Consider the following 57,671-nt stretch of genomic DNA (forward strand, 5'->3'; position numbering starts at 1 on the left):
CTCACTAACTGCGCAAAGTCGGTATAATCGACCGACTTTCCTTCGTGTCGTGACCGTGCAAGACTCTCTAAGTGCCAAGCACTTGATAGTCTACGGCAGCCGCTATGGCGGATTGCCTATCAACCTCACTAACTGCGCAAAGTCGGTGAAATATAAAAATATTGAAATAAGAGGTTTACAATGGGAGATAAACCGATATCCTTCAGGGATAAAGATGGGAACTTTGTTTCTGCGGCCGATGTTTGGAATCCAAAGAAACTTGAGGAACTCTTTACACGCTTAAATCCTAACCGAAAACTCCGTCTTGAGCGTGAACGTTTGGCTAGAGAAGAAGCAGCAAAACACCCTGAATTAAATGAAGAAACAGAGCAAGTCTAGCACTTGCTCTGTTTTTTTTTCTTATCCAAATTGGTAATCAAAAACAGCTACTCTAGCAAGAGTAACTGTTGTGATGATTAAGCGTTTAGAACCTTGTCCAAGAATTCTTTCAAACGTGGGTGTTGTGGGTTATCGAAGATTTGATCTGGCGTACCATCTTCGAGGAACTCACCGTCCGCAGTAAAGATTACTCGGTTGGCTACCTGACGGGCAAATCCCATTTCGTGAGTAACGATAATCATGGTCATACCTTGCTCTGCCAATTCTTTCATAACGTTAAGAACGTCTCCGACCATTTCGGGGTCAAGGGCAGAAGTAGGTTCGTCAAAGAGCATGATATCAGGATTCATCGCCAACCCACGTGCAATTGCCACACGTTGTTTTTGTCCACCTGACAAGCTATCAGGTGTAGCATCGGCTTTGTCAGCAAGTCCAACACGATCAAGAAGATCCATAGCTAATTTATCAGCTTCTTCCTTGTTCATACGTCCAAGTTCAACAGGTGCAAATGTTACGTTTTCAAGGACTGTCATGTGTGGGAAGAGGTTGAAATGTTGGAAGACCATCCCGATATTTTCACGGGCTTTGTCAAGATTTGTCTTAGGGTCTGATAATTCATAGCCATCAACGACTACTTTACCAGATGTCACTGTCTCAAGTAGGTTAAGGGTACGAAGGAAGGTTGATTTACCAGAACCTGAAGGACCGATGATACATACAACGTCACCTTCGTAGAATTTGGCGTCAATGCCTTTAAGGACTTCATTGTCGCCGTATGATTTGTGCAAGTCCTGCACATCGATTTTCAATTCAGCCATTATTTAAGTCTCTTTTCTAGTCGTTTAGCCAATTTCGTCAAGCATGTGATGATGACCAAGTAAAGGATGGCCAAGATTGCATACATACGGAATGATTGGTAGTTACGAGCAATGATGATTTTACCAGTTTGGAAAAGTTCAACCAAACCGATAGCTGATACGATAGTCGTATCTTTCAATGAGATAACAAATTGGTTGATGAAGTTTGGCAACATCAAGCGGACCGCCTGTGGCAAGATGACCTTACGCATTGTTGTATTGTAAGGAACACCCAAGCTTCGGCTGGCTTCCATCTGACCAATAGGGACAGCTTCAATACCACCACGCACAATTTCGGCAATGTAAGCACCACCGTTAAGTGAGAGGGCGATTGTTGCTGCCACGAAGTCATTGATTGGTGACTGGTGACCAGTGATGTTTTCAATCAAGTTAGGAATACCCCAGTAGATGAAGGCTGCAACGATCATCAATGGGATACCACGAACCACGTCAACAAAGACTTGTGAAATCACACGAAGTGTCTTGTTTGGTGCAACTGCCATCATACCGAAGATAACACCGATAATCATGGCAATAGCAAATGAAAGAAGGGTCAAACCAAGGGTAATTCCAAGACCTTGGAGAAGTTGTTTGTAGTTGTTTTTAATCAAGCCTACGATGGTTGTTTCATCGGTAGCTTTTTTTGTGCTTCCTTCTTTTGATTTGTTGCTATCGAGGTATTTATTGATAATCTTATCGTAAGTACCATCTTTCACGATAGCAGCCAAACCATTGTTGAACATCTCAATCAACTCAGGATTAGCACCTTTTTTAACAGCAAAGCCGACTTCACCAGTGGCAATACCTTCAATTGGTGTTGTAAAGTTACGCCCTTGTTGGATAGCGTATAGAAGAACGGCTTCATCATCCATAAGAGCATCGATTGAACCAGAGTTCAAGCTGTCGTACATAGTAGAAGCTTCATCGTAAGCACGAACAGTAAAGCCATATTCACCAGCATGGTCTTCCAACCATGAGTAAGATGACGTACCATTTTTAGCTCCTACAGTCTTACCTTTAAGATCCTTGTAAGATTTAACCTTACTTCCTTTAGCTACAGCCAAACGAATGTTTGATGTGTAGTAAGGATCAGAGAAGTCAAAGATTTGTTTACGAGCATCAGTGATGGTCATACCAGCCAATACGGCATCAGCTTGGCTAGATTGTACAGCATTAAGTGATGCATCGAAACCAGGGTTTGTCAATTTGACATTGAAACCTTGGTTTTTAGCAATGGCATTGATGATATCGACATCGATACCTACATATTTACCTGAACCATTTTGGTATTCGAATGGAGCAAAAGATGAGTCCATTGAGATAGTGTAGGTTTCCTTAGCAGGAGTGGCTTTTGCGTTGGCATCACCAGTCAATTTAAGATCTGCTGAAGGTTTTGATGAAGAAGATTTTGATGAGTCACCCAACCATTTGTTCATGATTTTGTCGTAGGTGCCGTCATTCTTCATTTCCTTAAGAGCTTCGTTGAAATCTTTGATAAGATCTTCGTGTTTTCCACCTTTTTTAACAGCGAAAGCGAAGCTACCGATAGATTCAGGCTTAATGTTGATAGCGTAGTCTTTTCCTTGACCAATAGCGTATTTAACAACTGGTGTGTCGTCCATAGCTGCATCAACAGAACCAGAATCCAAGCTATTGTTCATCAAGTCGCTAGTGTCAAAAGTTTTAACAGTGAAACCATATTTGCTAGCATTTTTATCAAGCCAAGTTTGAGCAGCGGTACCGTTTTTAACACCGACTGTTTTACCCTTCAATTGTTTGTAGTCGCTGACTTTATCGCTACTACGTGTGTAGATAACAATTGAGGTGTCGTAATAAGTGTCTGAGAAAGTAAAGACCTTCTTACGTGCGTCGGTAACAGTAGTACCGGCCATAAGGGCGTCAGCTTGACCTGATTGAACAGCATTGACAGCTGCATCGAAACCAGGGAAGGTTTGGTTAACGTCCCAATTTTTACGTTTGGCAACTTCGTTGATAATATCAACGTCGATACCCTTGTAGGTCTGATCAGAATCTTTGAATTCAAATGGGGCATAGGCTGTATCTGAAACGACTGAGATAGTCTCGGCAGATACCTTAGCTCCGAAAACAAAGAAAACTGACATGGCACTCAAGAAGAGTGTCAGAAGTTTTTTCTTCATTATAAAAAGTCTCCTTTATAAAATACCTTCCTATTCTATCAAAAAAAGGTCTTCTTATCAAACTTCTTGGAGTTTGATGTTAGGAAATGTAACAAGGTTCGTTAGATGTGAGAAGAGTTTTAGAAGAATTTGACAAGCTTGTGTCAATTAGTTACACTGTAATCGAATACATGTAAGATTTGTTACAGGAGCTAAAAAAATGAAGAAACGTATGCTTGAGAAATATACTAGCCTATATGATAAAGTCCCAAGTTGGCTTATGATTATGCTGTCCTGTTTTATTGCCTTTGGTTATTTCCTTATAAGTGGATTTCTATCAGGGATTGTTGTGGGAATTCCAATGGCTATTGTTCTTTCGTTCTTAGTATTAAATGGCAACATTCAGTTTCAGGATATACATTCGATTTACTATAAAATATTTTCAACCTTGTATTTTCAGTTGGGAAGTTTTGCCTTCACTGCCTTAGCTATCTTTTTCTGGGTTAAAGTTGTTGAAAAACGTCCCATTCGTACACTTGGATTTTTCAAGGGGCATATTTGGTTGAACTTGCTTAAGGGGTGGGGATTTGGGACTCTACTCTTGTTAGTGAGTTTCCTTGGAACTTATTTACTTGGAGGGTTAGAATTTGTAAAAGTGGACTTTTCTCAGAGAACAATCCTATATATACTATCCCTAATACCTTTCTGGTTTATCCAAGGTGGAACCGAGGAACTGGTGACACGTGGTTGGTTGCTTCAGACGGTGACTAATAGATTGAACCTTTCTTGGGGAATTGCTATTTCAAGTTCTCTCTTTTCGATGCTACACTTGGGAAATCAAGGAGTTACCGCCTTGTCTCTCATCAGTATTGTTCTAGTGGGTGTTCTCATGGCTCTTTACATGCTCAAGACAGATAATATCTGGGGTGTAGCGGCTCTTCACGGTGCTTGGAACTTTGCGCAAGGAAATCTAGTTGGCGTGTCAGTTAGTGGACAAAATGCAGGTGGCAGCTTATTGCACTTTCAGGCCAGGTCAGGCGTGCCTGATTGGTTGTCAGGTGGGGCCTTTGGCCTAGAAGGGAATATCGTTACCTGTGTGGTTCTGTTGGTAGGTATCATCATCCTTCGATTACAATTGAAGAAAGAAAACTTTTAAGGCTGAGTTCAAAGACTCGGTCTTTTTACTTCTGTGTTAAAATAGAAGAAACACTTGGAGGGGACAATATGATAGTTAAGCTTGATAGGGTCATGTTGAAATTGAAAATAGTGGTTGGCTTTATATTTTCCGTCTTGTCTTTATGGATTCTTTGTCCTGAGCTCATTAGAGGTTCTCTCCGTGAAAATCCAGTCAAGCAGTTTCTTGCTATCATTGTTTTATTTTGGCTCTTATTCTCCATTGTTCTTCTCATAGACGGTGTCGTAAATCTCAAAGGTCATGGAAAACTCTTGGAACTTAATGACCATTTTTTGACCTACTACGGCCAAGCATTTGGACGTAAAACCTTTGACATTCCCCTATCCGAGATTGAGTTTGTCAAGAAAGCTTGGTCAACACGGATGGAGGATATTGGACGCTCTTCGACAGTGAGATATTCTTTGAAACGCATCGAGCATGTCTTCGACTATGATGCCGAGGTTGATGATAAAAAGAGATATCAGGTGTTGCTTATCTTCTTCAAAAATGGTGAGACAGCTGTTACCTATGACAAAAAACTTGGTCATCAATCACGGAAGAAACGTGCCTATGTCGCTAAGATGCGAATGATTCAAATTCCGCTTACAAGTGGGGAAATCTTCTCCGACCAAGAGATGAATGATTACATAAATGAAAGGAAAAAGAATGATAGATAGAAAAGAAGATAACCAATTCCATTTGGTTTCTAAATATGAACCTTCTGGGGATCAACCTCAGGCCATCGAAGCCTTGGTAGACAATATTGAAGGTGGTGAGAAGGCTCAAATCCTAAAGGGGGCGACAGGGACAGGTAAGACCTATACCATGAGTCAGGTCATCCAGCGCGTCAATAAACCAACCTTGGTTATCGCCCACAATAAAACCTTGGCAGGTCAGCTTTATGGTGAGTTCAAGGAATTTTTCCCAGACAATGCTGTGGAATACTTCGTTTCCTACTATGATTTCTATCAGCCAGAGGCCTATGTACCGTCATCAGATACCTATATCGAAAAGGACAGCTCTGTAAACGATGAAATTGATAAGCTCCGTCACTCAGCGACATCGGCTCTCCTTGAGCGTAATGATGTTATCGTTGTGGCTTCCGTTTCTTGTATTTACGGTTTGGGTTCGCCCAAAGAATATGCCGATTCAGCAGTCAGCCTTCGACCAGGCCAAGAGATTTCTCGAGACAAGCTGCTAAATGACCTAGTTGATATCCAGTTTGAGCGAAATGACATTGATTTCCAACGTGGGAAATTCCGTGTACGTGGTGATGTGGTCGAAATCTTTCCTGCCAGCCGTGATGAGCACGCCTTTCGTGTGGAATTTTTCGGTGATGAGATTGACCGCATCTGTGAGATTGAAAGTTTGACAGGACGCAATCTCGGTGAAGTTGAGCACCTTGTTCTTTTCCCGGCGACTCACTTTATGACCAATGAAGAGCATATGGAAGAAGCCATCAAGAATATTATGGAAGAGATGGAAGCTCAGGTTAAGCAATTTGAAGCTGAGGGTAAGTTCATCGAGGCTCAACGTATCCGCCAAAGGACAGAATACGATGTTGAAATGCTTCGTGAGATGGGCTACACCAATGGTGTCGAAAACTACTCACGCCACATGGATGGACGTAAAGAAGGCGAGCCACCGTTCACCTTGCTTGATTTCTTCCCAGAAGATTTCCTTATCATGATTGATGAAAGTCATATGACCATGGGTCAGATTAAGGGAATGTATAACGGAGACCAGGCCCGTAAGAAGATGTTGGTTGATTACGGTTTCCGTTTGCCATCAGCGCTTGATAACCGTCCACTTCGACGTGAAGAATTTGAGAGTCATGTGCATCAGATTGTATATGTTTCTGCTACCCCAGGCGATTATGAGATGGAGCAGACTGAGACTGTCGTTGAGCAAATCATCCGTCCGACAGGGCTTCTTGATCCAGAAGTCGAAGTTCGTCCAACTATGGGTCAAATGGATGACCTCCTTGGTGAAATTAATGCTCGTACTGAAAAAGGCGAGCGTGTCTTTGTAACAACTTTGACTAAGAAGATGGCTGAAGACTTGACTGACTATCTCAAGGAAATGGGGGTCAAGGTCAAATACATGCACTCTGACATTAAGACTCTAGAGCGTACTGAGATTATCCGTGACCTACGTTTGGGTGTCTTTGATGTTCTTATCGGTATTAACCTTCTTCGTGAGGGAATTGACGTTCCTGAAGTTAGTCTGGTTGCTATTTTGGATGCTGATAAGGAAGGCTTCCTTCGTAATGAACGTGGACTTATCCAAACAATCGGACGTGCTGCTCGAAATAGCGAAGGTCACGTTATCATGTATGCGGATAAGATTACAGAGTCTATGCAGAAGGCCATGGATGAAACGGCTCGTCGCCGTGAAATCCAGATGGCCTATAATAAGGAGCATGGCATTGTTCCACAAACGATTAAGAAAGAAATTCGTGACCTTATTTCGATTACCAAGGCTAATGAAGCAGAAGTAGCAGAGGATACTGTGGACTACAGTGCCATGAACAAGAAAGAACGCCAAGAAGCCATCAAGAAACTTCAAAAACAAATGCACGAAGCAGCAGAACTGCTTGACTTTGAATTGGCGGCTCAAATCCGTGATATGGTTCTTGAGCTGAAGAGTATGGATTAAGGCTAGTTACATCACTTAGGCATTATAAGTAAGAAAGGAAATATATGTCACGTTCACAAGCAACTATTTTAACCAATATGTGTCTCATCGAAGATGGCCGTGGAAATATCGTCATGCAAATCCGCGATCCAAAGCGTTATTACTGGTCGGGAGCAGCCCTACCCGGTGGCCATATCGAAGCACATGAAGGTCTGGTAGAATCAGTTATCCGTGAGGTTGAAGAAGAAACTGGCTTGACCATCAAAAACCCTAAATTAGTTGGTATGAAGCATTTTTACACGACAGATGATGAGCGTTATCTAGTATTCCTTTATAGAACTTCGGATTTTGAAGGAAAAATCCATTCAACAGAGGAAGGCGAAGTTCGTTGGGTTGCTCGAGAGGAGGTAGCTAATATGGATTTAGCTTATGACATGCTCAATCTGCTACGTGTCTTTGAAGAAGACAATCTCTCAGAACTTTTCTATCGGGAGCGACTCGAAAATGACTTTATCCGAGAATTTTGGTAAGAATATGAACTATTTATTCAAATGAATGAATAGTTTTTTTGTCGTTAAAATCAGATAGGAGAGCTTTAAATAAGTAATTTTTAGATTTTGTAATGACGATAAAATTAATAAAAATGAAAACTTTAATCAATAAAAGTTCATTTTTTCATTGACAAATGCATAATAATACATTATTATACTTACATAAGTTAATAAATATAGAAAAGAGATTGATTATGAAAACATGGAAAAAACTTTTGTTGGGATTTGCAGGGATCTTTGCTTTGACGACTTTAGCAGCTTGTTCTTCGTCGAAGGACACTTTGGAAAAGGTACAAGATAAAGGAACTTTGACAGTTGCTCTTAATCCACACTTTGCTCCTTTTGAATTCAAGACAATCCAAAATGGTAAGGATACGATTGTTGGGGCAGATGTTGAAATTGCTAAGGCCATTGCAGATGAGCTTGGTGTAAAAGTTAAATTCTCTGAAATGTCTTTTGATAATGTCTTAGCCAATGTTCAATCTGGTAAGGCAGACATCGCCATTTCCGGAATCTCAGCCACTGAAGAACGTCAAAAAATCTTTGATTTCTCAGATACCTACTATGAGTCTGAAACGGTTCTTGTTGTCAAAAAAGATGCGACAGGAACTTACAAACAAACCGGTGATTTTGCTAAAAAATCTGTAGCCGTTCAAAAAGGTTCTATTCAAGAAAGTATCGCCAAAGCCAACTTGTCAGATGCTAATGTGGTATCCTTGGCACAACCTGGTGAAGCTATCAATGAATTGAAATCTGGTCAAGTTGAAGGAGTGGTTCTTGAAAAAGCCATTGCACAAGGTTATGTAGACCAAAACAGTGACTTAGCTGTGTCAGACATTACGCTCAAGTCTGATTCAAAAGATGCCTATGCCGTCGCAATGCCTAAAGGAAGCGATAAGCTAAAAGCAAAGGTTAATAAGGTTATCGCTAAACTCAAAAAAGAAGGTAAGATTGACAGCTATGTTAAAGATGCCTATGCTCTTTCACTTAAGAGCTCTACTAAATAAGGGGTTATTATATGAAGAAATTTTGGTTTATCCTTACAGCTCTAGTCGCCACGTGCTTTCTAGTTGCTTGTAGCGGAAGTCAGGGAGTAAGTCCCAAAACGATTAAGGAAAAGAAGAAAATTGTCGTGGCAACAGAATCTGAATTTGCGCCTTTTGAGTTCAAATCATTGGTTAACGGCAAAGATACGCTGGTTGGAGCAGATATCGAGTTGGCCAAAGCTATCGGTGAAAAACTTGGTGTAAAGGTTGAATTTTCCGTGATGTCTTTTGATAATGTTCTTGCTAATGTGCAAAGTGGTAAAGCTGATATCGCCATTGCTGGGATTTCGGTGACAGACGAACGTAAGAAAGTTTATGATTTTTCAGATAGCTACTATACGTCAGAAAATGTAGTGATTGTCAAAAAAGACAAGGTAAATGACTACACAAGCACTGATAGTCTCGCAAAACAAACTGTCGGTACGCAAAAAGGGTCTGTCCAAGAAACCGTTGCTAAGAAACAAATCCCTAAGGCAAGTGTCGTATCACTAGCTTCGAATGGTGAAATGATTAACGAACTCAAGTCAGGACAGCTTCAAGCAGTTGTACTTGAGAAGGCCATTGCAGAAGGTTATATCGCTCAAAATGATGATTTAACCCTTGCCAACTTTAATCTCAAGTCAGATGGCACAGATGCTTATGCCGTCGCAACACGTAAAGGTTCGGATGACTTGCTTAAAGAAATCAATGCCGTCATCAAAGAGACTAAGGACTCTGGAAAATTTGACCAATGGTTAAAAGAAGCATCAACCTACAAACAAAGTAAGTAAATTTAAAACTTCTGAGCACCCGAAACGAGTCAATTTCAGGTGCTTTCATCAACGACGGAAAGTCTCGTTTGGTGTTGGCTTTGCTCACTCAAGGGGAGTCGCCAAAAATTCTTAAATCTAAATGGGGCAATACCCCATTTTTTATTGAATTCTCTGCTAAAAACAGTTATTATCAAAGTAGGTAAGTCTGTCAAAATAGACAAATGACATCGTATAGAGTGCTTAAGAAAAGCAAGGAGAAACTATGAAGCTACCACGTTTTGGTGTTGAAGAATGGCTTAATGTCCATGAAAAATCTGCCATATATGATATCGCAGGAGTTTCAATTAAGGCCCTCACAATGGAAGAATTATTTGACCTGTCAGGCCTTGATAAGGACGCCTTTTTTGCCCAACTACTAAAGAAAAAGATGGATTACGGCTGGATTGAGGGGTCACCAGAGTTCAAGACTCAAGTGGCTAGCTTATACAAGAACATGCCGGTTGATAATATCCTCCAAACCAATGGGGCTACAGGAGCGACGATGCTAGCTCTTTACGCTCTTATTGAGCCTGACGACCATGTCATTTCCATGTATCCGACCTATCAACAGCTCTATGACATTCCTAAGTCGCTAGGGGCAGACGTGGATCTCTGGGAGGTTGAAGAGGACAAGGGCTGGTTGCCTGATTTGGACCAACTCCGTCGTCTGATTCGCCCTAATACCAAGATGATCTGTATTAACAACGCCAACAATCCTACCGGTGCCCTTATGGACGCTGCTTACCTCGAGGAGCTGGTGGCTATCGCTAAAGAAGTAGACGCCTATATCTTCTCAGATGAGGTCTATCTCAGTTTTGACCAGCCTACGCCTTCTATTGTGGATTTGTATGAAAGGGGCATTGCCGTCAATAGTCTGTCAAAGACCTATTCCATTCCTGGTATTCGTGTGGGTTGGGTTGCTTCTAACACAGAGGTGGCGGACATTCTGCGTGACTACCGTGACTACACGATGATTTGTGCGGGTGTCTTTGATGATATGGTGGCTACCCTTGTCTTGGAAAATAAAGAAGCCATCCTAGAGCGTAATCGTCAGATTGTAGAGGAAAATCTAGCTCTTATGGATGAATGGATTGCTAAGGAACCTAAGGCGTCATGGATTAGACCTGCCAGTGTTTCCACATCTTTCGTCAAACTAGATGTGAATCGTCCTATCGAAGATTTTGCTTTGGAGCTTCTTCAGGACTATGGTGTTCTTGTGGTTCCAGGTAACCGTTTTGACAAGGAGTCTCATGTCCGCATCGGTTATTGCTGTGACAAGGAAGTTCTTCAAAAGGGCTTAGAAAAATTGTCGCAATTTCTTAATAAATGTTGACAATGCTACTAATTTTAAGTAAAATAACAAGCGAAAAATTATATTTATACAGGAGTTTCTTATGAAAATGAAAAAACTTTTCCTTGGGGCTATGGCTCTCCTTGCTACTGTGACTTTAGTAGCTTGTGGGTCAAAAAAGGATGCTTACTTATCCATTAAAGAAAATAAAAAACTTGTCGTGGCTGTCAGCCCAGACTATGCTCCATTTGAGTTCAAAACTTTGGTAGATGGTAAAGACCAAGTAGTTGGTTCAGATATCAAGTTGGCACAAGCTATCGCTGATGAACTCGGTGTTAAGCTTGAAGTTACAACAATGAGCTTTGACAATGTCCTTTCTAGCCTTCAATCAGGTAAGGCTGATCTTGCTATTTCAGGTATCTCAGTAACAGACGAACGTAAGAAAACCTTTGATTTCTCATATCCTTACTACGAAACACAAAATGCTATCATCGTTCGCAAAGATCAAGAGTCTACTTACTCAAGTCTTGATGCTTTCAAAGGTAAGAAAGTAGCAGTTCAAAAAGGTACCATTGAAGAAGGCCTTGCTAAGAAACAATTGAAAGATTCAACAGTCGTATCACTTACAGCAATGGGTGAGGCGATTAACGAGGTGAAATCTGGCCAAGTTGATGCTGTTGACCTTGAAAAACCAGTAGCAGAAGGTTACGTGGCACAAAATTCAGATTTGGCTTTGGCAAGCGTTGCCCTCAAAGTTGATGATGGCGATGCAAAAGCAGTCGCTATGGCTAAAGGCAACGAAAGATTGAAAGAAGTAGTCAACAAAGTCGTCAAGAAATTGAAAGCAGATGGTACTTACGACGAGTACATCAAGGATGCTTCTAAATACACAGCAGTTGAATAAATCAGTAGCTAGGGGAGATGCCTCCTCTAGTTTTTGTATAGGAAAAAACTTGGATAGTTTTAGTAGACTTAGAAGTCAACTGTAATAGCAAAAATTCCTAAACTTAAATATATTTCTTGACAGAAAAAGGCGAGTCTTGTATACTTGAATAGAACGTGTAAAATGTTACATTATCTTGAGGAGGTGAATTCAATGTCAAAAACAGTAGTACGTAAAAACGAATCACTTGACGACGCTCTTCGTCGTTTCAAACGTTCTGTGACTAAAGCTGGTACTCTTCAAGAGGCTCGTAAACGTGAACATTACGAAAAACCTTCTGTAAAACGTAAACGTAAATCAGAGGCAGCTCGCAAACGTAAAAAATTCTAATTAAGAATGAAATTAACAGAAAAAAACTTGAGAAGACTCAAGTTTTTTTCTTTTCATCGAATAAATAAGTCAGTTAGTAGTCCTGAGGTACAAAAAAATAAGACGTCTGAGATTTCAGACGTCTTGAGTTTCATATGTCTTTAGTTGAACAAATAAAGATTATTTGTTTGCAAGAAGATCGCGGATTTCAGCAAGCAATTCTTCTTGTGATGGACCTGCTGCTTCAGCAGCATCCTCAGCTTCTTTTTTGCTAAGAGCTGTTGCTTTGCTAGCAGCTTTAACAACGAAGAAGAGAGTAGTACCAACGATGATGAAGTTGATAACTGCGCTCAAGAAGCTACCGTATGCGATACCGTTCCATGACAATTTAGAGAGGTTTTCAACGTTAGCAGCCTTAACAACTGGGTTAAGGATAAGTGGAGTGATGATATCACTTACAAGTGAAGTGATGATAGCGTTGAAAGCAGCCCCCATAACAACAGCTACAGCAAGATCAAGGACGTTACCCTTGAACAAAAAGTCTTTAAGTTCTTTAATCATTTTGACAATGAATCCTTTCTTTTATTTACTTTTAATAGTTTATCTGATTTTGTAAATCTTGACAAGGTATTTGCTCATGAAAAATCAATTTTATTTTACTTTCATTTTTCATCGTGTTATAATTAGGGGTAATGCAATTATGGTAAGATAGGGGGCGATTAGATGGTGATTGATAAAGCTTTAATAGAAGATATTAAGAGCAGTACCAACATCGTCGACGTGATTGGCGAAGTTGTCAGTCTTAATCGTGCAGGTCGCAATTACCTGGGTCTCTGCCCCTTCCATAAGGAGAAAACCCCCTCATTTAATGTTATTGAGGACAGACAGTTTTACCATTGTTTTGGTTGTGGAAAGTCTGGGGATGTCTTCAAATTTTTAGAGGAATACCGTCAGATTTCTTTCCAAGAAAGTGTCAAGGTTCTGGCAGACCGCTTAGGTATTGCAGTTACGATAGACGCACCAAGACAGGCTCAGCAGCAGAATTCTCCTAATCAAGCCTTCTATGATCTTCATGAGGATGCGCTTAAGTTTTATCACGCTGTTCTGATGACGACCAAGATAGGAGAAGCAGCACGTGCCTACCTCTATGAGCGTGGTATGACTGACGATTTACTTAAGACCTTCCAGATTGGTCTAGCCCCTGACGAACCAGATTATCTCTATCAGTCTGTATCAAAAAAATATGATGAAGAGGTGCTGACAGAATCAGGTCTTTTTAATCTTTCTGAAAGTAATCGTCTTTTCGATACTTTTAAAAATCGAATCATGTTTCCGCTTAAAAATGAGTTTGGAAAGACTATCGGTTTTTCAGGGCGTGTTTGGACTAAGGACGATATTGAAAAAGGACAAGCCAAGTACAAAAATACAAGGGCTACCCGTATTTTCAATAAGTCTTATGAACTTTATCACCTCGATCAGGCTAAACCGGTGATTCAGAAGACCCATGAGGTCTATCTGATGGAGGGATTTATGGATGTCATTGCTGCCTATAGGGCTGGGCATGTTAATGCTGTGGCTTCTATGGGGACGGCGTTGACCCCTGAGCATGTTAATCGTCTTCGTAAGTTAACCAAGAAAATTGTTCTGACCTATGATGGTGATAAGGCTGGGCAAAATGCAATCGCCAAGTCTCTTGAGCTTTTATCGGATTTTCAAGTCGATATTGTTAAAATTCCAGACAATATGGACCCTGATGAATATCTACAGAAAACATCCGAAGAGGCTTTGGGGAAACTTTTGGTCGAGTCCCGCATTTCAGATGTGGAATTTTGGATTGGGCAGCTAAAACCTGCTAATGTAGACAATCTTCAAGCAGAGATTGCCTATGTTGAGCAGATTGCTAAGATTATTGCCAAGTCACCTTCTGTGACGGCACAAAATTCCTACATTTCTAAGGTGGCTGACCTTTTGCCAGACTTTGATTTTTTTCAAGTCGAGCAAGCGGTCAATAATGAACGGTTGACCATGAGGAATCAGCAGACGGCTCAATTATCGGCTGCTAGTAATAGTGCTTATGAGTCTTCAGCGTCAGGATTCAGAGGAACGGTCAAACTACCTTCTACACCTAAGATTACAGGTCTTCGTCGGGCGGAAAATCAACTCTTCCATCGTATGCTTAATCATCCTATGATTTTGAATGACTATCGCATGAGAGAGGAGTTTTTCTTCCAAACACCTGAGTTAGAGGAGCTTTATCATATTCTGAAACAAGATGGTCAGATTGATACCGTAGCTTTGTCTCTACTTTCTCAAGAGGTGCAAACAGCCTATTATCAGGTTTTAGAGGAGATTTTACCACCTGAAACTAGTCTTGAAGAAGTTCAGGCTATCGAAGAGCGTAGAAATCATTTTTTGAGGGAACAGGACTTTCGTAAGCAAAGTAAACAAATAAGAGAATCAAGTAACCACGGTGATGTGGATGCAGCGGTGGAAGCCCTGCAGATGCTCATCGCCCAAAAACGAGATATGGAGTAACACATGGCAAAGAAAAAACAAAATACAGCATTTAACGTTCAAGTCGCTGATTTCATTCGTAACCACAAAAAAGCTGGTACAGCAATTGATGATGAAGTCACAGAAAAACTAGTTATCCCATTTGTTCTTGATGCTGATGGGATTGATGACCTTTTGGAACGTTTGACAGACGGTGGTATCTCTATCACTGATAAGGACGGAAATCCTTCATCTAAATATGTTGTTGAAGCCCCAAAACCAGAAGAGTTGACAGACGAGGAGCTTCTTGGTTCAAACTCAGCTAAGGTCAATGACCCTGTTCGTATGTACCTCAAAGAGATTGGGGTAGTGCCTCTCTTGAGTAACGAAGAGGAAAAAGAATTGGCTATCGCTGTTGAAAATGGTGACTTGGAAGCTAAACAACGTTTGGCAGAAGCCAACCTTCGTTTGGTAGTCTCAATCGCTAAACGTTATGTGGGACGTGGTATGCAGTTCTTGGACTTGATTCAAGAAGGTAACATGGGGCTTATGAAAGCCGTTGATAAATTTGACTACTCTAAAGGTTTCAAATTCTCAACTTATGCGACATGGTGGATCCGTCAAGCAATCACTCGTGCTATCGCAGACCAAGCACGTACCATCCGTATCCCAGTTCACATGGTTGAAACTATTAATAAATTGGTGCGTGAGCAACGTAACCTCTTGCAAGAGTTGGGACAAGATCCAACTCCTGAGCAAATCGCTGAACGTATGGATATGACTCCAGATAAGGTTCGTGAAATCCTTAAGATTGCTCAAGAGCCAGTTTCTCTAGAAACACCTATCGGTGAAGAAGATGATAGCCATTTGGGTGACTTTATCGAGGATGAAGTTATCGAAAATCCAGTAGATTACACAACTCGTGTGGTTCTTCGTGAACAATTGGACGAAGTGCTTGATACCCTTACAGACCGTGAAGAAAATGTTCTTCGTCTCCGTTTCGGTCTTGATGATGGCAAGATGCGTACTTTGGAAGATGTTGGTAAAGTCTTCAACGTCACTCGTGAACGTATTCGTCAGATTGAAGCTAAAGCCCTTCGTAAATTGCGCCACCCAAGCCGTAGTAAACAACTTAAAGACTTTATTGAAGACTAAGATAGTAAATGGAAGGGGCCTGATTATTAGGCCCTGATTTTGGAGGAAAAGCTATGTCTGAAGTAAAATACACTGAAGCAGAAATTGAAAAAATCAAGGATCGTATCTTGGAAGCCTTAGAAATGGTTATTGACCCTGAGTTGGGGATTGATATTGTCAACCTTGGCCTTATTTACGATATCCGTTTCCAGCAAGATGGCTATACTGAAATCGATATGACCTTGACGACTATGGGCTGTCCTTTGGCAGATCTTTTGACAGACCAAATTTATGACGCTATGAAAGAAGTGCCTGAAGTCACTAAGACTGAGGTCAAGTTAGTCTGGACACCAGCATGGACTATCGAAAAGATGAGCCGCTATGCCCGTATCGCCCTAGGTATTCGTTAGGAGAAGGCTTATGAAAACACTGGCTATCGTTGTTCCTTGTTATAACGAGGAAGAGACCATCCATCCTTTTTTAGAGGCTTGTCAGGCAGTTGAACGACAAATGGCCAATCAGTTGACTTTCAACTATTATTTTGTCAATGACGGTTCAAAAGATCGCACCTTAGAGGTTTTGAGAGAGGTTTCAAAACAATTTGAGAATGTCCACTATCTCTCTTTCTCTCGTAATTTCGGGAAGGAAGCAGGCTTACTTGCTGGACTTGAGGCAGCCCAAGGCGACTACGTCACAGTGATGGACGCCGATCTTCAGGATCCACCTGAACTTCTTATCGAGATGTATGCCAAAATACAAGAAGGTTACGACGTTGTCGGGACACGACGTGCAGACCGCAAGGGTGAGCCACCTATTCGTTCACTCTTTGCTAAGGTCTTCTATTGGTTGATTAATAAAGTTTCTGACACAGAAATGGTAGACGGGGCACGTGATTTCCGTTTGATGACGCGTCAGGTTGTTGACGCCATCCTTGAGCTTAAGGAAGTGAATCGCTTTTCAAAAGGGCTCTTTTCTTGGGTCGGCTTTGATGTGGCCTACGTCTCTTATGAAAATCGTGAACGTGTGGCAGGAGAAACCTCATGGTCTTTCTGGAGCCTATTGAGCTATTCACTTGATGGCTTTATCAACTTCTCCGAAGTACCGTTGAAGCTTGCCACATGGGCAGGAACCTTCTCATTCTTAATCTCTTTGGTTGGAATTGTCTTTGTCGTTATCCGAAAACTAACTATAGGTGGGAGTGTTGCAGGCTGGGCAAGCCTTGTCTCAATCATCCTCTTTATCGGAGGAATCCAACTCTTAGCCTTGGGAATCATCGGGAACTACATCTCAAAGATTTTCCTAGAAACCAAGAAACGACCGGTTTATATTGTTAAGGAAAAAGGGTGAAGGAATGAGTGGAGAGTTTTTAGGAGTGTTTCATAACTTAAAGGATTATATCAAGAGAAATAAATTTGTTTTATCTCTTATCTTAGGTGTTTATCTTTTAGTTAACATAAACATCAGCTTAGCTGAGTATCCGTACATTGATGATATAGGCCGTCAAATTCTGGGTTATACAGGATTTTCTGAACATTACTCTAGATATTTGAGTGAATTCTCAGCACGTCTTATTCAAGGTGGTGCTCATTTAACGGATCCTGGGCTGACTACAAATATTATCACAGCCTTCATATTAACATTTGCAAGCACGATATTATTGTTTGTACTGTTTCCATCGAAAAAGGTTACTCCAGTTTTAGCCCTAGCTTCAACTGTAATTGGAATAAATCCTTGGTTTTTAGAGCCTTTGAGCTTTAGGTTTGACAACCCATTTATGTCACTAAGTATTTTAGTGTCAATACTTCCTTTTATCTTCTGGGAGTCTAGAAAATTATTTAGCGTATGTTCAGTTGTATGTATTTATCTTATGTGTAATTCATACCAAGCATCATCGGGAATATATATTCTAATGACGCTCACACTGCTCTTTTTAGAGGTAGTTTACAGCGGTAAATTGAATATAAAGAGTTTAATCTGTTCAGTTTTATCCTATGTTGGGGGCATGGCTTTATATAAAATACAAATTACTATCAAGCCACCAATTTTTGCTGATCAAGGAAAAATACCAAGTTTATTACATCTTCCTAGTATTATGCTTGCGAATGCTAAAGGTTATCTGAAAAATATTTATCTTCAAAGCTCGAAAGTTTGGATTCTTTTATTCCTAGTAATACTTATCTTATTAGTGTTTAATATAGTTAGTAGCAGTAGGCAAAAGAAAATTGTAGCGTTAGCTTTTACGTTTGCTTGGTTAGGTTTAGGAAGTATTTTGAGTTATGGAAGTTACTTAATACTTTCAGAACAATTTTATTTGTTGAGACCCAGATATGAATATGGATTGGGAATCTTTGCGTCCATTGTGTTAGTTATTTCTTTAGGAATAACTAATCGAAACCAGATTATTAATATTTTAAAATCTGTATTTTCTAGTTTACTTATCTTTTATTTCCTTGCTTTTTCATTTATTTATGTAAGCAATTTAAAACAACAAAATAATACACTTGAAGTACAAAGTGCTATGCTAGGAAATAGTTTGAACAAGTATCTGAATGATAACAATAATGTGGTCAATATTAATCGTTTTGTTGCTAATTCCCCTATTTATGAAAATGCGACCTTGGTCTATCCAATGATTAGTAGTTTAATTATGCCTAATACTAATGTTTCGTGGGATATGACTATGAGATTTAATGCAATCACAAAATTAAATGTTGATTTTAGACCATTTGATGCAACTACAGTAAATTCAGAGTATAAACAATTAGAAACAACCAAAATGTATAATGTTTATACCAAAGATAATGAACTTTTTGTCGTGATGAAATGATAAATTATATTTTATGAAAGCAGATTTTTTCTGCTTTTTTTGATAAAATTAAAGTGCTATTAATGAAAATTACAAGGAGAAAAATATGATTCTAGTAACAGGTGCAAATGGGCAACTCGGAACTGAGCTTCGTCACCTTCTTGACGAACGTAACGAAGAATATGTAGCAGTAGATGTGGCAGAAATGGACATCACAGATGCTGCCAAAGTAGATGAAGTTTTTGCGGAAGTAAAACCAACCTTGGTTTATCACTGTGCTGCTTACACAGCTGTTGATGCTGCTGAAGATGAAGGTAAAGAGCTTGACTATGCTATCAACGTGACAGGTACTGAAAATGTCGCTAAGGCTGCTGAAAAACATGGTGCAACGCTAGTTTATATTTCAACAGACTACGTTTTCGATGGTGAAAAACCAGTCGGTCAAGAGTGGGAAGTTGATGACAAACCAGATCCACAGACAGAGTACGGTCGTACAAAACGTATGGGTGAAGAGTTAGTTGAAAAACATGTTTCAAGCTACTACATTATCCGTACAGCTTGGGTGTTCGGTAACTATGGTAAGAACTTTGTCTTCACCATGCAAAATCTTGCCAAGACTCATAAGACACTTACAGTTGTTAATGACCAACATGGTCGTCCAACTTGGACACGTACTTTGGCAGAATTTATGACTTATTTGGCTGAAAACCGTAAGGAATATGGTTACTATCACTTGTCAAATGATGCAGCAGAAGATACAACTTGGTATGACTTTGCGGTTGAAATCCTTAAAGATACTGATGTTGAAGTGAAACCTGTTGATTCAAGCCAATTCCCAGCTAAAGCTAAACGTCCACTTAACTCAACAATGAGTTTGGCTAAGGCTAAGGCTACAGGGTTTGTCATCCCAACATGGCAAGATGCTTTGAAAGAGTTTTACAAACAAGAAGTGAAATAAGAATACTTAATGAGCTTTTTAAGTTAAAAGAGAGAACGTGTGTCATGCTGTTCTCTCTTTTTTCATTGAGAATATGATATAATTAATGGAATATAGTTATCGAAAGAGAGTGAAATAATTGAAAAAAGTAACTGCCCAAAAGGTATTTTTCTGGAATATTTTAGGAAGTATGTCTTCAGCTGCTGTTTCAGTTATACTTCTTTTTATTGTTACACGTGCTTTAAATAGTGCTTCAGCGGATACCTATAGTTTTGCCTATGCGATTGCGAATCTCTTTGTTATTGTAGCAAGTTTTCAAGTTAGAGATTTCCAAGCAACAGATATAAGAGAGAAGTATTCTTTTGATACTTATTTCGTAACAAGGATTATTTCAAACGTTGCAATGGTTCTTCTTTTAGTGACGTATTTAATTTTTAATACTAATACTCACTCAAATATAGGGATAATTTTTTGGGTATCTTTTTTCCGTGTTAGTGAAGCTTTATCGGATGTTTTTCAAGGATTATTTCAACAGAAGGAACGTTTGGATATTGCCGGGAAATCACTGTTTTTGAGAAATACTATTTCAACAATTGTATTTGCTTTAACTCTAGTCATCTCAAAAAATCTATTGTGGTCCGTGATTTCACAAACTATTAGTTCATTTGTTTTTATTGCTCTATTCGATTACCCTCATTCAAAGTTCTTCCATCGCTTAAATCTTATGAGTGTTAAGCCGAGTAATATTATCAATGTATTGAAAGATTGCTTACCTTTATTTATTAATGCTTTTTTGTTGGTCTCAATTTATAATCAGCCTAAGTATGCTTTGAATGATATTTTTAATCAAGGTTTGATTGGAAATGGTGTTCAGCGAGATTTTAGTATTTTATTTACACCAATTTTTGCAATGAATCTTATGATTGTATTTCTTAGACCGATGATTACGCAACTTGCAGTCTTTTTAGAAGAAAAGAAGATTTCTCATTTTGTCACTTACAAGAATAATCTCTTCAAGATTTTATTTGGAACTTGTACATTAATATTTCTAATTGGTGCTTTTATAGCCATTCCAGCTTTGGATATTGTATATGGGACTAACCTTAAACAGTATCAGACTAGTTTTGTTGTTTTGTTGCTTGGAGGAATTGCAAGTACTTTTTCAACTGTATGTGATAACATTTTGACAATATTTAGGAAACAACATTTTTTAGTTATTTCCTTTATTGTAGGCTATATTGTGTCAATCTTAACTGCCAAGCCTCTAGTGTCGAAATTTGAAATTTTTGGAGCCTCATTATCATTTCTTTGTGCGATGATAGCATGGCTACTTGCTTCTCTAGTAATTTATTTTGTAACAAATCCATATACAATCTTTAGAAGGAAAAAATAATTGACATGAAATTTTCTATCATTATTCCAGCATATAATGTGGCAGATTATTTAGAAAACTGTGTAGAGAGTATTCTTAAACAAACATATGATAATTATGAAGTCATAATTGTAAATGATGGTTCAACAGATGAGACAGGTAAAATAGCTGATGATTTGTCATTACAATTTAAACAAATTAATGTAATTCACCAATCTAATGGAGGTGCTTCAAAAGCTCGTAATACAGGGATGAAAGAAGTTGTTGGTGATTATATTTTATTTTTAGATGGTGATGATTTTTGGAGTGATATCTACTTTTTAGATCAGGTTGCTAGTGAACTAAATAAGCAACTAGTAGATGTTGTTATTTTTGGTTATAGTTATTACTATGATAATGAAATTAAAGAGATTCCAGTTTCTCGTTTAAACGACTTAATCGAAGCTACTAATTTTGGATTATTCAATGGTCCTAATTGGAATAAATGTATTTCTAAGGAATTAATTAATAAAGAGTTAAGTTTTCCTGAAGATTTAGTCTCTGAAGATAGTTTGTACTGTTCATCAATAATGAAGATGATGGAAAGTTTTTCTGTAATTAATAGCACTCAGTATATGTATCGTCAGAACAGAGTTGGAAGTTTAACAAATGTAGTGAAAGAAAGAAATGTATTAGATACTCTTAAGGGAATTAGTAGAGGTTTATCTGATGAAAAGTCATTATCTGAAGTTAAACGTAAAGCCCTAAACACCTATTTTACAATTTCTTATATTTCAATTCTTCCTTACGCTAGGCCATATTTATTTAACCAAGAAATACGTGATTTGTTAATTCAATATAAGTATTTGTTGAGAAATTCAAGTCATATAAACAACAAATCATTTAAAATGACAGGTATCTTTGCTTCGATTTTGGGAATTAATATCTCAACAAGGTTATTTTCTCACCTTCTGAAATTTTATAAAAAATAATAGATAGAAAGTATAATATGTCTAATCCAACCGTTTCAGTCGTAATTCCTGTATATAACGCACAAGAGGGAATTAAACAATGCCTGGATTCTCTTCTAAATCAATCATTTACAGATTTTGAGATTATTCTGTTAAATGATGGCTCTACAGATAATAGTTTAGAAGTTATTAAAAAGTATGCAGCTGATAATGATTTTATCCGAGTAATTGATAAAGAAAACGAGGGAGTTGCTAAAACCAGAAATAAGGGTATACAACTTGCTAATGGAAAGTACATTGTATTTATCGATAATGACGATTTTGTTGATTCAGATTATTTAGAGCGTTTTTATAATGAAATAGATCAAGAACAACTAGATATTGTTCTTGGTGGTTATAAGCGTGTTAATCAGGAAATAAAGACGCTTTTTAAACAAGATTTAACACAATCTGAATGGTCTAAGTATATAGTCGTTGCACCTTGGGCACGTATTTATCGAACTTCGTTTTTAACAGATAATAATATTCAGTTCTTTGATTATCCAATAGGTGAAGATGTTATCTTCACTTTGACTGCTTACAATCTAACAGAAAGAATTAAAATAATTGATTATAATGGCTATAATTGGTTTTTTAATGAGAAGAGTATATCAAACACATCTCAAAGAGGGTTTAATCCGAATATAGATATTGTGTATTTCTTGAGTCACTTGCTTCAAGTTGCTGGTGATTCAAAATATATTCGCTATTTTATTAAACGATATTACATATGGTACTTACTCTTTTCTGGAAGAGCAGCTTCAAGTTCATCGTTTATGGATCAATATAGAAGAATTAAGCAATGGATTTCTAAAGAAAATCTTGATTCAAATTTAACACCATTATCATCTGAGATAACTGGAGAAAGAATTCAAACAGTTATTTCTGTAATGGCTTTTAGAACTTTGGAACGCTTAAGATTAGTTTCACTGTTTTCGATATTTTACTGTAAAGGAAAGGAGAAGTAGTTGAGAGTTTTAATGATAATTCCTGCCTACAATGAGGAGGAAAGTATTTTTGACACGGTAACGAGTATCTTGAATTACCGCAAGAAAGTTGATTTTGATTTGGACTATGTTGTTATCAATGATGGATCAACAGATAAGACAAAACAAATTCTGGAAGATAATCATTTTAATGCGGTTAATCTCGTGATGAATCTTGGAATTGGCGGTGCAGTTCAAACAGGATATAAATATGCACTAGAGCATGACTATGATGTAGCAGTTCAATTTGATGGCGATGGCCAGCATGATATTGAATCCTTGTCAGATTTGCTAGAACCAATTCGAAAAAATGAAGCAGACCTAGTTATTGGTTCTCGCTTTGTTGGTGATGTTAAGTCTGAATTTCAAACAACTTTTATGAGGCGCTTCGGAATTAGTGTTATTTCCAACCTTATCAAATGGACAACTGGACAAAGAGTTTTAGATACAACTTCGGGGTACCGTTTGGCTGATAAAGATGTTATTAAACAGTTCGCTAAGCGTTATCCAATCAAGTATCCAGAACCAGAAACTATTGTTCATATTTTGAAACGTAAATATCGAGTTGTTGAACGACCAGCAAATATGTTTGAACGTACTGGTGGTGTTTCTTCCATTACGCCAATTAAATCGATTCGATATATGCTTGAAGTGTGTTCGTCGATTGTTATTGCAGCCTTTATGAGGGAGAGTGAATAATGTCAGTTTTATCTATTGTGATGTTGGTAGCTTCCATCTTTTTCCTTTATCTAGTCATTAGAAATATCAATAAGAACAATATCTTATTTGAACAGGCCTTCATGTGGATTGTCATCAGTCTGGTAATGATTGTTATTTCGATTTTTGATGTTATTCCAGTTTATTTTGCAGGATTACTTGGATTTGAACTGACTTCGAATTTTTTGCTGTCGCTTGCTATCTTTTTCTTGTTGGTCATCGCTTTCCTACAAACCATGACTTTATCGAAACAAAAAGAGCAGATTAAACATTTAGTTCAGGAATTATCTATTCTAAAAAGTCATGTAGAAGAGAAAGAGGAAAAGAATGAATGATAATCATACTTGGGTAATTTGCGCTTATGGAGAAAGTGATTATCTTGAAGCCTGTATTCAATCTTTGAAAAATCAAACTCTTTATTCTCAAATTATCTGTTATAGTTCAACGCCACTTGATTCGATTAAGGAACTTTGCCAGCGTTATGATATCCCATTTTATACTAAACAAGGTGGGGGGATTGGTAAGGATTGGAATAATGCCATTTCTTTTGTAGGAACAAAATATGCTACTATCGCCCATCAGGACGACTACTATGAGCCAAGATATGCAGAAAAAGTATTGGCCAAGATGGAAAAAACTAGTGATGTTCTAATCGGATATTCTGATTATTTTGAAGAAAAAAATGGTCTTAAGATCCCTGCAAATACAAACCTCAAGATTAAAACCTTGATGCTAAAAACAATGAATCTTTTTCCTAGTAGTCATTTTTGGCGTAACCGCGTAATGGCCTTTGGTAATCCAATTTGTTGTCCAGCTGTCACCTATAACCTTGAAAAATTGAAGAATTTCTATTTTGATGAGGGAATGAAGGTCAGCCTTGATTGGTATGCTTGGTATAAGATTAGTGAATACGAGGGACGTTTTGTTTATGTGTCAGATAAGCTAATGTGTCACCGAATTCATGAGGAATCTGAGACTTCTAAGACTATTGCTGATAATACTCGTAGTAAAGAAGATTTGTATATGTACCAACTCTTTTGGCCAAAATGGATAGCAAATATTCTTATGAAACAGTATGTAAAAAGTCAGAAGACGAATGGGTAACTATAGTTGTTATTACGAGAGTGAGAGAATGAAAAGTAAAAGCAGATTTTATTATTACATCATAGTTGTTTCTATACTGTATGGTTTTCAGTATTATATTAATAACAAAATCACACCTGTGGGAGATCAGACAGCATTCTTAAATTATGCAAGGGAATTTCACTATAATTACCTTGAATTTGGAATTAATCGTTATCTTACTTGGAGTAGCCGGTTACTGATTGAATCTGCAACATTATTCTTTTCAGTACATGATAAGTTATTTATATTAGCGTCTATTATTGCAAGTTTCTTTTTGCTTTTGCCTAGTAAGAAACTTAGTCCTAATTTACCTTGGATACCTGGACTCTTCATTTTTATTTTTTTACCAGCAAGTGAATTTTTAAGCGCAGGTTCTATTCCTACATATATTAATTATGTATTTCCAGCATCATTTCTTTTGTTCTCTCTGTATTATCGTTACTCAGATAAGTGGTGGGTTCAATGTATAGCGTTCTTATCTTTTGTTTTTGCTATTATGAATGAGCAGTTAGCAGTCTATGCTTTTTTATGGATTGTTTTCGAATTAATAAGAGATTGGAAAGTTATTACATTTAGGTATAGAAATATATTGTATGGGTTGGTTTCATTGACAGGAATTCTCTCTGCAAAATTCTCTCCTGGAAACACATTGAGGTTTGAAAAAAATGTGGAATCTTGGTTTCCAAATTTTGTCCACTTGAACCCACTCCAAAAAATAGGGTTAGGAATTTTGGAAACTGGAGATGGTATATTTTCAGTATCTTTCGAGTTTATTTTTGTATTTTTGATAGTTTTAGTAGTTTTGTCGTTTTATAAAAAGAATTTTATTTCACTGATTCTGGCATCTTTTACCCTATTTGCTATTTTAAGTCAGAAGTTTGAGTGGAGAAATATTTTATTTACACTTTCTAGTGTTAGTAAAGTTGCTAGAGAGAGTGGCACCTTTGAATACAATGTTGTATATTTTGGAGCGGTGATTTATAATATCGTTTTATTTATGATGGTGATGTATTCTCTATGGGCTCTTTCTAAAGTTTCAGATAGGTTATGGATTGTATACTTATTCGGGATAGGTTTAATTGGGCGTTTGCTGATTTCATTTTCACCTACGCTTTATGCTTCAAGCACCAGAACGTATTTACCTATAATGCTTAGTCTATTTATTATTACTTGTTATTTTTTGAATGATGTTTATATTCATTTTAAACGGTCCAAAGTTATCAAGTAAAAGCAGAGTTATTCTGCTTTTTTCTTTGCCTGTAGTAAGGGGATTTTTTCTTCAAACTATAGTATAATTAAAGCGGTATACACTTTCAAAATAAGATACTCTTTCTTTGAAAGATTGGATTTAATAGTTATTATTATTTACTAATTTATATTTTCTTACAAAAAATGGATGGAAAAATGACTAATTTAATATCAGTAGTTGTAACATGTTACAACCATGAAAAATATATTGAACAATGTTTACGAAGTATCTTTAAACAAACTTATCGAAATATTGAGTTGATTATTCTTGATGATGGTTCGACAGATTATTCCCTAGAGATTATTCAGGAAGTTCTGAAAGAGTCACCTTTCGTGACGTCATTTGAGTCTCATGAGAATATTGGTGTTGTGAGAACAAGGAATAAGGGACTTAATCTTTTAAATGGGGACTATTTTTTATTTGTAGATAGTGATGATTTTTTGGATGAAACTTATGTACAAGAATTATATGAATGTGCGATCAATCATCAAGCAGATATAGTGTATTGTGATTTATTCAATTTTGAAAAAAATGAAGTTTATCTAAAAGCTCAGGAATTTGAATTACATAGCTTATTGGTATCGAACTATATTTCAAATTGTTCTTTAATAAACAAAGCCATATTAAAGGGTACCTATTATGATGAAAAACTTTCAGGGAAAAAACTGGAGGACTATGATTTTTTCTTGAACCTTATTATCAATAATGGTGCGAAGGCTGTTTACCAACCTAATACAAAATTGAATTATCGTGTTTTTGAAAAAGATTCGATTTCAAAAAGAAATTCCGTACGCTACCATTATGAAATCTATCTTGAAGTTCTCGAGAAGTATCTCGATAAGTTACCACATGAAATCTATCAAGCTGTTTGCGAAAACTTAATGATTTTGGAGAGTCGTATAGATGATTTGATAAATCATCACGATAATGTGACAGACTATGTTAATCGCTTGAAAAAAGAACGTGATCAACTTGAACGAAGAAAGTATACGCAATCTAAGCAATTGAAAGATGTCCATAAAGAGATGGAGCTTATCCGAAGTTCACTGTCATATCGTTTAGGTAATGCCCTTATCACACCTATAAAGACAGCAGGAGTAATTGCTAAGAATCCAAAAGCTATTAAAAATTATTTGAGAGCTTTAAAAGTCAAAGTGATACAGCTACGTCGTCGAATGACACCACTTAAGGTTCGCCAGTTACGACGTCTCAGAAATAGTCAACGTTCTGCCTTGTCGTATAATGGTAAGAAAGCGTTGGTTTATGTCATTTTTGAGTCTGAAGCTCGTCTTCAAGAATACAAATTTCGTTTCTTGCAAGCCTTGGCTCCATTGGTAGATGATGTTATTGTAGTTGTCAATGGACAGCTTCACGATGATGATATTAATACCCTTGAGACCTATGGTAGGGTTTTAACTCGTGATAACAAGGGATATGATACTGCGGCCTTTAGAGAAGGAATATTTGCCTTTGGTAAAGATAAGCTTAAAGATTACGACCAGCTCCTCTTGGTGAATGATACTAACATTGGTCCGATGAGAGATTTGTCTCAAGTATTCCAGGAAATGGCTGACAAGCAGCTAGATTTCTGGGGAATTTCTTTTGGAGAAGAGCAAGAAGATGTTACTAAGGAGAATCCTTATGGCTACATTCCTAAGCATCTTCAATCTTATTTCCTAGTTATTGAAAAGCTCATGCTAAACGATGATGACTTTTATGAGTACTGGACACACTTGACGGATACAGATTCTCGTGATAAAGCTATTGGTCGACATGAGACACGTTTTACCAAGCATTTTGCTGATTTAGGTTATCGTTATGATGCGGTTGTGCAAGAATACGAAGATTCTGCCATGTATATCCATCCGCTTAAGATGCTCAAAGCAGGTAGTCCTTTGGTGAAATACACGGCTCTGAAAAATTATGATGAAGACCAGTTCTTGTGGCAAGGTCTGGATCGTGATTCAGAAGTCCCTGACTTGTTAGAGTTTGTCGCAGAAGAAACAGACTACCCAGTGTCGATTCTGGAAGATATTGTAAATAAATTTAAGGCGGTTCCACGTGATCAATATATTCTATTGATTGATGGAGTTGAAAATATTATTCCGCAATGTACCCGTTATCGTGTCTTAAACAAGGCAGAACAATTACGTAAGCATGGTTTTGCAGTCAAAGTTGTTAACCTATCTGATTTCCAACTATCGATGGCTCAAAACGCTAGTCACATCATTATCTACCGTTCACCAATCTCACCTGAACTTTTGCGTCTCTGTCATTTAGCTAAGGAATATGGAAAACCTGTCTTCTTTGATATTGATGATTTAGTCTTTGATACGGTTTATACAGACCAATTGAGTTATACGCAAGGGCTTAATTCGGTTGAAAAAGGAAACTATGATGCAGGTGTTCGAAATTATGGTTATATGCTAGAAAACTGTGATGGTGCCATTACTTCGACTAACCAGTTGCAGGAGGAGCTGTTTAAGTATCAAAGTAAGGTTTTACTTAATCGAAACTTGGCTTCTGATGACTTAATCGCTATTAGTAGTCAATACATCAAAGATTACTCTCAAACATCCGATATTGTTAAGATTGGTTATTTCTCTGGTTCCATTAGTCATAATGAGAATTTTGAATTGATTAAACCAGCTATTAAAGAATTGCTTACAAAATATAGCAATGTCCAATTACATATTGTCGGGATTTTGGATATTCCGCAAGATATGAAGCCCTTTGAAAATCAAATTGTAACTCACGATTATGTGGATTGGGACAAACTACCTGCCTTGATTAGTGAAGTTGATATTAACCTAGCACCGCTTGTGGATTCTATATTTAACCGTGCGAAGTCGGAGATTAAGTGGATTGAAGCTGCCTTGGTGAAGGTACCTACAGTAGCAAGTAAGATAGGAGCTTTTTCAGATGCAGTTGTTGATGGTGAAACAGGATTGTTAGCTACCGATGAAGAGTGGTTTGACAAGCTTGAAGCATTGGTTTTATCTCCAGAATTAAGACAGAAAATTGCAGATGCTGCTTATCGGGCTGTTCTTGAAAACTGTACCTTAAGCAAGAAAGATGATATGGTGACTTATTTTGAACAGAATTAAACAAATAAAAGTTGAAAATTTATTTTTCATCTTAGCGACGATTTTTATTTTCTCATTTATGTTTGTATTTCCAATTAATCGTGTGCCAGATGAAACAAACCACGCGCGTATGACTTGGGAGACCTTCCATAAACCAACCGAGACATCGTTTAAATGGATGGATGAGATTCCAAGTAATGATAAGGTTAAGTTAGCGGAATATAAACAGATTTTTGCTCAAAAGATTGATATGAGTAAAGAACCTTTTCAATTTGGTGTGAGTTTAAAAACAATCTCCTTTATTCCACAGCTGATAGGGATGACGATTGGAAGTTGGATTAGTCCCACAGTTGGAATGATTATCTATATGGGGCGTATCTTTAATGCACTGGCCTATATACTAGGAATTTACTTTTTAATACGTTATTTCAAGTATGGGAAAACAGCCCTAATGTTTATTTCGCTGCTACCAATTATGGTTCAGCAAGCTTCATCACTTTCTTATGATGTGATGAACTATTTGGAAGTGATGTTAGCTCTTGGTTTTATCACTAATCTTGCCTATTCTAAACGTTTTACCAATCGTAATATTATCCAGGTGATAGGTCTAGCAATATTGCTTCTAGCAACCAAGCCAAATAATGTTTTATTGTTGGGATTGATTCCATTTGTACCGCTAGAGTTTGAAGGTGTTCTTGCTTTTCTAAATCGTCCAGTGCAAGCTATTAAGACCTTTATTTCAAAATATAAAGTAGTCTTCTACCTTCTCTTTGTAGTAGGTGTCGTGGTGATTCTGCAATTCTTAATGAAGAATCAGGGCGGTCTACGTAATTATGGCGAGGTTTTGCGTAATACACTCTTTAATCCTGAGTTGAATGACAATTTGAATGGTATTTTGTCGCTTGGTATGTTCGGTTATCTTGGTAACCTTACTTTGCAAATGCCACTTTGGTTAATATTTATTGATATCGTTGTTCTTGCTATTTTATTCCTATCAAGTAAGAAGGATTTCTTTACAAAAGACTTTGCTAATGCATCCTGGATTCTCTTCCTACTAGAGGTTCTAGCTGCTGTTACAGTAATGTATATGCAGTGGACACCAGTTGTTCTTGGTCAGGGAGCTAATATATCTGTTGGTGCTCAAGGTCGTTACTTCACGCCATTTATCATTCTTTTGTTGCCACTAGTCGCCAACACAGCTAAGATTGATTTATCTCGACAGAAAAAATTGAAGATAGCAACCCTGACTTTAATTGCTAATTTCTTGGTCGCTATGTATTTGATTCTTTTCCATTACTGGGGGGTATTTGCATAATTTATGACTAAAACAATTTTATTTATTTCTCCGACAGGGACTCTGGATAATGGTGCCGAAATTTCGATAGTCAATCTTATGAAATTTCTTGTGGAAAAAGGTTATCGTGTGTTAAACGTTTTCCCTAATTACAAGGTGCCATCTCAAGAGGAGTATCAAGCAGAACTTCAGAAAGCAGGAATTGAGACCTATGGTCTTTCGGCTGTCAAATGGTGGTGGGAAGAAGCACCAGGTGGTTCACCGGGTAATCATTTTTTGCGAGTGAAATCTTATAATAAGAATGTCAAAGATATTCGAAATATTATTGTGGAAAACACGGTAGACCTTGTTATTAGTAATACAGTCAATGTGTTTCAAGGTGCACTTGCTGCAACTTTTGAGAAGGTCAAACATTTTTGGTTGATTCATGAATTTCCTGAGGGAGAATTTGGTTACTATAAAGAAAAACTTGACTTTATAGACAAGTTTTCTGATGAGATTTTTGCTGTAACAGGAGCGTTGACAGAGGATTTACAAAAGTATTTTCCAAATAGGAAGATTTATTCCTTTGCACCTTATACTCAAATTGAACCTAAAGAAGGGCTGGGAACTGAATCCAACGACCACCATCGTATCGTTTCAGTTGGTCGCTTGACTCAGAGAAAGAATCAGCTTGAGTTGATTAAAGCTTTTCAAATGCTTAATCTAGCAGGCACTGAACTTGTATTTTTAGGTGCATGGGATGAGGATTATAAACAACTCTGTGATGATTATATTGTAGAGCATAATTTGAAAAATGTTTCATTTATGGGATATTTAGATGATCCTTGGTCAGAGATTACTGATAAGGATTTAGCTGTTTTCCCGTCGAGTATGGAGACGTTTGGTCTGGTTTATGTAGAGTCTGTTTTAAATGGTATTCCAACGATTTTATCAGATAATGCGGGACATAAATCAGCCTTCGAGTATATGAATGAGCAAGGTCATATCTACCCTTTGGGTGACTTGGATACCTTAACTAGCATGATTTCAGAGGTCCTTGGTGGATTTGACCAAGAGAAACTTGAAGCAGTAAAAGCTGTTCCAAGTTTAAAAGAGAGATACTCTCTAGAGAGTGTCTATGCTAATATTACTGAAAAACTTGAGGACGATGAATTGTGTCATAAAAAAGTAAATCAGAAAGATATCGATTTTTTAAACAACCGAAAAGCACTAACGAAGAGTGTGAAATCTGCTGTAAAAAAGTTATTTCAGCTTAAAAAGATGAATTAAGGTAAAATCTCGTTATCTATGATTAAGAATGAAAAGGCCATTTTCGAAGGGCCTTTTTGCTTTACTCTTTCTGTCCAATCATGCAAAATACCTTCCAAAATGGTATAATAAAAGCTACTATGTATAATTCTGTGTATTTGAGAGATGTGACGAATGGAGGTAAACTTTGAAGGATATTTTTATCATAGGTAGTAGAGGTTTGCCTGCTCAATATGGTGGTTTCGAGACATTTGTTGAAAAATTGATTTCTCATAAGGTATCACCTGCTATACGTTATCACGTGGCTTGCTTATCTGACGAAAGTACTGGCAACCATTTTGACTATAAGGGTGCGGATTGTTTTACGGTCAATCCTCCAAAGCTAGGTCCTGCGCGTGTCATAGCTTACGATATGATGGCTATCAATTATAGCTTGAAACTTATTAAAAAAGAGGGAATTCAATCCCCAATTTTCTATATTTTAGGAAACACCATTGGTGCCTTCATTGTTCATTTTGCCAAGAAAATTCAGTCCGTTGGTGGGATTTTGCTAGTCAATCCTGACGGTTTGGAATGGAAACGTGCTAAGTGGTCTAAACCTGTTCAAAGCTATCTCAAATACTCTGAAAAAGAGATGACAAAGTATGCGAACTTAATTATTTCTGATAACCGAGGTATTGAGACCTATATTCAAAATACCTATCCGTGGGCTAGCACGACTTTCATTGCTTATGGAACTGATTTATCTAAGACGACTTTGACTACTGAGGATGACCCTGTTCGAGATTGGTATCAGAAATGGCAGACTCAAGAAAAAGATTACTATTTGATATTGGGTCGATTTGTTCCTGAAAACAATTACGAAACTGCGATTCGTGAATTTATGAAGTCCTCTACAGAGCGTGATCTTGTTATTATCTGTAATCATGAAGGAAATGCTTACTTTGATGAACTACGACAGATTACAGGATTTGATAAAGATAAACGTGTGAAGTTTGTGGGTACTGTCTATGATCAGGATTTGCTTAAGTATATTCGCAACCAAGCCTTTGCTTATATTCATGGACACGAAGTAGGTGGAACGAATCCGGGCTTATTAGAGGCCTTGGCTCAAACGGACCTCAACCTTATCTATAATGTAGACTTTAACCATCAGGTTGCTCAAGAGACTGCCTTGTATTGGAATAAAGAGGATGGGAATTTGTCTCAGCTTATCGATTCTGTAGATGGTCAAGTGTCATTTGAGGACTTGGGAAATGCTGCTAAAGCAAATATGAAAGAAAATTACACCTGGGAAAAAATCGTGGGTGAATACGAGGAGCTATTTTTATCATGAAAGTAACTATTCTCATGTCTACTTATAATGGCGAGAATTTTTTAGCAGAGCAAATAGAGAGTATTCAGCAACAGACTTATACGGATTGGACCTTGTTAATTCGTGATGATGGATCTAAAGATAAAACGAGAGAGATTATCAAACGTTTCGCTTTACAAGATGATCGCATTACTTTTATCAATCCTGATCAAACTGAAAATTTAGGTGTAATAAAGAGTTTCTTTACGCTTTTGAAGTATCAAGAATCTGACTACTATCTTTTCTCGGACCAGGATGATACTTGGTTACCTGAGAAGCTATCTCTTCAGCTTGAGGAAGCGAGTAGATACCCATCTGATAAACCACTTTTGGTATACACGGATTTAAAGGTTGTGAACCAAGATTTAGAGGTGCTTCATGAGAGTATGATTCGTACTCAATCTGACCATGCTAATACTAAGTTGGTTCAAGAAATGACAGAAAACACCGTTACTGGAGGTGTGTCGCTAATTAATCATGCTCTAGCCGAATTATGGACTGGCGAGGAACCTAATGAGCTTCTGATGCATGACTGGTATTTAGGTTTGCTTGCTTCAGCATTTGGTCATCTGGTCTATATTGATCAGCCAACAGAGCTTTACCGTCAGCACGCAGATAATGTTTTAGGTGCTAGAACTCTTCGGAAACGTATGCAGAATTGGATTCGACCTCAGACTTTATTTAATAAATACTGGAAGTTGATCAAGGCTAGTCAGAGTCAGGCAGAAAACCTTCTTTCTTTGCCACTGGATACTAAAAGTAGGGAGTTGGTTGAAAACTTTGTGACTATTATGGATCAAGGGTTAAGAGAGCGTTATCATCGTTTGAAAACATATGGTTATCGTAAAAACAGGGCTTTTCATACCTTTGTATTTACGAGTTTGATTTTGACAAAATTCATGTATAAGGAGGACTAAATGAATTTCTTTAGTCAGAAAAATAGGATTTTACTTAAGGAACTGATTAAAACGGATTTTAAATTGCGTTATCAAGGTTCTTTCATTGGTTATCTTTGGTCTATTTTGAAACCTTTGATGATGTTTACAATTATGTACCTTGTCTTTGTTCGTTTCTTGAGATTTGATGATGGGACACCACACTATGCAGTAGGCTTGCTTTTGGCTATGATCTTTTGGGGCTTCTTTACAGAGGCTACCAATATGGGGATGCTTTCCATTGTTTCACGAGGGGATCTCTTACGTAAGCTTAACTTTCCAAAGCAAACAATCGTTATCTCATCTGTGCTAGGAGCAGCGATTAATTTCTTGATTAACCTAGTGGTTGTTTTCGTATTTGCCTTGATTAACCATGTTCCGATTGGTTTCAATACTTTGGTTATCATTCCTCTCTTTATTGAGGTGCTATTGATGGCAATGGGAGTTGCTTTTATTCTATCAGCACTCTTTGTTAAATACCGTGATATTGGTCCAGTTTGGGAAGTAGTACTTCAAGCTGGTATGTATGCGAGCCCAATTATCTATTCCATCACTTACCTTCTTCAAAGAAATCAAGAGTTTGTTGCAAAGATTATGATGCTTAATCCGATTGCCCAGATTTTACAGGATATGCGTCATTTTATCATTGACCCAGTTAACCCAAGAGGATGGGATATTATTAACAATAAGTTGATTGCTTTTGTTCCTTATGCGATTCCTGTAGTGATTTTTATCATTGGTTTCCTTGTCTTTAATCGAAATGCGAAACGATTTGCGGAGATTCTATAATGTCAAATAATATTGCTGTAAAAGTAGATCATGTAAGTAAGTATTTTAAATTACCAACTGAGGCGAGTCAGAGTTTGAGAACGACTCTAGTCAATCGCTTTAAAGGAATTAAAGGGTATACTGAACAACATGTCTTAAAAGATATTTCATTTGAAGTTGAAAAGGGTGATTTCTATGGAATTGTTGGACGTAATGGTTCTGGTAAATCAACACTTCTAAAAATTATTTCTGAGATTTATGTCCCAGAAAAAGGTAAGGTTACCATTGATGGTAAGCTGGTATCTTTCATTGAGCTTGGGGTTGGGTTTAATCCGGAATTAACTGGTCGTGAGAATGTCTATATGAATGGTGCCATGCTTGGTTTTTCAACAGAAGAAGTAGATGCCATGTATGATGACATTGTAGACTTTGCTGAACTTCATGATTTCATGAATCAAAAGTTGAAGAACTACTCAAGTGGTATGCAGGTTCGTCTAGCCTTTTCAGTTGCTATCAAGGCTCAAGGTGATATTCTTATCTTGGATGAAGTCTTAGCCGTAGGTGACGAGGCCTTCCAACGTAAGTGTAATGACTATTTCATGGAACGTAAGCAATCTGGAAAGACAACTATCTTAGTTACCCATGACATGTCAGCAGTTAAAAAATACTGTAATAAAGCAGTTTTAATTGAACATGGTTTAGTCAAAGTTGTAGGTGACCCAGATGAAGTTGCTAACCAATATAGCTTTGATAATGCTGCTGGTCAAAAGGTTTCAAACGATGACGTTGTTGTTGAAAATCCTAAAATCACTGATTTACAAGTAAAACTCTTGAATGATAATATTATCAGTCCTGATCAAGATATTTCATTTGAGATTTCATATGATGTCAATGAGGATATTGAGACCTATATTGCCTTTTCATTGACAGATATTGACCGTGGTATCTGGATTTATAATGACAATTCCATGGACAATAAAACGAGTGGTTCTGGAAGAAAAACACTCACATATAAATGTAGTCTTGCCCATCTTAATAACATTAAGCTTAAGCTTCAGGTTTCTGTTCGAGATAAGGACGATCAGATGATTGCTTTTGCTGATTCAGATAACTCACCAGTTATTCTCTTGAATCGAACTGATATTGAAGATGATGATAAGTCTGCTAAAGATTCTGCAACTGGTATGGTTCAGAGAAATGGAAAATGGGAGATTCAAGAATAAATGAAACGTCTCTTATTGTATGTTCATTATAATAAGTACGACGAATTAAGTGGTCATGTGCTCTACCAATTGGAGCAACTTCGACCACTTTTTTCTAAACTTATTGTGATTTCAAATAGTCAACTAACGGAATCGGCAACATTAACTCTCAAAGAGCTTGGCATAGATGAAGTTATCCAGAGAGAGAATCTGGGCTTTGATTTTGCAGCTTGGAGAGATGGTATGGCTCATGTTGGATTCGAACATTTAACAGACTTCGATTCGGTTACACTCATGAATGATACTTGCTTTGGTCCTCTTTGGGATTTGTCTAACATAGTTGAAGGATTTGAACAACGACAGAATGTTGATTTTTGGGGGATGACGAATTTTAGAAAGACCAAATATTTCGATGAGCATCTGCAAAGTTATTTTATATCTTTCAAAAAACATGTTGTCGATTCAGAAACCTTTCAACAATTTTGGACTTCTATAAAGACTTTTACCGATGTTCAAGATGTTATTGATAATTATGAAACTAGGGTTACTAGTGTTCTTCTTGAGGCGGGGTATCGTTATGATGCTGTCTTTAATACTATTGATGCAGAGGCAGAAGACTTAATTCACCCTGATTTTTCTTACTATAGACCGATAAGTACACTTGAACATAAGGTACCGTTCATTAAACTAAAAGCATTTACTGACAATGAAAAAAAGGGAAGACTACTTTTAGACTATATTACTAAGCTATCGGCATATCCAGTAGCACTAATTAAGTCCCATCTTAACAGCTACCATTCGCCAGATAGCTTAGTCATTTTAGATGAAAAAATCATCGAACCCTCATTTCATTCGGTAAGTGGGAAAGGCTATCATTCGGCTATCCATGTACATATTAGTGACCTTGAGAGACTAAAAGTTTTCTCTGATAAAAAGTTATCTGCCTTTTATTATTTCACTTTATCAAGCCATTTGGATAAAAATATCGTTGAGAACACCTTATTAAATAGCTTTGATAAAGATAGATTTCAGCTAGTCTCTCAAAGATTTGATAATCATTACCATGCCTTAGTATCCTTGGCATCTCAGCTTAGCGAGTATGACTTTGTTGGGCATTTTCACACAGAAGACTTTGGAAATGAGGGCAAACTTGTTGATGAAACTACAAGACATGCTCTAGTGGATATGCTTTCAGATGAAGAGAAGGTAGTATCAATCTTTGATCATTTTCCAGAGGTTGGACTTGTTTTTGCTGATTTGTCAAAAGAACTTTATTGGACCGATGCAATTGGTGCCTTAAATCAAGAACAGACAGTTAAATTAACTAACGAATGTCAAAAAGTAATCAATCATTCGCTTCATGTTTTTCAAGGTTTTATGTGGCTGTCAAAAGATTTTCTGGAAAACATTATTCTAAAGGATGAGCATATTTTCTATGACTTTGACGAAAATACTCTCCCTTATCTTTTCTATCGAAAAGCCTGGGATGTAGGAATTGATTATCGTATTATTACTTCAGAGGAAATATCTTTTGCAGAACGGTATAAGATTCATCTTATTGAAATGTCACAGGTGGCAGAACCACTGACCTTAAAGAGTAAATTTTCAGCATATCGAAAAGCCTTGTTAAAGAAGTTAGGTTTAAAAAAATCTTCAGCTGTTTAACTTCCCCTCCCACTTACGAATAGGTAAGTAGGAGGTTTTTCTTATGTATAGTATTGTATCTGAGGAGGCGGGGCTTTTGCCTCGTGAGCGACTCTTGCAGAAGGGAGCAGAGGTTTTATCGGACCAGGAGCTGTTGGCGATAGTGCTGCGGACAGGGACCAAGTCTGAGTCGGTCTTATCTATGGCCAATCGTATTTTGAAAGGGATGACGAGTTTGGCGGATTTGTCTCGTTTGTCCTTGAATGAGCTTCAGGAGATTCCTGGTATTGGGCGTGTGAAGTCTATTGAGCTCAAGGCTATGGTGGAGTTGGCTAAGCGGATTGAGAAGGCTGAGTTGTCTCGTTCTGAGCAGATTATGTCCAGTCAGCAGGTGGCTCGTCGTATGATGTTGGATATTGGGGACAAGCCTCAGGAGCATCTGGTGGCTATCTATTTGGATACGCAGAACCGTATTATTCAGCAAAAGACGGTTTTTATTGGTGGGGTCCGTCGTTCGATTGCTGAGCCACGTGAGATTTTACATTATGCCTGTCATCTGATGGCAACGTCTTTGATTGTGGTTCACAATCATCCTTCGGGGGAAGCCTATCCTAGTCGTAATGATATTGATTTTACTCAAAAGATTAAGCGGTCCTGTGATGACTTAGGGATTTGTCTGCTTGATCATCTGATTGTTGGCAAATCGACCTATTATTCCTTTCGTGAGGAGAGGGAGGATTTTGAGCTTTAGATTGAGCCGATGGAATAAAGACAAGAAAAAGCAACTGAGTGCAGTCTCAGTTGCTTTTAAAGTTCGTTAACGACGTATTCAAAGAGTTTGAGGTCTTCTTCACGTTTGTCTAGGAGAAGCTCTGGGTGCCACTGTACACCAAGAAAGCGAAGGTCTGGACTATTTGACTCAACAGCTTCGACTGTGTTGTCCTCAGGATCACGCGCAATGACACGAAGGTCAGAGGCCAAGTGTTTGATACTTTGATGGTGGAAGGAGTTGATAGAGGTTTCACGTCCGTAGATTTCTGCCAACTTACTGTTCTCATCAACAATCATCTCATGGTAGAGGTAATCAGATGGCTTGTCCTGCCAGTGATGCTCAATATCTTGATGGAGGCTACCACCTAGTGCGACATTCATGAGTTGGGTACCGCGACAGATTGAAAAGATGGGTTTCTTCTGCTTAGTGGCTTCCTCGATGAGTGCCATTTCAAAGATATCCCGTTCGAGGAAGAAGTCATCTTCACTGGCATGGTTCTCTTCGTTGTAGAATTTAGGGTCAACGTTTTGCCCACCGATCAGGATAAGCTTATCAATCATGGAGATGTAGGTCTTGGCTTCCGAAGGATCGGATACTGGTAGTAGGATTGCTAGGCCACCGGCTCTTTGAACTCCTTCTACAAAGCCAGATGGGGCATAGGACCAGTTGATGTCTTCATGGGCTGGATTAGGCCTTACATTGGCAGTGATTCCGATAATTGGTTTAGTCATTGTTTCTCCTTGATTTTTCTTCTTCTTTCATGAAATAGAGTAGGGTTTGTAGTTCGCTAGTCAAGTCTACATATTGGACCACCACATGGCGTGGAAGATTGAGGTTAACTGGAGAGAAGCAGAGAATGCCTTCAATTCCGGCATCAACCAAAAGATCAGCCACCTCCTGAGCCTTAATTGATGGCACTGTCAGGATGGCTGTTTTGATATCTTCTTGGGCAATCTTGTCCTTAATCTGGGAAATACCATAGATAGGAATCTTGTCCTCGGTTTGAGTTCCAACCAATTCATTATCATCTGTATCAAAAGCCATGACCAGCTGCATGCGGTTACGCTCTTGAAAACGGTAGTGGAGGAGGGCACGCCCAACATTCCCAACACCTACGAGGAGTACCTTGGTAGTCGCATTGTCATTTAGGAGTTCAGCGAAAAATGTCATCAGCTTGTTTACGTCATAACCAAAACCACGGCGACCTAGCTCACCAAAATAGGAGAAGTCACGACGAACAGTAGCAGGGTCAATCCCAATCGCTTCAGCAATTTGTTTAGAGCTTGCTTTATCGATATTTTCACGATGGAATCGTTTGAAAATACGATAGTAGAGAGAGAGACGTTTGGCACTGGCGTTTGGGATGTTTTTCTCAAATGTCATTGATCGCTTTCCTTTCTTTAATTAGTATGATTCTCCTATATTTTAAGAAAAGTTTGTGAAGATTGCAACAAAATAGTGTAGATGAGGCGATATAAAAAACCTATCACATGGATAGGCTATTTCTATGTAGTAAGAAAAAACTTAGACTTCTTCTTGCTCGAAAACGTTACGATCAACCAAACTCTGCATCAAGAAGTAGAATTTTTCTTGCAAGATGTGATGATCTTCATTTTTAAAGATATTAACGTTACGAAGGCCAGATTTGTCTGTGATAGACAATTTGAAGCCTGTCAAGTCTTTGTTAATAGTGATTTTGAGTGGGAAACCTTCGCCTGAGTTAGGTACTTTTTCGAGAAGGCGGTGCAACTCGTAGTTTCCGATTTTATTTTGCACAAAAGTCGTATCACGTAGAGTGAATTTTTTGACATTAGGACTGATGGTGTAACGGTACTTACAGTCAGTCAAATGAATGCTTTTTTCAAATGCCATGTTAGTCTCCTATGATTTGATTAAGTTTTTCTGCTAGGGCCTGGAGTTCTTCAGCGGTATTTTCCTCTGATAAACTAATGCGAATGGCTGTTTTTAGCTTGTCAGAATCCTTGCCATAGAGGGCCTGGATGACATGACTTGGATCAACAGTTCCAGCAGTACAAGCAGAACCCGTTGAGACAGCAAAGCCTGCTAGGTCTAACAAGGTTAAGAGAGGGCCGTTTTCCTTATCAGGAAAACTGATGTTGATGACGTGAGGTAGGCTAGGTCCTCCACCATTGATTTCATAAGGAATGGTAAGGGAATCTAGAAAGGCCTGACGAATCTTTTCAACATGCTGGTAATTGTCTTGGTAGTGGTCGCTAGCTTGTTTGTAAGCTGCGGTCATACCTGCAATCCCGACCAGGTTTTCAGTACTGGCACGGCGTTTTTCTTCTTGCTCACCACCGTGAAGTAGGTTGTCAAAATGCAAATCGTTATGGTAGAGCAAGCCGACACCTTTAGGTCCGTGGAATTTATGGGCACTAATAGAGAGAAAATCGGCTCCAAGTTCCTCTGGGTGAATAGGAAGCTTTCCTGCTACCTGAACGGCATCGACGTGAAAGGCAGCTTGGTGATTGGCAAGCAAGTCACCAATTTCCTTAATAGGAAGTAATTGGCCAGTCTCATTATTGGCATACATAACAGAAACTAGAATGGTATCGTCACGTAAGGCATCAGCGATTTGTTGGGCAGTAATGACTTGATTTTTTGGTTGAATATAGGTTACTTCAAAACCAAAACGCTCTTCCAAGTAGGCCATGGTGTGAAGGACAGAGTGGTGTTCAATAGCAGTTGTAATCAGGTGCTTACCTTTAGATTGATTGGCTAGGGCGTAACCTTTGATAGCTGTATTGTTTCCTTCAGTCCCACCAGAAGTGAAAATAAGCTTACGAGCAGGGACTTCAAAGTATTTGGCCATTTCTTCACGGGCTTCACGAAGTTCCTTAGAAGCCTGTCGACCGTAAGCATGGAGGCTGGATGGATTTCCAAAGGTTTCAGTCATGACATGTGTCATAGCTGAAATAGCAGCAGTATTTAAAGGAGTTGTTGCTGCATTGTCCAAATAAACCATAGCTTAGTCCTCGTTTGCAGTGTAAGCAAAGAGTGGGCTAAGTGGTTGACGTTCGAAAATACGAGTAGTAGCGTTAGCGATTAGCTTACTTGCTGAAATGTATTTAACGTTTGTAGGAACTTTTTCTTTAGTTGCAACTGAATCTGTCACCAAGATTTCTTTAATTGGGGCAGCGTTGAGGACTTCTGCAGCACCTCCTGCAAAGAGACCGTGACTAGCTACTGCATAGATGTCTTTAACGCCACCACGTTCAAGGATTTTAGCAGCTTCAGCAAACGTTTTACCAGTATTAAGGATATCATCAACCAAGATTGCTGTTTTTCCTTCAACCTCACCGATGATGTAGCCTTCTTCACGTTCTGAATCATCTTGGGCGTAGTCAATGATAGCGATTGGTGCATCAAGGTAGTCCGCCAAGCTACGAGCACGTTTAACACCCGAGTTTTTAGGGCTAACAACGACAACATCACTTCCTGTGAATCCTTTTTTGTTGTAGTATTCAGCAAACAAAGGCATTGTGAAGAGGTTATCTACTGGGATATCGAAGAATCCTTGAACTTGGACAGCGTGAAGGTCAAGCGTCAAGAGACGATTGACACCAGCTTTAACTAGCATATTGGCAATCAATTTAGCAGTGATTGGTTCACGTGACGCAGCGATACGGTCTTGACGTGCATAACCAAAGTAAGGCATAACAACGTTGACAGAGTTAGCACTGGCACGTTTGCAGGCATCAATCATGATGAGCAATTCCCAAAGGTGGTCGTTAACAGGGTTGCTAGTAGATTGGATGATATAGATATCGTCCCCACGAACAGACTCTTCAATGTTGATCATGATTTCACCGTCAGAAAATTGACGTGAAGATACTTTACCAAGTGGCAATCCAGTAGCCTCAGCAATTTTTTCAGCAATTTCTGGGTTTGAGCTGAGCGAGAACAATTTCAATTGTGGGTTTGCTTTTTGATGTACCATGACGATGGTGACTCCTTTAAAAAAATAAGATGCTAAGCCCAGTTAGGGCTATTGTAATAAAACTACAGATAGTTCTATTTTAGCAAAAAGAAGCAGAAATTTCAGCCTTCAAAGTGTGATATTAGTGAAAAATACCGAACCTTTGTTAGATAAAATTCCTTTGTATGCGTTTTTAGAGAAATCTATTATCCTCTGAAGTTCTAAATACTTGTGGTATTTGAAGCTGCATGTGTTTAAAATAAAAAAACAAGGAGCCAACTCCTTGTCTAAATTTTAGTCTTTGTCTCGTTTGAGGGTAGCTACAAAGCGTGCAACCTTACTCTTGGCGTACTTAAAGTCAATGTTATTTTCTTTAAGAAAGGCATCAAAGTCGTCTTTACCTTTCTCAGCATCCGAAACTTCTAGTTCAAGCTCGTAATCTTTCTTATCAGCATAGACATTGACATCAAGAGCCATGAGGCCGATGTTGGTCTGGTACTCGCGACGAGTTGTGGTCAAATGTCCGAGGATGGTTAGGTCCTCTAGTTTAACCCCACGTTCTAAAAGAATGGATTTGATTTGACAATCAGGAAAGTCCAGCGACTTAGTCAAAGCCTTAGCATCCGCACAATCCATGGTAACGTTGTACTCCATGTTCCCGACTTTTTCAGGGATTTTCAAGGTCAGCTCACCATGAGTGGGAAGTGTCCTAATACGCAAAGACAACTTTTTATTTCTCATGTCACTCTGAGGAGTGTCGATGTAGTAGTTTGTTTGCGTAACAGGTGTCACATGGGAGAAAAGCATCGCTAAACGATTGTACTCGTCTTTGGTGAGTAGAGTCTTGTACTCTATCTCTAAATGGTTCATGTGTGTCCTCCCTTGTGCTTTCAAATGTGGTATAATATAACAGATTGTATTTATTTTATAAAAAACTAAAGCTTTTGACAAGGAGGAGTCCTATCTTGACCATGGATTGGGAAGAATTTCTAGACCCCTATATTCAGGCCGTAGGTGAGCTCAAAATCAAGCTCCGAGGCATTCGTAAACAATTTCGTAAGCAAAATCGTCACTCGCCCATTGAGTTTGTGACGGGACGTGTGAAGTCAGTGGCTTCCATTGAAGAGAAGATCGCCCTTCGTGGCCTTTCGATTGAAAATTTGGCTCAAGATATGCAGGATATCGCTGGTCTCCGAGTCATGGTCCAATTTGTCGATGATGTGGATGAGGTTTTGGCTTTGCTTCGTCATCGTAGTGATATGACTATTGTTTCAGAGCGAGACTATATCAGAAACCGTAAAAATTCGGGTTATCGCTCTTATCATGTTATTATCTCTTATCCCGTTGACACCATTGATGGTCGTAAGGAGATTCTTGCAGAGATTCAGATTAGGACTTTGGCCATGAACTTTTGGGCCACCATTGAACATTCCCTTAATTACAAGTATCAGGGGAATTTTCCTGAGGAGATTAAACTTCGCTTGGAAACTACGGCCCGCATGGCTTATGAGCTTGACGAAGAAATGCGGAAGATACGTGATGATATTAGAGAAGCCCAGTTGCTTTTTGATCCAATTAATAGAACTTTGAAGGATAGTGTAGGAAATAGTGATGACACAGATGAAGACCTCTTCGGATGAGATGAAGGTAGCTATTATTGCCAATGGCAAACCCCAAAGTAGGCGTGTTGCCTCGAAACTTTTTAATGCCTTTCGAGATGATCCTGATTTTTATTTGACCAAGAAAAACCCAGATGTGGTCATCTCAATTGGTGGTGATGGCATGTTGCTATCGGCCTTTCATATGTATGAAAAAGAGCTTGCGCGTGTGCGTTTTGTAGGGATTCACACGGGTCATCTAGGCTTTTATACGGATTATTTGGATAGTGAAGTGGATCAATTAATCGAGACGCTTCGAAAAGATAGTGGTGCAAAGATTTCTTACCCTCTTTTGAATGTCAAATTGACCCTGGCTGATGGTCGTTCTTTTACGTCGATTGCCCTCAATGAAGCAGCCATCAAGCGTAATGAGAAAACCATGGCAGCAGATGTTTGCCTTAATGATGTCTTGTTTGAGAGCTTCCGTGGTGACGGGCTGTCGGTGTCAACGCCTACAGGATCAACGGCCTACAATAAATCCTTGGGTGGTGCGGTCCTTCATCCCACCATTGAAGCCTTGCAACTGACTGAGATTGCCAGTCTTAATAATCGTGTTTATCGTACCCTAGGAAGTCCCCTTATTGTACCTAAGCATGAGAAGATTACGGTTTATCCTACCCGAATGGGAAGCTACACTCTATCCGTTGATAATAAAACCTATACCAACCGTAATGTGAAAAAGGTAGAATTCTCAATTGACCAACGTAAGATTTCCTTTGTGGCTAGTGCCAGCCATACAAGTTTCTGGGAACGTGTACGTGATTCCTTTATTGGAGACATGGAAGAATGAGATATGAGTTTACAGTAGGGCGTTCTTGTCGGGTTAAGACCTTTTTGAAGGAGCACGATATTTCTAAAGGGCTACTGGCCAAGATTAAGTTTGAGGGCGGTCATATTTGGGTCAATGGTGAGGAGCAGTTTGCGACTTATCCTGTCCATGAAGGAGATGTGGTTGCCATTGAAATCCCTGATGAGGCACCGCACGAGACCTTGAAACCTATCCCTTTTGACTTGGATATTGTCTATGAGGATGATAACTTCTTGGTGATCAATAAACCTTATGGCTATGCCAGTATTCCAAGTGTTAACCATGATAATACCATGGCTAATTTCGTTAAACATCACTTCGTTAGCAACAATTATCCTAACCAGCGTGTGCATATTGTGACACGTCTGGATAAGGACACGTCTGGTCTCATGCTGTTTGCTAAGCATGGTTATGCCCACGCGCGTATGGATAAACAGTTGCAGCAGAAGTCTATTAAGAAGCATTACTATGCCTTGGTTGAAGGTGATACAAAACTTGAGGAGCAGGGTGAAATCATTGCACCGATTGCGCGTGATGTAGATTCTATTATTACACGTCGGGTTCATAAATCGGGGAAATATGCCCACACTAGCTATCGCTTGGTAGCTGATTATGGTAGGGTTAAACTGGTTGATATCAATCTTCATACCGGACGTACGCACCAGATTCGTGTGCACTTTGCCCACCTAGGTTTGCCTCTTTTGGGAGACGACCTTTATGGCGGGTCCCTAGACTATGGTATTAAGCGTCAAGCCTTGCATTGTCACCGTCTTGCATTTGTTGATCCTTTCACCAAAAAAGAGATGGTCCATGCATCTTCCTTGACAGATGATTTTGAAATCGTTATCATGAATTTACAAACTAAAAAAGATTGATTGAGGAATTTTTTTATGCGTAGTCTATTTGGTGAACTTCGTGAACATATTTTAGGGAAAGGTGTTAAGATTGTTTTCCCTGAGGGTAACGACGACCGTGTGGTTCGTGCAGCAGCCCGTTTGAAATTTGAAGGATTGGTTGATCCTATTATTTTGGGAGACCCAGCAGAGGTTCACAAAATCTTGAACGATCTTGGTTTTGCAGACTTTAACTATACAATTGTTAATCCTGAAACCTATGAAGATTTCGAGGAAATGAAGGAAAAATTTGTTGAAATCCGTAAAGGGAAAGCGACAATGGAAGATGCGGAAAAGTTGCTTCATGATGTCAACTATTTCGGTGTTATGCTAGTTAAACTTGGTCTTGCTGATGGGATGGTTTCAGGTGCTATTCACTCAACAGCGGATACGGTACGTCCGGCCCTTCAAATTATCAAAACAAAACCTGGTATTTCTCGTACATCAGGTGTCTTCCTTATGAACCGTGAAAATACCGATCATCGCTTGATGTTTGCTGACTGTGCTATCAATATTGAACCAAATGCTCAAGAGTTGGCAGAAATTGCAATTAATACTGCTGAAACAGCTCAAGTTTTTGGTATTGATCCTAAAGTGGCCATGCTTAGCTTCTCAACAAAAGGTTCTGCTAAATCGCCAAAAGTTGACAGGGTTGTTCAAGCAACAAATATTGCTAAAGAAATGCGTCCTGACTTGGCTATTGATGGGGAGTTGCAGTTCGATGCAGCATTTGTTCCAGCAACAGCAGCTATTAAGGCTCCAGATAGTGACGTAGCAGGACATGCTAATGTCTTTGTCTTCCCTGGCTTGCAAGCAGGTAACATTGGATATAAGATTGCCCAACGTTTGGGAATGTTCGAAGCTATCGGACCAATCTTACAAGGTCTTAATAAACCTGTTAACGACCTTTCTCGTGGGGCTAGTGCTGAAGATATTTACAATTTGGCGATTATTACAGCTGCTCAAGCTCTTAATAGCTAATTTTAACTTAGAAACAGAGGTTTAACCAAGGTGTTAGGCCTTTTTGTTTTATGCATGACTGGTGATTAAAAATAAATCGATTAAAGTAGCTAGAAATCCAGAAAACACAAGGGACTGCTGAATTTTTCGTATTTCATCAGGTGCAATAATTGTGCAAAATAGTCTGATAATGACTCCTTTTCTTGATTATTTATGCTATAATGAAAGAGTAAAATTTTATTTTTTGGAGAAATCTTATGAAAAAAAGCAAATGGTTAGCCCTTGCGGGTGTGGCACTCCTCAGTGTAGGTGCCTTAGCGGCTTGTTCTTCTAAGTCAAGTACTAGTGGAACGACTTATGGTTATGTTTATAATTCAGATCCAGAATCATTGGATTACATCACTTCAAATACAGGACCTACTAAGACAGCTGTGACAAACGGTGTAGATGGTCTTATGGAAGCAGATAAATATGGAAATCTTGTCCCTTCAGTAGCTGAAGATTGGTCTGTCTCTCAAGATGGTCTGACTTATACTTATAAAATCCGTAAGGGTGTTAAATGGTACACTTCAGATGGTGAAGAGTATGCTGATGTGACTGCTAAGGACTTTGTGACTGGTCTTAAGCATGCGGCTGATTCCAAAGCTGGAGCCCTCTATTTGGTACAAGATTCTATTGCAGGCTTGTCTGACTACCTCTCTGGTGCCAATAAAGATTTCTCAAATGTAGGTGTCAAAGCAATCGACGATCACACATTGCAATATACCCTTAAAAAACCAGAACCATACTGGAATTCTAAGACAACCTATGGTTTGCTCTTCCCGGTTAACGAAGACTTTCTTAAGAATAAAGGAAAAGATTTTGGTAAGTCAACAGACCCAACCTCTATCCTTTATAACGGTCCTTTCCTTCTTAAATCTTTGACAGCTAAATCATCTATCGAGTTGACTAAGAATGAGAATTATTGGGATAAGAAGAACGTGCATTTCGACGCTATCAAATTGTCATATTATGATGGTTCTGACCAGGAGGCTCAAGAGCGTAGCTTCTCAGATGGTGCTCTCAGCATTGCACGTGTCTTCCCTATGAGCTCTAACTATGCGTCAGTAGAAAAGAAATATAAAGATAATATTTATTACACAGCACCAGGTGCGTCTACAGCAGCTATTGGTGTGAATATTGATCGTCAAAGCTATAAATTCTCAGCTAAGAAGACAGATGCTGAAAAGACATCAACTAAGAAGGCTCTTCTAAACAAAGACTTCCGTCAATCAATCAACTTCGCTATTGATCGTACAGCTTATCAATCTCAAGTAAATGGTAAAGATGGGGCAGCTCTTGCTCTACGTAACCTCTTTGTTCCTTCTGATTTTGTCAGTGCAGGTGATAAGACCTTCGGTGACCTTGTGACAGACAAGATGAGCACTTACGGTGATGAATGGTCTGGTGTCAATTTTGCGGATGGTCAAGATGGTCTCTACAATGCGGAAAAAGCTAAGACTGAGTTTGCCAAAGCCAAAGAAGCTCTTCAAGGTGAAGGTGTTCAATTCCCAATTCACTTGGACCTTCCAGTTGATCAAAGTTCTAAACTTAATGTTGCTCAAGCTCAATCATTGAAACAAACGATTGAAAAATCATTGGGCAGTGAAAATGTCGTTATCGATATCAACCAGTTGTCATCTGATGATATGCAAAATGCAACCCTTAATGCGGCAAATGCGGCAGCAGAAGACTGGGATATTTCAAACGGTGTGGTTTGGGGTCCAGACTATCAAGATCCATCAACTTACCTTGATATCTTTAAGACAACTTCAAGTGAAAATACCAAGACTTTCATGGGTTATGATGATCCAAACAATGCGGCCGCAGCTCAAGTAGGTCTTAAAGATTATGATGCCTTGCTTGATTCAGCAGCTTCAGAAACAACAGACCTCAACGCTCGTTACGATCGCTATGCCCAAGCTCAAGCATGGTTGGAAGATAGCTCGCTTGTCATTCCATTGACTGTTGGTAACGGTGCAGCACCAGTTATTTCACGCTTGACACCATTTACGGGTGCTAGCATGCAAGTGGGTGATAAGAACTCATCAGACTACTTCAAATATGTGAAACCACAAGAAAAAGTAGTTACTAAGAAAGAATATGAACAAAGTCGTGAAAAATGGCTTAAAGAAAAGAAAGCATCTAACGAAAAAGCTCAAAAAGATCTTGAGAAACACGTTAAATAATATTCTTGAGAAAAAGGCAGTTAGCCTTTTTCTTTTGTCCAAAAAGGGCTAATCCATAGTGTTCGTAAGGGGTAAAATTGTGAGAAAGTCAGTATAAGACAAAATATTCTGAAAATTGTACTCATCTTATTTTTTATGGTATAATGTAGGCATATAAAAAAGATTTTTTGGAGAATGCTTATGAAAAAAAGTAAATGGTTGGCCCTTGCGGGTGTTTCCCTTCTAAGTGTTGGGGTTTTAGTGGCTTGCTCATCAAAATCAAACACTTCAAGCAATACTTATAACTATATTTATACTGCTGATCCTGAGACATTGGATTACCTTATTTCCAATAAAGGTTCAACGACTGACGCTGTGACAAATGGTGTCGATGGCCTTTTGGAAAACGATAAATATGGTAACTTGGTACCTTCTATTGCCAAGGACTGGACTGTTTCAGCTGATGGTTTGACTTATACTTACAAACTTCGTAAAGGAGTTAAATGGTATACTTCAGACGGTGAAGAGTATGCAGAAGTAACAGCTAAAGACTTCGTAACAGGTCTTAAGCATGCTGCTGATAAAAAGACAGAGTCAATTTACTTGGCAAAAGATTCTGTAGTAGGTCTTGCTGATTATTTCAATGGTACTGATAAAGACTTCTCTAAAGTTGGCGTTAAAGCACTTGATGATTACACTCTTCAGTACACACTTAAACAACCAGAACCTTACTGGAATTCTAAGATGACTTATTCTCTCTTCTGGCCTGTAAATGAAGAGTTCCTTAAGTCAAAAGGGGATAGCTTTGGTAAATCAACAGATCCATCATCTATCCTTTATAATGGTCCATACATCCTTAAGTCGTTGACAGCTAAATCATCTATTGAGTTGGCTAAAAATGAAAACTACTGGGATAAGAAAAATGTCCACTTCGATGGCATTAAACTTTCTTTCTATGATGCATCAGACCAAGAATCGCTTGTTCGTAATTTCACTGATGGCGCTTATAGCCAAGCACGTCTATATCCAACAAGCTCAAACTTTAATTCAGTAGAAAAACAATATAAAGATAATATCTTCTATACACAACCATCTGCAGATATTGGTGGGGTTGGTGTTAATATTGACCGTCAGTCTTACAACCATACATCTAAGAAGACTGATGCTGAAAAAGATTCAACTAAGAAAGCTCTTCTTAACAAGGATTTCCGTCAATCAGTTAACTTTGCTATTGACCGTACAGCTTATTCAGCACAACTTAATGGTGAAAAAGGTGCAGCACTTGCTGTTCGTAACCTTCTTGTGAAACCTGATTTTGTTTATGCTGGTGACAAGTCATTCGGTGATTTGGTAACTGAAAAGATGCCTTCATATGGTGACGAGTGGTCAGGTGTTAACCTTAAAGACAGCCAAGATGGTCTCTTCAACGCTGATAAGGCTAAGACTGAATTTAATAAAGCTAAGGAAGCTCTCCAAGCACAAGGTGTTCAATTCCCAATTCACTTGGACCTTCCAGTTGACCAAGCTGCAAAACCAACTGTAGCACGTGCACAATCTTTGAAACAATCTGTTGAAAAGACACTCGGAAAAGAAAATGTGGTTGTAGACGTTCATCAAATGTCTCAAGATGATCTTCTTAACAGTACTTTGTATGCAGCTAACGCAGCAGCAGAAGACTGGGATATCAATATTTCAGTTGCTTGGGCACCTGACTACGAAGACCCATCAACATTCCTTGATATCTTCAAGACAACAGCTAGTGAGAACACAAAAACTTACATGGGATTCGACGATCCTAACAATGCAGCAGCAGCTCAAGTAGGTCTTAAAGACTTTGATGCTTTGGTTGATAATGCAGCTAAAGAAACAAGCGACCTCAACGTACGTTATGAACGTTATGCAGAGGCACAAGCTTGGTTGGAAGATAGCTCACTCTTCATGCCACTTATGGTTAACAAGGGTGCTGCTCCAATGGTAGCTCGTTTGACACCATTCTCAGGTGCTTACTCTCAAGTGGGACCTAAGGGTTCTGACAGATACTTTAAGTACCTTGAGCCTCAAAAAGATGTTGTCACTAAGAAAAACTATGATAAAGCCCGTGAAAGCTGGCTTAAAGAAAAGTCTAAGTCCAACGAAAAAGCTCAAAAAGACCTTGAGAAACACGTTAAATAAAAGGACGATGGAACTTTCTCATTAGATTGGGAAAGTTCTTTTGGAATTAAAGGAAGAGACATGAAAAAATACATTTTATTGAGAACCCTCCGTTCTCTATTGTCAATATTTGTCGTGACGGCCTTGACCTACACGATTATCTATACCATGGTGCCGAGGCGTCTGATTTTCAGACAGGACCCTAACTACAACAAGATTGCTAAGACAGCTGATTCTAAGGCTAACTATGAAAATACAATCTATGAACGTATGGGTTACATTGATTACTATGACACCAAGGAGTTGCAGGAGAAAGCTAGCTCCCTTGATAAGTCGGTAACCACTAAGCCAACAAAAGAAAATAAAGCTATTTACCAAAAATATGTGGATAGTTTAGGACATGGCTGGCGTTTGCATCAATTCAAGCAAAGTAAACAATTCTATGCAACACGTGATGTGCCAGTGCTTGAACGTGTGTTTGGCTTCTATACGCACCTCTTTGAATTTGACAATACTGGATGGGTTAAAGATAAAACAAATCCAAACTTGAAGCGTTACATCCGTATTGAAAATGATCCAGCTATCGGTTGGTCAGTTGTCGGTTCAGGAACTAAGCATAAATATTTGCTTTACTTTAACGGTCAGTTCCCATTTGTTCACCAAAACTTTGTGAAGATGAACCTTGGTACCTCTTATCCAACTTATGCTGAGCAAGGTGTTCTTGATGTTATTACGCAAGGCCAAGGGCAAACACAAAGCTCTGAGGTCAACTTCCCTACTGGTAAGAAGATATCTTCAGTAGATATCTACTCTCGTACTTATAAATCACCAAGTCAGGCTGATGCGAGAGATCGTTCTTACTATGGAAATGACCCATACACAGCTACCAAGAGTCGCTACCAATACCCATCAATGGTGACAAGTTCTGCTATTGCAGGTTTGATTGGTTTGGTCTTGTCTTATGCCTTGGCAATTCCATTGGGATCATACATGGCACGCTTTAAAAACACACTCTTTGATAGTGTGTCAACAGGTGTCTTGACTTTCTTGCTTTCACTACCAACCATCGCCTTGGTTTATATCATCCGTTTGATTGGTTCTGAGATTGGTCTTCCAGACTCCTTCCCTATCTTGGGTGCAGGTGACTGGCGTTCATACGTCTTGCCATCTGTTATTCTCGGTCTCTTGTCAACACCAGGTCTTGCTATTTGGATTCGTCGTTATATGATTGACTTGCAATCACAAGACTTCGTTCGTTTTGCACGTGCCAAAGGGTTGTCAGAACAAGAAATTTCGAATAAACACATTTTCAAAAATGCTATGGTTTCCTTGGTTTCAGGGATCCCAGCATCTATCGTTAGTGTTATCACAGGGGCAACCTTGACAGAAACAATCTTTGCCTACCCTGGTATGGGTAAAATGTTGATTGACTCTGTCCGTGCTTCAAATAACGCTATGGTTGTGGGTCTTGTATTTATTTTCACAGCCCTCACCATCTTCTCATTGCTTGTGGGTGATATCCTTATGACTATGATTGACCCACGTATCAAATTGACATCTAAAGGAGGTAAATAATGGCTTCAATTGATAAAAGTAAGTTCCAATTTGTAAAGCGCGATGATTTTGCCTCTGAAACAATTGATGCGCCGGCCTATTCATACTGGAAATCGGTGATGCGTCAGTTCTTCAAGAAAAAGTCAACAACTGTCATGTTGGGAATCTTGATTGCTATCATTTTGATGAGCTTTATCTACCCAATGTTTTCAAAATTTGACTTTAATGACGTGTCTAAGGTTAATGACTTTAGTGTACGTTATGTGCATCCAAATGCTCAATACTGGTTCGGTACGGACAGTAATGGTAAGTCTCTCTTTGACAGTGTTTGGTTTGGAGCTCGTAATTCTATCCTTATTGCTGTTATCGCTACCTTCATTAACGTTGTTATTGGTTTAGTCGTTGGTGCTGTTTGGGGGATTTCTAAGACCTTTGATATGATTATGATGGAAATCTACAACATCATCTCAAACATTCCTGCCCTCCTTGTCGTTATCGTCTTGACTTACTCATTGGGTGCAGGTTTCTGGAACATGATTTTTGCCATGACTGTCACAGGTTGGATTGGTATTGCTTATACTATCCGTATTCAAATCATGCGTTACCGTGATTTGGAGTACAACTTGGCTTCTCGTACTTTGGGAACACCAACTCCTAAGATTGTGGTTAAAAATATCATGCCACAACTTGTATCAGTTATCGTGACTATGGCTAGTCAGCTCTTGCCAGGATTTATCTCTTACGAAGCCTTCCTTTCTTACTTTGGTTTGGGGCTTCCTGTTACAACGCCTAGTCTTGGTCGTTTGATTTCAGACTATGCACAGAACGTTACAGTCAATGCTTATCTCTTCTGGATTCCATTGACTACCTTGATCCTCGTTTCCCTCTCTCTCTTTATTGTCGGTCAAAACTTGGCGGATGCCAGTGACCCACGTACGCATAGATAGGAGTCCAATATGACAGAAAATAAAAATGTAATATTATCGGCTCGCGATATCGTCGTGGAATTTGACGTTCGTGACCGTGTTTTGACAGCCATTCGAGGAGTTTCCCTTGATCTGGTTGAAGGTGAAGTTTTAGCCTTGGTTGGTGAGTCTGGTTCAGGTAAATCAGTTTTGACTAAGACTTTCACAGGGATGCTTGAAGAAAATGGTCGTGTAGCTAGCGGTTCTATTGATTATCGTGGCCAAGATTTGACCAAACTTAAGAGTCACCAAGATTGGGCACCTATTCGTGGAGCTAAGATCGCGACTATCTTCCAAGATCCTATGACCAGTCTTGACCCAATTAAGACTATCGGTAGCCAAATTGTTGAAGTCATTGTCAAACACCAAGGAAAATCAGCTAAAGAAGCTAAAAAAATGGCCATTGATTACATGGACAAGGTTGGTATTCCTGATGCTGAAAAACGTTTCAACGAATATCCTTTCCAATACTCTGGTGGGATGCGTCAACGTATCGTCATTGCCATTGCCTTGGCTTGTCGTCCTGATGTCCTTATCTGTGACGAGCCAACAACTGCCCTTGACGTAACCATTCAAGCTCAAATCATTGACCTCTTGAAATCACTTAAAGAAGAGTACGGTTTCTCAGTGATTTTCATTACCCATGACCTTGGTGTGGTAGCAAGTATCGCTGACAAGGTTGCTGTTATGTATGCTGGTGAAATCATCGAGTATGCAACTGTTGAGGAAATTTTCTATGAGCCTTGTCACCCATACACGTGGAGCTTGCTTTCAAGCTTGCCACAGTTGGCTGACGATAAGGGTGAGCTTTTCTCAATTCCAGGGACACCACCATCACTTTATACACCAGTTGTTGGAGATGCCTTTGCCTTGCGTTCAGACTATGCCATGCAGATTGACTTTGAGGAAAAAGCTCCACAATTCCAAGTTTCAGATACTCACTGGGCTAAGACCTGGCTCTTACATGAGGATGCACCAAAAGTTGAAAAACCTGCGGTTATCCAAAATCTACATGAAAAAATCCGTGCTAATATGGGATTTGCACATTTAGGAGATGAGGAGGAAGGCAATGCCTGAGAAGTTAGTTGAAGTAAAAGATGTGGAGATTTCCTTCGGTGAAGGAAGCAAGAAATTCGTTGCTGTCCACAATGCTAATTTTTTCATCAACAAGGGTGAAACCTTTTCCCTCGTTGGTGAGTCTGGTAGTGGTAAAACCACTATCGGGCGTGCCATTATTGGTCTAAATGATACAAGTAATGGTGAGATTATTTTTGACGGTAAGAAAATCAATGGACACTTATCTCACTCTGAGAAAAACGACCTTATACGTCGTATCCAGATGATTTTCCAAGACCCTGCGGCTAGTTTGAATGAACGTGCAACAGTCGATTATATCTTGTCTGAGGGCTTGCATAACTTCCATCTCTATAAGGATGAGGAAGATCGTAAAGCCAAAATCAAGGAAATCATCAAAGAAGTGGGACTTCTTGAGGAACACTTGACACGTTACCCTCACGAATTTTCTGGGGGACAACGTCAACGTATTGGGATTGCGCGTTCCTTGGTTATGCAACCTGACTTGGTCATCGCTGACGAACCAATCTCAGCCCTTGACGTGTCAGTCCGTGCCCAAGTTTTGAACTTGCTTAAGAAATTCCAAAAAGAGTTGGGATTGACCTACCTCTTTATCGCTCACGACTTGTCAGTGGTCCGTTTCATTTCTGACCGTATCGCTGTTATTTACAAGGGGACAATCGTGGAAGTTGCTGAGACAGAAGAACTCTACAACAATCCTATCCACCCTTACACCAAGTCACTCTTGTCTGCTGTTCCTATTCCAGACCCGATCTTGGAACGTAAGAAAGTCTTGAAGGTTTATGATCCAAACCAACATGACTATTCTGTTGATAAACCAGAAATGGTTGAACTACGTCCAGGACACTTCGTTTGGGGTAACAAAGCCGAAATCGAGACTTATCGTAAAGAACAAAGTAAATAAGTCTTTTCAATGCAAAAAAAAAATCGTGTTCCAAAAGGAACACGGTTTTTCTTTAGTCCAAATTTAAGCGTTTGGTCATGATAAAGTAGGTACCAAAGTAACTTGCCGCGATGAGAATGAGAGACTGAACTAGACTAATGATATATGACGAGTTATTAATTGCAGTATATGTTGCATCTCCGGTCAAGGCTGCACCGAGTCCAAAGAAGAAACCAATAAAGAATAGGATAGCCTGAATGGCGAAAAAGGCGACAAACCCCATAAGAACTTTGTTAGTATTGAAGAGGTTTCCGATACTAATACAGAGGTAATAGAAAAGGATACCAGCAATCATTGACAAGATTGTAGAAGGGATGAAGAGGTAGAAAGCGCCTATCTCTTTTAGGATCTGGCCAAAGTAGCTGGTAGCTAGGAGGATATCTTTCATATCAAGGCAGAAAGCAGCTATAATTCCAATCGAAAGGAGTATAACGAGTGATGAAATGATATCTAAAATAAAGGCTACCAAGAGTTTAGACAAGATTAATTGGTGAGCAGAAACTGGGAGCGTATTGGTTAGATAGCCTTCTCTTCCAAAGACAGTCTTTGCAAAGCGTCTAATAATAAGGACTATTGTCGCTATATAAATAGTTCCCCAAACAATAATAGTGGCAAAAACCATCAGTGTGAAGAAAGCAAAGAAGAGTAGACTAGGTTCTTGGTGGCTCTGTTCAGTTACAAAAATAGATTTTCGAAGCATTAAACCCAAGGGGATAGAGAGTAGGATGGCAATACCATAGATGCCAAGATACCATTTACGGACCGATTGTAATTCATATTTAACTAATTTCCAAAACATGCTCATACCTCCTAGTTGTGGAACATCTCTCTAAAGAGTTTGTCGATAGATTTGCCATGGGCTTGACGGATATTATCAGCATCACCCTGAAGTTCAATCTGACCGTATTTTAAGAAGACAACTTCATCTAGGACGGATTCAATATCTGCAATCAAATGGGTTGAAATGATAACAGAAGCATCTTCAGAGTATTGGTTGATGATGGTTTTAAGGATGTAGTCACGTGACGCAGGATCGACTCCACCGATAGGTTCATCGAGGAGATAGAGTTTAGCTTCACGACTCATAACCAAAATCAACTGAACTTTTTCTTTGTTACCTTTTGAGAGGTCCTTAAGGCGCAAATCAGGCTGGAGCTTTAAATCCTGCAAGAGTTGCAAGGCAAGAGGATAACGGAAGTCAGCATAGAAATCTTGGAAGAAATCCAAGTAGTACTGTATTGTCTTACTTTCATCTAAATAGGTTGTGTCAGGCAAATAAGCCACTTGCGCCTTTGTGATAGGTGATGGCTGAGATCCATTAATAGTTGCTAAACCTGAAGTCGGTTGAAGGAGGCCGTTCAAAATTTTGATTAGGGTTGTTTTACCACTACCGTTTGGTCCTAAGAGACCAATGATTTTACCAGAAGGGATGGACATGGTCACATCTCTAAGGGCTGGAATACCATTATAGGTCTTGGTGAGATTTGTTAGAGTTACAATATCAGTCATCGGTCTATAAGTCCTTTCCTGTTTGTTCGATGTAGTCAGTGATGATAGCTTTGATTTCAGGTGAGCTAAAACCAATGGCTGTCATCTCAGTGACAAAGTTTTTCATGAGACTTTGGGCAATCTCGTGTCGTTTTTGATCAATTAGTTTTTCATCTTCGGTAACAAAGCGACCAGAGGTACGGGCAGAGTAGACCAACCCCTCTTTTTCAAGTTCTTGGAAGGCTCTTTGTACAGTGTTGGGATTGACCCCAGCTTCCTGAGCAAATTCTCTAACGGGTAGGAGTTGTTGTCCCATACTCAATTCCTTGGAAGCTATCTTCAGTTTGACGCGATAGGCAATTTGGAGATAAATTGGCGATTTTTCATCAAATGTCCAAGCCATAAGAGACTCCTTTCTAAAAGTATAATAGTATTATTTTTGTACTACCATAATGATACAACTAAAATACTGAATTTGCAAGTAAAATGCCATATTTTCTCTAATTTCTTTGGCTTTTCCCAAACTTATATTCCTATTTTTGGTACAATAGGGGCAAGTATGTTCGACCTGAAGGGAGATTATTTTGAAAATTTTAGCAACAGATATGGATGGTACCTTTCTAGACCATCTTGGTGCCTATGACAAGGCACGTTTGGAAAACCTTTTGGATGCGTGTGAAGCTGAAGATTACGTTTTTACAGTAGCTTCTGGCCGAGCTCTCTTGGCCTTGGAGGAGCTTTTTGATGGTTTTGTGGACCGCATTGCTATTATTGCGGAGA

The 57,671-nt window shown here is 38.8% G+C and carries 55 protein-coding genes (1 of these 55 running past the window's edge); 43 read left to right on the top strand and 12 right to left on the bottom strand.

Annotated elements, in window-relative coordinates; genetic code table 11:
* Nucleotides 1–180 precede the first annotated feature (180 nt).
* Complete coding sequence (locus tag AX662_RS05115; protein WP_002884415.1) at nt 181–378, top strand: hypothetical protein; 198 nt, start codon at nt 181–183, stop codon at nt 376–378.
* 77 nt (nt 379–455) lie between these two features.
* On the opposite strand, the gene AX662_RS05120 is transcribed toward AX662_RS05115, so the two are convergent.
* Both AX662_RS05120 and AX662_RS05125 read right to left on the bottom strand, forming a co-directional pair.
* Entirely contained in the window at nt 456–1,196 is a 741-nt protein-coding gene (locus AX662_RS05120; RefSeq protein WP_060971807.1) for an amino acid ABC transporter ATP-binding protein, read from the bottom strand.
* Nucleotides 1,196–3,394: an ABC transporter substrate-binding protein/permease gene (locus AX662_RS05125; RefSeq protein WP_060971808.1), complete on the bottom strand. Its 2,199-nt coding sequence runs from the start codon at nt 3,392–3,394 to the stop codon at nt 1,196–1,198. The genes AX662_RS05120 and AX662_RS05125 overlap by 1 nt, the downstream gene beginning before the upstream one ends.
* A gap of 199 nt (nt 3,395–3,593) precedes the next feature.
* Between AX662_RS05125 and AX662_RS05130 the strand changes: the two genes are divergently transcribed.
* From AX662_RS05130 to rpsU, 9 genes are all read left to right on the top strand, one after another.
* Entirely contained in the window at nt 3,594–4,529 is a 936-nt protein-coding gene (locus AX662_RS05130) for a CPBP family intramembrane glutamic endopeptidase (protein WP_060971809.1), read from the top strand.
* 68 nt (nt 4,530–4,597) lie between these two features.
* A complete protein-coding gene (locus AX662_RS05135; protein WP_060971810.1) occupies nt 4,598–5,224 on the top strand; it encodes a hypothetical protein in 627 nt (208 codons plus the stop codon).
* Complete coding sequence (gene uvrB / locus AX662_RS05140) at nt 5,214–7,205, top strand: excinuclease ABC subunit UvrB (protein WP_060971811.1); 1,992 nt, start codon at nt 5,214–5,216, stop codon at nt 7,203–7,205. Before AX662_RS05135 ends, uvrB begins: the two co-directional genes overlap by 11 nt.
* A gap of 44 nt (nt 7,206–7,249) precedes the next feature.
* On the top strand, nt 7,250–7,714 hold the full coding sequence (locus AX662_RS05145) for an 8-oxo-dGTP diphosphatase (protein WP_060971812.1): 465 nt from the start codon (nt 7,250–7,252) through the stop codon (nt 7,712–7,714).
* Between the two features lie 215 nt (nt 7,715–7,929).
* Nucleotides 7,930–8,742, top strand: coding sequence for a transporter substrate-binding domain-containing protein (locus AX662_RS05150; protein ID WP_014632791.1), 813 nt, complete (start codon nt 7,930–7,932; stop codon nt 8,740–8,742).
* Between the two features lie 11 nt (nt 8,743–8,753).
* Complete coding sequence (locus tag AX662_RS05155; RefSeq protein WP_002884336.1) at nt 8,754–9,551, top strand: transporter substrate-binding domain-containing protein; 798 nt, start codon at nt 8,754–8,756, stop codon at nt 9,549–9,551.
* A 244-nt stretch (nt 9,552–9,795) separates the two neighbouring features.
* Nucleotides 9,796–10,905 (top strand): aminotransferase, encoded by a 1,110-nt coding sequence (locus AX662_RS05160; RefSeq protein ID WP_060971813.1) that lies wholly within the window; start codon nt 9,796–9,798, stop codon nt 10,903–10,905.
* 67 nt (nt 10,906–10,972) lie between these two features.
* On the top strand, nt 10,973–11,767 hold the full coding sequence (locus AX662_RS05165; RefSeq protein WP_037601831.1) for a transporter substrate-binding domain-containing protein: 795 nt from the start codon (nt 10,973–10,975) through the stop codon (nt 11,765–11,767).
* Between the two features lie 192 nt (nt 11,768–11,959).
* Nucleotides 11,960–12,136 (top strand): 30S ribosomal protein S21, encoded by a 177-nt coding sequence (gene rpsU / locus AX662_RS05170; RefSeq protein ID WP_002884573.1) that lies wholly within the window; start codon nt 11,960–11,962, stop codon nt 12,134–12,136.
* A 159-nt stretch (nt 12,137–12,295) separates the two neighbouring features.
* Here the strand turns inward: rpsU and mscL are convergent, their stop codons facing one another.
* Nucleotides 12,296–12,676, bottom strand: coding sequence for a large conductance mechanosensitive channel protein MscL (mscL, locus tag AX662_RS05175; protein WP_037611854.1), 381 nt, complete (start codon nt 12,674–12,676; stop codon nt 12,296–12,298).
* A 162-nt stretch (nt 12,677–12,838) separates the two neighbouring features.
* Here mscL and dnaG point away from each other — a divergent pair, with 162 nt between their 5' ends.
* From dnaG to radC, 22 genes are all read left to right on the top strand, one after another.
* The gene (dnaG, locus tag AX662_RS05180) at nt 12,839–14,650 is read left to right on the top strand and encodes a DNA primase (protein WP_002886808.1); all 1,812 of its coding nucleotides are present in this window, start codon (nt 12,839–12,841) and stop codon (nt 14,648–14,650) included.
* Between the two features lie 3 nt (nt 14,651–14,653).
* A complete protein-coding gene (gene rpoD / locus AX662_RS05185) occupies nt 14,654–15,763 on the top strand; it encodes an RNA polymerase sigma factor RpoD (RefSeq protein ID WP_002884252.1) in 1,110 nt (369 codons plus the stop codon).
* 53 nt (nt 15,764–15,816) lie between these two features.
* Entirely contained in the window at nt 15,817–16,152 is a 336-nt protein-coding gene (locus AX662_RS05190; protein ID WP_002884757.1) for a metal-sulfur cluster assembly factor, read from the top strand.
* A 10-nt stretch (nt 16,153–16,162) separates the two neighbouring features.
* Complete coding sequence (locus AX662_RS05195; RefSeq protein ID WP_060971814.1) at nt 16,163–17,089, top strand: glycosyltransferase family 2 protein; 927 nt, start codon at nt 16,163–16,165, stop codon at nt 17,087–17,089.
* A 4-nt stretch (nt 17,090–17,093) separates the two neighbouring features.
* Nucleotides 17,094–18,569, top strand: a complete 1,476-nt coding sequence (locus AX662_RS05200) for a glucosyltransferase domain-containing protein (protein WP_060971815.1) — start codon at nt 17,094–17,096, stop codon at nt 18,567–18,569.
* 85 nt (nt 18,570–18,654) lie between these two features.
* Nucleotides 18,655–19,506 (top strand): dTDP-4-dehydrorhamnose reductase, encoded by an 852-nt coding sequence (gene rfbD, locus AX662_RS05205; protein WP_060971816.1) that lies wholly within the window; start codon nt 18,655–18,657, stop codon nt 19,504–19,506.
* Nucleotides 19,507–19,624: 118 nt separating this feature from the next.
* On the top strand, nt 19,625–20,878 hold the full coding sequence (locus AX662_RS05210) for an oligosaccharide flippase family protein (RefSeq protein WP_060971817.1): 1,254 nt from the start codon (nt 19,625–19,627) through the stop codon (nt 20,876–20,878).
* A 5-nt stretch (nt 20,879–20,883) separates the two neighbouring features.
* Nucleotides 20,884–21,828: a glycosyltransferase family 2 protein gene (locus AX662_RS05215; RefSeq protein ID WP_003094727.1), complete on the top strand. Its 945-nt coding sequence runs from the start codon at nt 20,884–20,886 to the stop codon at nt 21,826–21,828.
* A gap of 17 nt (nt 21,829–21,845) precedes the next feature.
* Nucleotides 21,846–22,814: a glycosyltransferase family 2 protein gene (locus AX662_RS05220; protein WP_060971818.1), complete on the top strand. Its 969-nt coding sequence runs from the start codon at nt 21,846–21,848 to the stop codon at nt 22,812–22,814.
* A complete protein-coding gene (locus tag AX662_RS05225; RefSeq protein ID WP_060971819.1) occupies nt 22,815–23,531 on the top strand; it encodes a glycosyltransferase family 2 protein in 717 nt (238 codons plus the stop codon).
* Nucleotides 23,531–23,884, top strand: a complete 354-nt coding sequence (locus AX662_RS05230; protein ID WP_003094173.1) for a DUF2304 domain-containing protein — start codon at nt 23,531–23,533, stop codon at nt 23,882–23,884. Before AX662_RS05225 ends, AX662_RS05230 begins: the two co-directional genes overlap by 1 nt.
* Entirely contained in the window at nt 23,877–24,653 is a 777-nt protein-coding gene (locus AX662_RS05235; RefSeq protein ID WP_060971820.1) for a glycosyltransferase family 2 protein, read from the top strand. Before AX662_RS05230 ends, AX662_RS05235 begins: the two co-directional genes overlap by 8 nt.
* Nucleotides 24,654–24,681: 28 nt before the next feature.
* Nucleotides 24,682–25,902, top strand: a complete 1,221-nt coding sequence (locus AX662_RS05240; RefSeq protein ID WP_060971821.1) for a hypothetical protein — start codon at nt 24,682–24,684, stop codon at nt 25,900–25,902.
* A 176-nt stretch (nt 25,903–26,078) separates the two neighbouring features.
* Entirely contained in the window at nt 26,079–29,030 is a 2,952-nt protein-coding gene (locus AX662_RS05245) for a rhamnan synthesis F family protein (RefSeq protein WP_060971822.1), read from the top strand.
* Nucleotides 29,017–30,324, top strand: coding sequence for a DUF2142 domain-containing protein (locus AX662_RS05250; protein WP_060971823.1), 1,308 nt, complete (start codon nt 29,017–29,019; stop codon nt 30,322–30,324). Before AX662_RS05245 ends, AX662_RS05250 begins: the two co-directional genes overlap by 14 nt.
* Before the next feature lie 3 nt (nt 30,325–30,327).
* Nucleotides 30,328–31,575: a glycosyltransferase family 4 protein gene (locus tag AX662_RS05255; RefSeq protein ID WP_060971824.1), complete on the top strand. Its 1,248-nt coding sequence runs from the start codon at nt 30,328–30,330 to the stop codon at nt 31,573–31,575.
* A 166-nt stretch (nt 31,576–31,741) separates the two neighbouring features.
* On the top strand, nt 31,742–32,890 hold the full coding sequence (gene cps2T / locus AX662_RS05260; RefSeq protein ID WP_060971825.1) for a beta 1-4 rhamnosyltransferase Cps2T: 1,149 nt from the start codon (nt 31,742–31,744) through the stop codon (nt 32,888–32,890).
* Nucleotides 32,887–33,825, top strand: a complete 939-nt coding sequence (locus tag AX662_RS05265) for a glycosyltransferase family 2 protein (RefSeq protein WP_049554132.1) — start codon at nt 32,887–32,889, stop codon at nt 33,823–33,825. The genes cps2T and AX662_RS05265 overlap by 4 nt, the downstream gene beginning before the upstream one ends.
* A complete protein-coding gene (locus AX662_RS05270; protein ID WP_049554133.1) occupies nt 33,826–34,632 on the top strand; it encodes an ABC transporter permease in 807 nt (268 codons plus the stop codon).
* Complete coding sequence (locus tag AX662_RS05275) at nt 34,632–35,834, top strand: ABC transporter ATP-binding protein (RefSeq protein WP_060971826.1); 1,203 nt, start codon at nt 34,632–34,634, stop codon at nt 35,832–35,834. The genes AX662_RS05270 and AX662_RS05275 overlap by 1 nt, the downstream gene beginning before the upstream one ends.
* Nucleotides 35,835–37,478, top strand: a complete 1,644-nt coding sequence (locus AX662_RS05280) for a rhamnan synthesis F family protein (RefSeq protein WP_049554135.1) — start codon at nt 35,835–35,837, stop codon at nt 37,476–37,478.
* 43 nt (nt 37,479–37,521) lie between these two features.
* Nucleotides 37,522–38,208: a RadC family protein gene (gene radC, locus AX662_RS05285; protein WP_049554136.1), complete on the top strand. Its 687-nt coding sequence runs from the start codon at nt 37,522–37,524 to the stop codon at nt 38,206–38,208.
* Nucleotides 38,209–38,264: 56 nt separating this feature from the next.
* Here the strand turns inward: radC and AX662_RS05290 are convergent, their stop codons facing one another.
* From AX662_RS05290 to AX662_RS05315, 6 genes are all read right to left on the bottom strand, one after another.
* Entirely contained in the window at nt 38,265–38,960 is a 696-nt protein-coding gene (locus AX662_RS05290) for a gamma-glutamyl-gamma-aminobutyrate hydrolase family protein (RefSeq protein WP_060971827.1), read from the bottom strand.
* On the bottom strand, nt 38,953–39,612 hold the full coding sequence (locus tag AX662_RS05295) for a redox-sensing transcriptional repressor Rex (protein ID WP_060971828.1): 660 nt from the start codon (nt 39,610–39,612) through the stop codon (nt 38,953–38,955). The genes AX662_RS05290 and AX662_RS05295 overlap by 8 nt, the downstream gene beginning before the upstream one ends.
* A 141-nt stretch (nt 39,613–39,753) precedes the next feature.
* On the bottom strand, nt 39,754–40,101 hold the full coding sequence (locus tag AX662_RS05300) for a DUF1831 domain-containing protein (RefSeq protein WP_002884733.1): 348 nt from the start codon (nt 40,099–40,101) through the stop codon (nt 39,754–39,756).
* A 1-nt stretch (nt 40,102) separates the two neighbouring features.
* Nucleotides 40,103–41,215 (bottom strand): cysteine desulfurase family protein, encoded by a 1,113-nt coding sequence (locus tag AX662_RS05305; RefSeq protein WP_060971829.1) that lies wholly within the window; start codon nt 41,213–41,215, stop codon nt 40,103–40,105.
* 3 nt (nt 41,216–41,218) lie between these two features.
* Nucleotides 41,219–42,190: a ribose-phosphate diphosphokinase gene (locus AX662_RS05310; protein ID WP_002886837.1), complete on the bottom strand. Its 972-nt coding sequence runs from the start codon at nt 42,188–42,190 to the stop codon at nt 41,219–41,221.
* A gap of 273 nt (nt 42,191–42,463) precedes the next feature.
* Complete coding sequence (locus tag AX662_RS05315; protein WP_002886838.1) at nt 42,464–43,039, bottom strand: CYTH domain-containing protein; 576 nt, start codon at nt 43,037–43,039, stop codon at nt 42,464–42,466.
* A 95-nt stretch (nt 43,040–43,134) separates the two neighbouring features.
* Here AX662_RS05315 and AX662_RS05320 point away from each other — a divergent pair, with 95 nt between their 5' ends.
* The 10 genes from AX662_RS05320 (at nt 43,135) to AX662_RS05365 (ending at nt 55,364) form a co-directional block, all read left to right on the top strand.
* Complete coding sequence (locus AX662_RS05320; RefSeq protein WP_014634828.1) at nt 43,135–43,809, top strand: GTP pyrophosphokinase; 675 nt, start codon at nt 43,135–43,137, stop codon at nt 43,807–43,809.
* On the top strand, nt 43,781–44,617 hold the full coding sequence (locus AX662_RS05325; protein ID WP_002884507.1) for an NAD kinase: 837 nt from the start codon (nt 43,781–43,783) through the stop codon (nt 44,615–44,617). The genes AX662_RS05320 and AX662_RS05325 overlap by 29 nt, the downstream gene beginning before the upstream one ends.
* Nucleotides 44,614–45,510, top strand: a complete 897-nt coding sequence (locus AX662_RS05330) for an RluA family pseudouridine synthase (RefSeq protein ID WP_060971830.1) — start codon at nt 44,614–44,616, stop codon at nt 45,508–45,510. Before AX662_RS05325 ends, AX662_RS05330 begins: the two co-directional genes overlap by 4 nt.
* A gap of 15 nt (nt 45,511–45,525) precedes the next feature.
* Nucleotides 45,526–46,509 carry a phosphate acetyltransferase gene (pta, locus tag AX662_RS05335; RefSeq protein WP_060971831.1) on the top strand — a complete coding sequence of 328 codons (984 nt, stop codon included), beginning with the start codon at nt 45,526–45,528 and terminating at the stop codon, nt 46,507–46,509.
* Nucleotides 46,510–46,745: 236 nt separating this feature from the next.
* The gene (locus tag AX662_RS05340) at nt 46,746–48,716 is read left to right on the top strand and encodes a peptide ABC transporter substrate-binding protein (protein WP_060971832.1); all 1,971 of its coding nucleotides are present in this window, start codon (nt 46,746–46,748) and stop codon (nt 48,714–48,716) included.
* A gap of 180 nt (nt 48,717–48,896) precedes the next feature.
* Complete coding sequence (locus tag AX662_RS05345) at nt 48,897–50,867, top strand: peptide ABC transporter substrate-binding protein (RefSeq protein ID WP_060971833.1); 1,971 nt, start codon at nt 48,897–48,899, stop codon at nt 50,865–50,867.
* 60 nt (nt 50,868–50,927) lie between these two features.
* Nucleotides 50,928–52,421: an ABC transporter permease gene (locus AX662_RS05350; RefSeq protein WP_060971834.1), complete on the top strand. Its 1,494-nt coding sequence runs from the start codon at nt 50,928–50,930 to the stop codon at nt 52,419–52,421.
* The gene (gene oppC / locus AX662_RS05355; RefSeq protein ID WP_022496729.1) at nt 52,421–53,347 is read left to right on the top strand and encodes an oligopeptide ABC transporter permease OppC; all 927 of its coding nucleotides are present in this window, start codon (nt 52,421–52,423) and stop codon (nt 53,345–53,347) included. The genes AX662_RS05350 and oppC overlap by 1 nt, the downstream gene beginning before the upstream one ends.
* Before the next feature lie 9 nt (nt 53,348–53,356).
* Nucleotides 53,357–54,442: an ABC transporter ATP-binding protein gene (locus AX662_RS05360; protein WP_002884363.1), complete on the top strand. Its 1,086-nt coding sequence runs from the start codon at nt 53,357–53,359 to the stop codon at nt 54,440–54,442.
* The gene (locus AX662_RS05365; RefSeq protein WP_002884751.1) at nt 54,435–55,364 is read left to right on the top strand and encodes an ATP-binding cassette domain-containing protein; all 930 of its coding nucleotides are present in this window, start codon (nt 54,435–54,437) and stop codon (nt 55,362–55,364) included. The genes AX662_RS05360 and AX662_RS05365 overlap by 8 nt, the downstream gene beginning before the upstream one ends.
* 52 nt (nt 55,365–55,416) lie before the next feature.
* On the opposite strand, the gene AX662_RS05370 is transcribed toward AX662_RS05365, so the two are convergent.
* Genes AX662_RS05370 through AX662_RS05380 form a run of 3 tightly spaced genes read right to left on the bottom strand, consistent with a single transcriptional unit; the run spans nt 55,417 to nt 57,294 of the window.
* The gene (locus AX662_RS05370; protein WP_060971835.1) at nt 55,417–56,202 is read right to left on the bottom strand and encodes a hypothetical protein; all 786 of its coding nucleotides are present in this window, start codon (nt 56,200–56,202) and stop codon (nt 55,417–55,419) included.
* A gap of 11 nt (nt 56,203–56,213) precedes the next feature.
* Entirely contained in the window at nt 56,214–56,912 is a 699-nt protein-coding gene (locus AX662_RS05375; protein WP_060971836.1) for an ABC transporter ATP-binding protein, read from the bottom strand.
* Nucleotides 56,913–56,916: 4 nt separating this feature from the next.
* A complete protein-coding gene (locus AX662_RS05380; RefSeq protein WP_060971837.1) occupies nt 56,917–57,294 on the bottom strand; it encodes a GntR family transcriptional regulator in 378 nt (125 codons plus the stop codon).
* Between the two features lie 181 nt (nt 57,295–57,475).
* Here AX662_RS05380 and AX662_RS05385 point away from each other — a divergent pair, with 181 nt between their 5' ends.
* On the top strand, nt 57,476–57,671 hold the 5' end (the start) of the coding sequence (locus AX662_RS05385; protein ID WP_060971838.1) for an HAD-IIB family hydrolase. It continues 599 nt past the right edge of the window; only the first 196 of its 795 coding nucleotides appear in the window; the start codon lies at nt 57,476–57,478; its stop codon lies off the right edge, out of view.

The sequence above is a fragment of the Streptococcus sp. CCH5-D3 genome (assembly GCF_001556435.1).
GTDB lineage: Bacteria > Bacillota > Bacilli > Lactobacillales > Streptococcaceae > Streptococcus.

Excerpts from the sequence above, each read along its gene's own strand:
- AX662_RS05115 (WP_002884415.1), top strand. The coding sequence starts at position 181 with ATGGGAGATAAACCGATATCCTTCAGGGATAAAGATGGGAACTTTGTT.
- AX662_RS05120 (WP_060971807.1), bottom strand. The coding sequence starts at position 1,196 with ATGGCTGAATTGAAAATCGATGTGCAGGACTTGCACAAATCATACGGC.
- AX662_RS05125 (WP_060971808.1), bottom strand. The coding sequence starts at position 3,394 with ATGAAGAAAAAACTTCTGACACTCTTCTTGAGTGCCATGTCAGTTTTC.
- AX662_RS05130 (WP_060971809.1), top strand. The coding sequence starts at position 3,594 with ATGAAGAAACGTATGCTTGAGAAATATACTAGCCTATATGATAAAGTC.
- AX662_RS05135 (WP_060971810.1), top strand. The coding sequence starts at position 4,598 with ATGATAGTTAAGCTTGATAGGGTCATGTTGAAATTGAAAATAGTGGTT.
- uvrB (WP_060971811.1), top strand. The coding sequence starts at position 5,214 with ATGATAGATAGAAAAGAAGATAACCAATTCCATTTGGTTTCTAAATAT.
- AX662_RS05145 (WP_060971812.1), top strand. The coding sequence starts at position 7,250 with ATGTCACGTTCACAAGCAACTATTTTAACCAATATGTGTCTCATCGAA.
- AX662_RS05150 (WP_014632791.1), top strand. The coding sequence starts at position 7,930 with ATGAAAACATGGAAAAAACTTTTGTTGGGATTTGCAGGGATCTTTGCT.
- AX662_RS05155 (WP_002884336.1), top strand. The coding sequence starts at position 8,754 with ATGAAGAAATTTTGGTTTATCCTTACAGCTCTAGTCGCCACGTGCTTT.
- AX662_RS05160 (WP_060971813.1), top strand. The coding sequence starts at position 9,796 with ATGAAGCTACCACGTTTTGGTGTTGAAGAATGGCTTAATGTCCATGAA.
- AX662_RS05165 (WP_037601831.1), top strand. The coding sequence starts at position 10,973 with ATGAAAAAACTTTTCCTTGGGGCTATGGCTCTCCTTGCTACTGTGACT.
- rpsU (WP_002884573.1), top strand. The coding sequence starts at position 11,960 with ATGTCAAAAACAGTAGTACGTAAAAACGAATCACTTGACGACGCTCTT.
- mscL (WP_037611854.1), bottom strand. The coding sequence starts at position 12,676 with ATGATTAAAGAACTTAAAGACTTTTTGTTCAAGGGTAACGTCCTTGAT.
- dnaG (WP_002886808.1), top strand. The coding sequence starts at position 12,839 with ATGGTGATTGATAAAGCTTTAATAGAAGATATTAAGAGCAGTACCAAC.
- rpoD (WP_002884252.1), top strand. The coding sequence starts at position 14,654 with ATGGCAAAGAAAAAACAAAATACAGCATTTAACGTTCAAGTCGCTGAT.
- AX662_RS05190 (WP_002884757.1), top strand. The coding sequence starts at position 15,817 with ATGTCTGAAGTAAAATACACTGAAGCAGAAATTGAAAAAATCAAGGAT.
- AX662_RS05195 (WP_060971814.1), top strand. The coding sequence starts at position 16,163 with ATGAAAACACTGGCTATCGTTGTTCCTTGTTATAACGAGGAAGAGACC.
- AX662_RS05200 (WP_060971815.1), top strand. The coding sequence starts at position 17,094 with ATGAGTGGAGAGTTTTTAGGAGTGTTTCATAACTTAAAGGATTATATC.
- rfbD (WP_060971816.1), top strand. The coding sequence starts at position 18,655 with ATGATTCTAGTAACAGGTGCAAATGGGCAACTCGGAACTGAGCTTCGT.
- AX662_RS05215 (WP_003094727.1), top strand. The coding sequence starts at position 20,884 with ATGAAATTTTCTATCATTATTCCAGCATATAATGTGGCAGATTATTTA.
- AX662_RS05220 (WP_060971818.1), top strand. The coding sequence starts at position 21,846 with ATGTCTAATCCAACCGTTTCAGTCGTAATTCCTGTATATAACGCACAA.
- AX662_RS05230 (WP_003094173.1), top strand. The coding sequence starts at position 23,531 with ATGTCAGTTTTATCTATTGTGATGTTGGTAGCTTCCATCTTTTTCCTT.
- AX662_RS05235 (WP_060971820.1), top strand. The coding sequence starts at position 23,877 with ATGAATGATAATCATACTTGGGTAATTTGCGCTTATGGAGAAAGTGAT.
- AX662_RS05240 (WP_060971821.1), top strand. The coding sequence starts at position 24,682 with ATGAAAAGTAAAAGCAGATTTTATTATTACATCATAGTTGTTTCTATA.
- AX662_RS05245 (WP_060971822.1), top strand. The coding sequence starts at position 26,079 with ATGACTAATTTAATATCAGTAGTTGTAACATGTTACAACCATGAAAAA.
- AX662_RS05255 (WP_060971824.1), top strand. The coding sequence starts at position 30,328 with ATGACTAAAACAATTTTATTTATTTCTCCGACAGGGACTCTGGATAAT.
- AX662_RS05265 (WP_049554132.1), top strand. The coding sequence starts at position 32,887 with ATGAAAGTAACTATTCTCATGTCTACTTATAATGGCGAGAATTTTTTA.
- AX662_RS05270 (WP_049554133.1), top strand. The coding sequence starts at position 33,826 with ATGAATTTCTTTAGTCAGAAAAATAGGATTTTACTTAAGGAACTGATT.
- AX662_RS05275 (WP_060971826.1), top strand. The coding sequence starts at position 34,632 with ATGTCAAATAATATTGCTGTAAAAGTAGATCATGTAAGTAAGTATTTT.
- AX662_RS05280 (WP_049554135.1), top strand. The coding sequence starts at position 35,835 with ATGAAACGTCTCTTATTGTATGTTCATTATAATAAGTACGACGAATTA.
- radC (WP_049554136.1), top strand. The coding sequence starts at position 37,522 with ATGTATAGTATTGTATCTGAGGAGGCGGGGCTTTTGCCTCGTGAGCGA.
- AX662_RS05290 (WP_060971827.1), bottom strand. The coding sequence starts at position 38,960 with ATGACTAAACCAATTATCGGAATCACTGCCAATGTAAGGCCTAATCCA.
- AX662_RS05295 (WP_060971828.1), bottom strand. The coding sequence starts at position 39,612 with ATGACATTTGAGAAAAACATCCCAAACGCCAGTGCCAAACGTCTCTCT.
- AX662_RS05300 (WP_002884733.1), bottom strand. The coding sequence starts at position 40,101 with ATGGCATTTGAAAAAAGCATTCATTTGACTGACTGTAAGTACCGTTAC.
- AX662_RS05305 (WP_060971829.1), bottom strand. The coding sequence starts at position 41,215 with ATGGTTTATTTGGACAATGCAGCAACAACTCCTTTAAATACTGCTGCT.
- AX662_RS05310 (WP_002886837.1), bottom strand. The coding sequence starts at position 42,190 with ATGGTACATCAAAAAGCAAACCCACAATTGAAATTGTTCTCGCTCAGC.
- AX662_RS05315 (WP_002886838.1), bottom strand. The coding sequence starts at position 43,039 with ATGAACCATTTAGAGATAGAGTACAAGACTCTACTCACCAAAGACGAG.
- AX662_RS05325 (WP_002884507.1), top strand. The coding sequence starts at position 43,781 with ATGACACAGATGAAGACCTCTTCGGATGAGATGAAGGTAGCTATTATT.
- AX662_RS05330 (WP_060971830.1), top strand. The coding sequence starts at position 44,614 with ATGAGATATGAGTTTACAGTAGGGCGTTCTTGTCGGGTTAAGACCTTT.
- pta (WP_060971831.1), top strand. The coding sequence starts at position 45,526 with ATGCGTAGTCTATTTGGTGAACTTCGTGAACATATTTTAGGGAAAGGT.
- AX662_RS05340 (WP_060971832.1), top strand. The coding sequence starts at position 46,746 with ATGAAAAAAAGCAAATGGTTAGCCCTTGCGGGTGTGGCACTCCTCAGT.
- AX662_RS05345 (WP_060971833.1), top strand. The coding sequence starts at position 48,897 with ATGAAAAAAAGTAAATGGTTGGCCCTTGCGGGTGTTTCCCTTCTAAGT.
- AX662_RS05350 (WP_060971834.1), top strand. The coding sequence starts at position 50,928 with ATGAAAAAATACATTTTATTGAGAACCCTCCGTTCTCTATTGTCAATA.
- oppC (WP_022496729.1), top strand. The coding sequence starts at position 52,421 with ATGGCTTCAATTGATAAAAGTAAGTTCCAATTTGTAAAGCGCGATGAT.
- AX662_RS05360 (WP_002884363.1), top strand. The coding sequence starts at position 53,357 with ATGACAGAAAATAAAAATGTAATATTATCGGCTCGCGATATCGTCGTG.
- AX662_RS05365 (WP_002884751.1), top strand. The coding sequence starts at position 54,435 with ATGCCTGAGAAGTTAGTTGAAGTAAAAGATGTGGAGATTTCCTTCGGT.
- AX662_RS05370 (WP_060971835.1), bottom strand. The coding sequence starts at position 56,202 with ATGTTTTGGAAATTAGTTAAATATGAATTACAATCGGTCCGTAAATGG.
- AX662_RS05375 (WP_060971836.1), bottom strand. The coding sequence starts at position 56,912 with ATGACTGATATTGTAACTCTAACAAATCTCACCAAGACCTATAATGGT.
- AX662_RS05380 (WP_060971837.1), bottom strand. The coding sequence starts at position 57,294 with ATGGCTTGGACATTTGATGAAAAATCGCCAATTTATCTCCAAATTGCC.